52 protein-coding genes and 1 other RNA gene (1 of these 53 cut by a window edge) are annotated in these 55,369 nt (G+C 69.8%); 26 read left to right on the plus strand and 27 right to left on the minus strand.

What is annotated here, in order from left to right:
- Positions 1-125: 125 nt before the first annotated feature.
- The 5 genes from DY262_RS03230 to DY262_RS03250 all read right to left on the minus strand — a co-directional run bounded on the left by DY262_RS03230 (position 126) and on the right by DY262_RS03250 (position 5,960).
- A complete protein-coding gene (locus tag DY262_RS03230; RefSeq protein WP_116957559.1) occupies positions 126-1,112 on the minus strand; it encodes an alpha-ketoacid dehydrogenase subunit beta in 987 nt (328 codons plus the stop codon).
- A complete protein-coding gene (locus tag DY262_RS03235) occupies positions 1,103-2,095 on the minus strand; it encodes a thiamine pyrophosphate-dependent dehydrogenase E1 component subunit alpha (protein ID WP_116957560.1) in 993 nt (330 codons plus the stop codon). Before DY262_RS03235 ends, DY262_RS03230 begins: the two co-directional genes overlap by 10 nt.
- Before the next feature lie 17 nt (positions 2,096-2,112).
- Positions 2,113-3,993 (minus strand): TRAP transporter large permease, encoded by a 1,881-nt coding sequence (locus DY262_RS03240; protein WP_116957561.1) that lies wholly within the window; start codon positions 3,991-3,993, stop codon positions 2,113-2,115.
- Between the two features lie 90 nt (positions 3,994-4,083).
- On the minus strand, positions 4,084-5,100 hold the full coding sequence (locus tag DY262_RS03245; protein WP_116957562.1) for a TRAP transporter substrate-binding protein: 1,017 nt from the start codon (positions 5,098-5,100) through the stop codon (positions 4,084-4,086).
- A gap of 47 nt (positions 5,101-5,147) precedes the next feature.
- Complete coding sequence (locus tag DY262_RS03250; RefSeq protein WP_181936404.1) at positions 5,148-5,960, minus strand: SDR family NAD(P)-dependent oxidoreductase; 813 nt, start codon at positions 5,958-5,960, stop codon at positions 5,148-5,150.
- Positions 5,961-6,107: 147 nt separating this feature from the next.
- On the opposite strand from DY262_RS03250, the gene DY262_RS03255 reads away from it, so the two are divergent.
- A complete protein-coding gene (locus tag DY262_RS03255; protein ID WP_116957988.1) occupies positions 6,108-6,923 on the plus strand; it encodes an IclR family transcriptional regulator in 816 nt (271 codons plus the stop codon).
- Here DY262_RS03255 and DY262_RS03260 read toward each other — a convergent pair.
- The gene (locus DY262_RS03260; protein WP_116957563.1) at positions 6,914-7,483 is read right to left on the minus strand and encodes a hypothetical protein; all 570 of its coding nucleotides are present in this window, start codon (positions 7,481-7,483) and stop codon (positions 6,914-6,916) included. The two genes, DY262_RS03255 and DY262_RS03260, sit on opposite strands and share 10 nt — an antisense overlap.
- A 163-nt stretch (positions 7,484-7,646) precedes the next feature.
- On the opposite strand from DY262_RS03260, the gene DY262_RS03265 reads away from it, so the two are divergent.
- The 6 genes from DY262_RS03265 to DY262_RS03290 all read left to right on the plus strand — a co-directional run bounded on the left by DY262_RS03265 (position 7,647) and on the right by DY262_RS03290 (position 12,073).
- Entirely contained in the window at positions 7,647-7,910 is a 264-nt protein-coding gene (locus DY262_RS03265; protein WP_116957564.1) for a ParD-like family protein, read from the plus strand.
- On the plus strand, positions 7,907-8,698 hold the full coding sequence (gene map / locus DY262_RS03270; RefSeq protein ID WP_116957565.1) for a type I methionyl aminopeptidase: 792 nt from the start codon (positions 7,907-7,909) through the stop codon (positions 8,696-8,698). Before DY262_RS03265 ends, map begins: the two co-directional genes overlap by 4 nt.
- 46 nt (positions 8,699-8,744) lie before the next feature.
- Positions 8,745-9,965, plus strand: coding sequence for a helix-turn-helix domain-containing protein (locus tag DY262_RS03275; protein ID WP_116957566.1), 1,221 nt, complete (start codon positions 8,745-8,747; stop codon positions 9,963-9,965).
- A 45-nt stretch (positions 9,966-10,010) separates the two neighbouring features.
- Complete coding sequence (locus DY262_RS03280) at positions 10,011-10,667, plus strand: Vgb family protein (protein ID WP_116957567.1); 657 nt, start codon at positions 10,011-10,013, stop codon at positions 10,665-10,667.
- Between the two features lie 14 nt (positions 10,668-10,681).
- On the plus strand, positions 10,682-11,434 hold the full coding sequence (locus tag DY262_RS03285) for a DUF899 domain-containing protein (RefSeq protein WP_116957568.1): 753 nt from the start codon (positions 10,682-10,684) through the stop codon (positions 11,432-11,434).
- Between the two features lie 186 nt (positions 11,435-11,620).
- Positions 11,621-12,073, plus strand: coding sequence for a hypothetical protein (locus DY262_RS03290; RefSeq protein WP_116957569.1), 453 nt, complete (start codon positions 11,621-11,623; stop codon positions 12,071-12,073).
- Between the two features lie 4 nt (positions 12,074-12,077).
- Here the strand turns inward: DY262_RS03290 and DY262_RS03295 are convergent, their stop codons facing one another.
- Entirely contained in the window at positions 12,078-12,311 is a 234-nt protein-coding gene (locus DY262_RS03295) for a hypothetical protein (RefSeq protein ID WP_116957570.1), read from the minus strand.
- Positions 12,312-12,519: 208 nt separating this feature from the next.
- Between DY262_RS03295 and DY262_RS03300 the strand changes: the two genes are divergently transcribed.
- The 6 genes from DY262_RS03300 to DY262_RS03325 are packed head-to-tail and all read left to right on the plus strand — an operon-like array spanning position 12,520 to position 18,596.
- The gene (locus DY262_RS03300; RefSeq protein ID WP_116957571.1) at positions 12,520-13,749 is read left to right on the plus strand and encodes an ABC transporter substrate-binding protein; all 1,230 of its coding nucleotides are present in this window, start codon (positions 12,520-12,522) and stop codon (positions 13,747-13,749) included.
- Positions 13,749-14,612 carry a branched-chain amino acid ABC transporter permease gene (locus tag DY262_RS03305; RefSeq protein ID WP_116957572.1) on the plus strand — a complete coding sequence of 288 codons (864 nt, stop codon included), beginning with the start codon at positions 13,749-13,751 and terminating at the stop codon, positions 14,610-14,612. Before DY262_RS03300 ends, DY262_RS03305 begins: the two co-directional genes overlap by 1 nt.
- Positions 14,609-15,592 (plus strand): ABC transporter permease subunit, encoded by a 984-nt coding sequence (locus DY262_RS03310; protein WP_245980790.1) that lies wholly within the window; start codon positions 14,609-14,611, stop codon positions 15,590-15,592. Before DY262_RS03305 ends, DY262_RS03310 begins: the two co-directional genes overlap by 4 nt.
- Complete coding sequence (locus DY262_RS03315) at positions 15,589-16,338, plus strand: ATP-binding cassette domain-containing protein (protein ID WP_116957573.1); 750 nt, start codon at positions 15,589-15,591, stop codon at positions 16,336-16,338. The genes DY262_RS03310 and DY262_RS03315 overlap by 4 nt, the downstream gene beginning before the upstream one ends.
- Positions 16,325-17,038 carry an ABC transporter ATP-binding protein gene (locus tag DY262_RS03320; protein ID WP_116957574.1) on the plus strand — a complete coding sequence of 238 codons (714 nt, stop codon included), beginning with the start codon at positions 16,325-16,327 and terminating at the stop codon, positions 17,036-17,038. Before DY262_RS03315 ends, DY262_RS03320 begins: the two co-directional genes overlap by 14 nt.
- Positions 17,039-17,090: 52 nt before the next feature.
- Positions 17,091-18,596 carry an amidase gene (locus tag DY262_RS03325; RefSeq protein WP_116957575.1) on the plus strand — a complete coding sequence of 502 codons (1,506 nt, stop codon included), beginning with the start codon at positions 17,091-17,093 and terminating at the stop codon, positions 18,594-18,596.
- A gap of 23 nt (positions 18,597-18,619) precedes the next feature.
- Here DY262_RS03325 and DY262_RS03330 read toward each other — a convergent pair whose 3' ends face one another.
- On the minus strand, positions 18,620-19,534 hold the full coding sequence (locus DY262_RS03330; protein WP_147326170.1) for an AraC family transcriptional regulator: 915 nt from the start codon (positions 19,532-19,534) through the stop codon (positions 18,620-18,622).
- A 4-nt stretch (positions 19,535-19,538) separates the two neighbouring features.
- Complete coding sequence (locus tag DY262_RS03335) at positions 19,539-20,099, minus strand: NADPH-dependent FMN reductase (RefSeq protein WP_116957577.1); 561 nt, start codon at positions 20,097-20,099, stop codon at positions 19,539-19,541.
- A 280-nt stretch (positions 20,100-20,379) separates the two neighbouring features.
- On the opposite strand from DY262_RS03335, the gene DY262_RS03340 reads away from it, so the two are divergent.
- On the plus strand, positions 20,380-20,772 hold the full coding sequence (locus DY262_RS03340) for a VOC family protein (RefSeq protein WP_116957578.1): 393 nt from the start codon (positions 20,380-20,382) through the stop codon (positions 20,770-20,772).
- A 126-nt stretch (positions 20,773-20,898) separates the two neighbouring features.
- A complete protein-coding gene (locus DY262_RS03345; protein WP_116957579.1) occupies positions 20,899-21,246 on the plus strand; it encodes a GFA family protein in 348 nt (115 codons plus the stop codon).
- Positions 21,247-21,264: 18 nt separating this feature from the next.
- On the opposite strand, the gene crcB is transcribed toward DY262_RS03345, so the two are convergent.
- The 6 genes from crcB to DY262_RS03375 form a co-directional block, all read right to left on the minus strand.
- Positions 21,265-21,630: a fluoride efflux transporter CrcB gene (gene crcB / locus DY262_RS03350; protein ID WP_116957580.1), complete on the minus strand. Its 366-nt coding sequence runs from the start codon at positions 21,628-21,630 to the stop codon at positions 21,265-21,267.
- A gap of 2 nt (positions 21,631-21,632) precedes the next feature.
- Positions 21,633-22,625 (minus strand): recombination-associated protein RdgC, encoded by a 993-nt coding sequence (locus DY262_RS03355; RefSeq protein WP_116957581.1) that lies wholly within the window; start codon positions 22,623-22,625, stop codon positions 21,633-21,635.
- Positions 22,626-22,697: 72 nt separating this feature from the next.
- Positions 22,698-26,924: a beta-ketoacyl synthase N-terminal-like domain-containing protein gene (locus tag DY262_RS03360; RefSeq protein WP_116957582.1), complete on the minus strand. Its 4,227-nt coding sequence runs from the start codon at positions 26,922-26,924 to the stop codon at positions 22,698-22,700.
- A 184-nt stretch (positions 26,925-27,108) separates the two neighbouring features.
- Positions 27,109-28,404 carry a TRAP transporter large permease gene (locus DY262_RS03365; RefSeq protein ID WP_116957583.1) on the minus strand — a complete coding sequence of 432 codons (1,296 nt, stop codon included), beginning with the start codon at positions 28,402-28,404 and terminating at the stop codon, positions 27,109-27,111.
- Positions 28,397-28,900 carry a TRAP transporter small permease gene (locus tag DY262_RS03370; RefSeq protein ID WP_116957584.1) on the minus strand — a complete coding sequence of 168 codons (504 nt, stop codon included), beginning with the start codon at positions 28,898-28,900 and terminating at the stop codon, positions 28,397-28,399. Before DY262_RS03370 ends, DY262_RS03365 begins: the two co-directional genes overlap by 8 nt.
- Positions 28,901-29,010: 110 nt before the next feature.
- Positions 29,011-29,976 (minus strand): TRAP transporter substrate-binding protein, encoded by a 966-nt coding sequence (locus DY262_RS03375; RefSeq protein WP_116957585.1) that lies wholly within the window; start codon positions 29,974-29,976, stop codon positions 29,011-29,013.
- A gap of 91 nt (positions 29,977-30,067) precedes the next feature.
- Here DY262_RS03375 and DY262_RS03380 point away from each other — a divergent pair, with 91 nt between their 5' ends.
- The 6 genes from DY262_RS03380 to DY262_RS03405 all read left to right on the plus strand — a co-directional run bounded on the left by DY262_RS03380 (position 30,068) and on the right by DY262_RS03405 (position 38,591).
- Positions 30,068-31,039, plus strand: coding sequence for a LysR family transcriptional regulator (locus DY262_RS03380; RefSeq protein ID WP_116957586.1), 972 nt, complete (start codon positions 30,068-30,070; stop codon positions 31,037-31,039).
- A gap of 99 nt (positions 31,040-31,138) precedes the next feature.
- Positions 31,139-31,978 carry a putative hydro-lyase gene (locus DY262_RS03385; protein WP_116957587.1) on the plus strand — a complete coding sequence of 280 codons (840 nt, stop codon included), beginning with the start codon at positions 31,139-31,141 and terminating at the stop codon, positions 31,976-31,978.
- On the plus strand, positions 31,975-32,943 hold the full coding sequence (locus tag DY262_RS03390; RefSeq protein WP_116957588.1) for a TRAP transporter substrate-binding protein: 969 nt from the start codon (positions 31,975-31,977) through the stop codon (positions 32,941-32,943). The genes DY262_RS03385 and DY262_RS03390 overlap by 4 nt, the downstream gene beginning before the upstream one ends.
- 96 nt (positions 32,944-33,039) lie before the next feature.
- The gene (locus DY262_RS03395; RefSeq protein WP_181936406.1) at positions 33,040-33,546 is read left to right on the plus strand and encodes a TRAP transporter small permease; all 507 of its coding nucleotides are present in this window, start codon (positions 33,040-33,042) and stop codon (positions 33,544-33,546) included.
- A gap of 22 nt (positions 33,547-33,568) precedes the next feature.
- Complete coding sequence (locus tag DY262_RS03400; RefSeq protein ID WP_116957590.1) at positions 33,569-34,867, plus strand: TRAP transporter large permease; 1,299 nt, start codon at positions 33,569-33,571, stop codon at positions 34,865-34,867.
- A gap of 103 nt (positions 34,868-34,970) precedes the next feature.
- Complete coding sequence (locus tag DY262_RS03405) at positions 34,971-38,591, plus strand: hydantoinase B/oxoprolinase family protein (protein ID WP_116957591.1); 3,621 nt, start codon at positions 34,971-34,973, stop codon at positions 38,589-38,591.
- Here the strand turns inward: DY262_RS03405 and lapB are convergent.
- The 9 genes from lapB to gyrA all read right to left on the minus strand — a co-directional run bounded on the left by lapB (position 38,588) and on the right by gyrA (position 50,110).
- Positions 38,588-39,733, minus strand: coding sequence for a lipopolysaccharide assembly protein LapB (lapB, locus tag DY262_RS03410; protein WP_116957592.1), 1,146 nt, complete (start codon positions 39,731-39,733; stop codon positions 38,588-38,590). The genes DY262_RS03405 and lapB overlap by 4 nt on opposite strands.
- Positions 39,723-40,016 carry a LapA family protein gene (locus tag DY262_RS03415; RefSeq protein WP_116957593.1) on the minus strand — a complete coding sequence of 98 codons (294 nt, stop codon included), beginning with the start codon at positions 40,014-40,016 and terminating at the stop codon, positions 39,723-39,725. Before DY262_RS03415 ends, lapB begins: the two co-directional genes overlap by 11 nt.
- Positions 40,017-40,059: 43 nt before the next feature.
- Entirely contained in the window at positions 40,060-40,383 is a 324-nt protein-coding gene (locus DY262_RS03420) for an integration host factor subunit beta (RefSeq protein ID WP_070398191.1), read from the minus strand.
- A 10-nt stretch (positions 40,384-40,393) separates the two neighbouring features.
- Positions 40,394-42,079, minus strand: a complete 1,686-nt coding sequence (gene rpsA, locus DY262_RS03425; protein ID WP_116957594.1) for a 30S ribosomal protein S1 — start codon at positions 42,077-42,079, stop codon at positions 40,394-40,396.
- 179 nt (positions 42,080-42,258) lie between these two features.
- The gene (locus DY262_RS03430; RefSeq protein WP_116957595.1) at positions 42,259-44,385 is read right to left on the minus strand and encodes a bifunctional 3-phosphoshikimate 1-carboxyvinyltransferase/cytidylate kinase; all 2,127 of its coding nucleotides are present in this window, start codon (positions 44,383-44,385) and stop codon (positions 42,259-42,261) included.
- A 14-nt stretch (positions 44,386-44,399) separates the two neighbouring features.
- The gene (locus tag DY262_RS03435; RefSeq protein WP_116957596.1) at positions 44,400-45,278 is read right to left on the minus strand and encodes a prephenate dehydrogenase; all 879 of its coding nucleotides are present in this window, start codon (positions 45,276-45,278) and stop codon (positions 44,400-44,402) included.
- A complete protein-coding gene (gene pheA, locus DY262_RS03440) occupies positions 45,278-46,378 on the minus strand; it encodes a prephenate dehydratase (protein ID WP_116957597.1) in 1,101 nt (366 codons plus the stop codon). Before pheA ends, DY262_RS03435 begins: the two co-directional genes overlap by 1 nt.
- Positions 46,379-46,382: 4 nt before the next feature.
- Positions 46,383-47,474 carry a 3-phosphoserine/phosphohydroxythreonine transaminase gene (gene serC / locus DY262_RS03445; protein WP_116957598.1) on the minus strand — a complete coding sequence of 364 codons (1,092 nt, stop codon included), beginning with the start codon at positions 47,472-47,474 and terminating at the stop codon, positions 46,383-46,385.
- Positions 47,474-50,110, minus strand: coding sequence for a DNA gyrase subunit A (gene gyrA / locus DY262_RS03450; protein ID WP_116957599.1), 2,637 nt, complete (start codon positions 50,108-50,110; stop codon positions 47,474-47,476). Before gyrA ends, serC begins: the two co-directional genes overlap by 1 nt.
- A gap of 263 nt (positions 50,111-50,373) precedes the next feature.
- Here gyrA and ompA point away from each other — a divergent pair, with 263 nt between their 5' ends.
- From ompA to ssrA, 4 genes are all read left to right on the plus strand, one after another.
- The gene (ompA, locus tag DY262_RS03455; RefSeq protein ID WP_070398184.1) at positions 50,374-51,024 is read left to right on the plus strand and encodes an outer membrane protein OmpA; all 651 of its coding nucleotides are present in this window, start codon (positions 50,374-50,376) and stop codon (positions 51,022-51,024) included.
- A 68-nt stretch (positions 51,025-51,092) separates the two neighbouring features.
- On the plus strand, positions 51,093-51,800 hold the full coding sequence (gene ubiG / locus DY262_RS03460; protein WP_116957600.1) for a bifunctional 2-polyprenyl-6-hydroxyphenol methylase/3-demethylubiquinol 3-O-methyltransferase UbiG: 708 nt from the start codon (positions 51,093-51,095) through the stop codon (positions 51,798-51,800).
- Positions 51,801-51,803: 3 nt separating this feature from the next.
- Entirely contained in the window at positions 51,804-52,478 is a 675-nt protein-coding gene (locus tag DY262_RS03465) for an HAD-IA family hydrolase (protein WP_116957601.1), read from the plus strand.
- Between the two features lie 14 nt (positions 52,479-52,492).
- Positions 52,493-52,902, plus strand: a transfer-messenger RNA (tmRNA) gene (gene ssrA, locus DY262_RS03470).
- Here the strand turns inward: ssrA and DY262_RS03475 are convergent.
- Positions 52,881-53,528: a DUF2062 domain-containing protein gene (locus DY262_RS03475; RefSeq protein WP_245980792.1), complete on the minus strand. Its 648-nt coding sequence runs from the start codon at positions 53,526-53,528 to the stop codon at positions 52,881-52,883. The two genes, ssrA and DY262_RS03475, sit on opposite strands and share 22 nt — an antisense overlap.
- A 122-nt stretch (positions 53,529-53,650) precedes the next feature.
- Between DY262_RS03475 and DY262_RS03480 the strand changes: the two genes are divergently transcribed.
- Positions 53,651-54,382, plus strand: coding sequence for a 16S rRNA pseudouridine(516) synthase (locus DY262_RS03480; protein ID WP_116957602.1), 732 nt, complete (start codon positions 53,651-53,653; stop codon positions 54,380-54,382).
- A 21-nt stretch (positions 54,383-54,403) separates the two neighbouring features.
- Here DY262_RS03480 and DY262_RS03485 read toward each other — a convergent pair whose 3' ends face one another.
- Together DY262_RS03485 and DY262_RS03490 are read right to left on the minus strand one after the other, a co-directional pair.
- Positions 54,404-55,138, minus strand: a complete 735-nt coding sequence (locus DY262_RS03485) for a DUF2726 domain-containing protein (protein WP_070398180.1) — start codon at positions 55,136-55,138, stop codon at positions 54,404-54,406.
- Positions 55,139-55,361: 223 nt separating this feature from the next.
- A protein-coding gene (locus DY262_RS03490; RefSeq protein ID WP_116957990.1) for an alpha/beta fold hydrolase crosses the window boundary here: on the minus strand, positions 55,362-55,369 show its final stretch. It continues 820 nt past the right edge of the window; 8 of the gene's 828 nt are visible here — the last part of the coding sequence; the start codon falls outside the window, past its right edge; it ends in the stop codon at positions 55,362-55,364.

Here is a 55,369-nt window from a genome sequence, read left to right on the forward strand (position 1 = left end):
CGCGTGGCCCTGGCTGCCGTAGCCGATGATCGCGACCGTCTTGCCCTTGATGAGGGACAGATCGCAGTCCTTGTCGTAGAAAACTTTCATGGTCTTGTCTGTGGTGGGTGAAAACGGAAGGGGGATCAGGCGGCCGTTGCCTGCGCGGCGTCGGCCATGAGCTGTTGCGCCGCCTCGACGACGGCGGACGGGGAGACGCGGGCCACGGTCTCCAGGCGCGTGGCGTAGCCCACGGGAATGCGCGGCGCGCCCAGGCGACCGATGCGGCAGCCCGTGGCCTGCGCGGCGGTGGCGGCCACCTCGGCGCCGAAGCCGCCGGCCTGCACCGCGTCGTGCACCACCAGCAGGCGGCGCGTGCGCGCGCAGTCGGCCAGCACGGTGTCGCGGTCCCAGGGCCAGAGTGTGCCCAGGTCGATGACGCTGGCGCGCACGCCCAACGCGGCCAGCTCGTCGGCGGCCTGGCTGGCGGTGCGCACGGCGGCGGACCAGCTCACAAGGGTGAGGTCATCGCCGCGCCGCAGAACGTTCGCGCGGCCGGGCGTGGCGACGAGGGATTCGTCCACGTCGCCTTCCAGGCCCCAGAGTTCCTTGTTCTCCATGTAGATCACCGGGTCCTCGCCGCGCAGGGCCTGGGTGAGCATGCTGTAGTTGTCCTGCGGGGTGGCGGGGCACATCACCACCACGCCGGGCAGGTGGGCGAACCAGGCTTCCAGACTTTGCGAGTGCTGCGCCGCCGAGTTGGACCAGAAGCCGATGGGCAGCCGCATCACCAGCGGCACGCGGCCCTGTCCGCCGAACATGTAGCGGTTCTTGGCGGCCTGGTTGACGATCTCGTCCATGGCGCAGAGCGCGAAGTCGACCACGCGCATTTCCACCACGGGGCGCATGCCCACGAGCGCCATGCCCACGCCGGCGCCGACGATGGTGGCCTCGGAGATGGGCGTGTCGATCACGCGCTCCGGCCCGAAAGCGGCCTGCAGGCCCTTGTATTGCTGGAAGATGCCGCCGCGACCCACGTCCTCGCCCAGCACCACGACGCGGGGGTCGGCGCGCATGGCGTTGGCCAGGGCGCGCACGGCGGCGTCGGCGTAGGTGGTTCGGATCAGTGCCATGGGCCGGCTCCGGTGGTCTGGATGTCGGTGAACGCGCTGGACGGGTCGGGCGCGGGCGAGGCGTCGGCGAAGGCCACGGCGTCGTCGATCTCGGCGCGCACCTCGGCGTCGATGGCGTCGAGCTGGGCCAGCGTGGCGCCGCGCGCCAGGGCGCGTTCGCGCGCGCGGCGCAGCGGGTCGGCGTCGATGGCGCCTTGCAGGTCCTGCGGGTCGCGGTAGCCCTGCGTGTCCACCGAGACGTGGCCGCGCACGCGCCAGGTGAGGGCGTGCAACAGCTGCGGGCCTTCGCCCGCGTGGATCCTGGCGACCAGGCGGCCGGCCGCCGCGTGCACGGCTTCCACGTCGTTGCCGTCGGCGGTTTCGCCGGGCACGCCCAGCGCCGCCGCGCGCGCGGCCACGCCGGGGCCGGCGCTCAGGCCGGCGGTGGCGGTGGTGGCGGAGTAGCGGTTGTCCTCGCAGACGAAGAGCACGGGCAGCCGGTAGACGGCGGCCCAGTTCAGCGATTCGAGGAAGGGACCGCGGTTGGTGGCGCCGTCGCCGAAGAAGCAGGCCACGAGCTGGGGCTTGCCTTGCAGCTTGAGCGCCTGCGCCGCGCCGCAGGCGATGGGCAGGCCGGCCGTGACCACGCCGTTGGCGCCCAGCATACCGACCGAGAAATCGGCGATGTGCATGGAGCCGCCCTTGCCGCCGTTGCTGCCGCCGGCGCGGCCGAACAGCTCGGCCATCATGCGGCGCATGTCGCCGCCCTTGGCCAGGGTGTGGCCGTGGCCGCGGTGGGTGCTGGTGAGCAGGTCCTCGCGCGTGAGGTGGGCGCAGACGCCGGCGGCCACGGCCTCCTGTCCGATGGACAGGTGCAGGGGACCGCGCACCTTGGCGCGCTCGTCCACCTTGGCGCCGAGCACGCCCACGCCACCCTGGCTGGCCACCTCGGCCGCGAGTTCGAAGGCGCGAATGCGCGCCATGGTCCGGTAGAGATCGATCATGGAGACAGTGGGATGGGTCACAAGGCCAGGGTGGTGATGCCCGGCACGGCCGCGATGATCAGCACGCCCACCAGCAGCGCGATGAGGTAGGGCCAGATGGCGCCGATCACCTCGTCGGGCGGTGCGTCGCCGATGCGGCAGGCGATGTAGAAGCCCACGCCGATGGGGGGCATCATCAGGCCGATGTTCATGGCGCAGACGATGACCATGGCGTAGTGCACGTCGTTGATGCCCAGCTTGTGCGCGATGGGGAACATGATGGGCGCCAGCAGCAGCACGGCGGGCAGGCCTTCGAGCAGGCAGCCCAGGGCCACGAAGACCAGGATGGTGACGGCCATGAAGCCGACCCAGCCGCCGGGCAGCGTGGTCATGAAGCCGGAGAGGTGCTGCACCACGCCGCTTTGCGTGATGGACCAGGCCATGGCCGAGGCCGAGCCCAGCACCAGCAGCACCACGCCCGAGAGCGCGGCGGTTTCCACCAGCATGTCGTAGAACTTGCGCAGGCCGATGCCGCCGTACATCACCTGGCCCACGAACAGGGCGTAGACCACGGCGACGGTGGAGACCTCGGTGGCGGTGGCCACGCCTTCGCCCACCGCGGCGCGGATGAGGAAGGGCAGCACCAGGGCGGGCGCGGCGATGAGCAGGAAGCGGCCCACCATCTGCATCGGCGCGCGCTGGGTGTGGCTCATGTCCTCGTGGCGCGCCTTCCAGCGCGCCAGCACCAGCAGCACGGCCAGCAGCACCATGGCGATGACGAAGCCGGCCTGGAACAGGCCCGCGATGGACACGCCGGCCACCGCGCCCAGCACGATGAGCACGATGCTGGGCGGCACGGTGTCGGCCATGGCCGCGCCGGTGGCCAGCAAGGCCACCATCTCGCGCGGCTTGTGGCCGCGGCGCTTCATCTCCGGGAAGAGGGCGGGGGCCACGGTGGCCATGTCCGACACCTTGGAGCCCGAGATGCCCGAGACGATGAACAGCGAGCCCAGCAGCACGTAGGACATGCCGGCCTTGACGTGCCCGAGCAGCGAGCCCAGGAAGTCGACGATGGCCTTGCCCATGCCGGTGGCGTCGAGGATGCAGCCCAGCAGCACGAAGATCGGCACCGAGACCAGCACCAGGCTGGACATGCCCTCGTCCATGCGACCGATGACCACAGTGAGCGGCACGTGCGTGGTGAAGGCCAGGTAGCACACCGCGCCAATGCCGAAGCAGAAGGCGATGGGCACGCCGGCCACCAGGCAGACGGCGGCGAAGCCGATGAGCACGAGGCCGATGTTGGCCGTGCCCAGCTTCATGAGCTGCGGCGAGAAGTGCCAGCACAGGCCCGCGACGGCCGCCACCAGCAGCACCGCCAGCGCCAGGTCGAGCTTGCGTGCCGAGCGGCCCGCGTACTGCACGATGAGGGCCAGCATGGCGATGAAGCCGAAAGCGATGGAGCTGACGCGGAAGGTGTTGGGCAGGTCGAGCGCCGGCGTGTGGATGAACCACTCGTCCCTGGCGTAGTCGATGGCCGGGCCGACGAGCGCCAGCAGCACGGCGGCGATGGCCACCAGCGCGAAGGCGTGCACGAACTCGCGCAGGCGCGGCGGCAGCAGGTCGACGAACAGGCCCAGGCGCAGGTGCTCGTTGCGGTGAACCGCGATGGCCGCGCCCAGCATGGTGAGCCAGATGAAGGAGATCGAGACGACCTCGTCGGACCACACCAGGGATTGGTTGAACAGGTAGCGCGAGATCACGCCCACGAGCAGCAGCACCGTGATGTTGAGCATCAGCAGGGCCGAGACGGCCTCCAGCGGCTTGAGCCAGAGCGGGCTGCGGCGCGTGTCGTGAAGGACGGCGCCCTTGAAGGCGCCGTCGGCGTCGGCGGAGGTGCCGGCGATGAGTTCGCTCATCGGACCGCCCGCCGGGCCGCCCCAAGGGCGGTCTGCGCCCCCTTGGGGGGCAGCGAATACACGAAGTGATGAGCGTGGGGGTTCATTTTTTCAGCCCAGCTTGCCGGTGTACTTCTCCATCACCGCCCAGGCCTCGTCGCCGAACTTGGCTTTCCACTCGGCGTAGAAGCCGGCGCTGCGCAGCTTCTCGCGGAAGGGCGCGGTGGCGGGCGAGTTGAAGACGATGCCCTTGGCCGTGAGGTCCTTCTGCAGCGTGGCCTCGTTGGCGGCCACGTCCACGCGCTCCTTCACGGCGGCGGCGTTGATGTGCTTGGTCACGATGTCGCGCACGTCGGGCGGCAGGCGGTCCCAGGCGCGGCGGTTGATCAGCGTCCAGAAGCCGTCCCACATGTGGTTGGTGAGCGAGCAGTACTTCTGCACCTCGTAGAGCTTGAAGTTGGAGATGACCGCGAACGGGTTCTCCTGTCCATCGGCCACCTTGGTCTGCAGGGCCGTGTACATCTCGGACGCGTTGATCGAGATCGGCGAGGAGCCGAAGGCCTTGAACATCGAGGTCCACATCGGCGACACCGGCACGCGGATCTTGAAGCCCTCGAGGTCGGCCGGCGTGTTGATGGGCTTGGTGGACGAGGTGGTCTGGCGGAAGCCGTTGTCCCAGATGCGGTCGAGCGCGTGCAGGTTGGCCTTGGCGATTTGCGCGCGGATGTAGGCACCGACGTCGCCGTCCATGGCCTTCCACACGGCGTCGTAGTTGGGGAAGGCGAAGCCCAGGCCGTTGAGCGCGGCCGGCGTGACCAGGGTGGACAGGATGAGGCCGGAGAGGTTGAACATCTCCACGCCGCCCGAGCGCAGCTGGCTCAGCGTGTCGGTGTCGGAGCCGAGCTGGTTGCTGGGGAACAGCTGGATGTCCATGCGGCCGTTGGTTTCCTTCTTGATGGCCTCCACGGCTTCCTTGGCGCGCACGTTCATGGGGTGCTGCGGCGGCTGGTTGTTGGCGTACTTGAAGGTGAACTCGGCGTTCTGGCCGTACGCCAGCTTCAGCGGCGCGGCAATGCTGGCCGCGGTGATGCCCGTGGCCTTGATCAGGGTGCGGCGGGAAAGGCTCATCGTGTGTCTCCTCTGTGTGGTGGGACTGGCGGGGAAAGCGGTGCGGCTCAGGCGGCGGGCGCGGTGGCGGCGGGAATGTCGAACAGCTGGCGCATGTACAGGCCGCTGGCGAGGTAGCCACCGTCCACGCCCAGGGTCTGGCCGGTGACGAAGCTGGCCTGCTCGGAGGCGAAGAACAGCGCGGCGGCCGAGACCTCGGCCGGCGAGCAGAAGCGGTGCATGGGGCAGACGTCGAGGTAGGTGCTGGCCTTGGAGCTGCCGTGCAGGGTGCGGATCATGGGCGTGTCCACGAAGCCGGGCGCGATGGCGTTGACGGTGATGCCGTGCTCGCCGAGTTCGATGGCGAACTGCGCCGTCATGGCGATGAGCGCGGCCTTGGAACTGCCATAGGCCAGGCGGCCGGTGCCCGCGCGCACGCCGCTGATGGACGAGACATTGACGATGCGGCCCCAGCGCTGGCGCTTCATGCCGGGCAGCACCGCCTGCGTGAGCAGCATGGGCGCGGTGAGGTTGATGGCCAGCGTGGTGTTCCACTGCGCCAGCGAAACCTGGTCGTGCGGCTGCGTGGAGACCACGCCGGCGTTGTTGATGAGGATGTCCACCCGAGGGAAGCGCTGCCCCAGCGCGGCCATGGCGCGCTGAATGGCTTCGGCGTCGGCCAGGTCCAGCACCAGGGCTTCGGCCTGGCCGCCGGCCTGGCGGATGCCCTGCGCCGCCTGTTCGGCCGCCGGGCCGTTGCGGTCCACGATGCAGACCGTGGCGCCCTGTTGCGCGAGGTCTTGCGCGATCTGCAGACCGATGCCGCTGGCGGCGCCCGTGACCAGGGCGATGCGCCCGCCGTGCTGATTGGGGTTGTCCATCTCGCCCTTGTGAGGTTGAATGTCCAGAATGTGAATCGAATGGACCGATGTTGGCAGCACAACCCGGGGCTGCGTCAGAGGAAAACCCTGAATCCGTCCGCAAAAGCGGTCCACTATGTGATCCGCGGTTTGCGGGTTTTCACCAAGATGAACACACCCGAACCACCGGCCGGCGAAACCGCCGGCGCGCAGACCCTGAGAAGGGGGCTGGGCATCCTGAAGCTGCTGGCGCGCCATCAGCCCGAGGGGCTGCGCATCGGCGAGATCGGGCGCCGCCTGGGCCTGAGCAAGGCCACGGCGGTGCGGCTCACGCACACGCTGGCTGACGAGCGCTTCGTGGTGCACGACCCGGCCACGCGCTGCTACCGCCTGGGGCCGGAGTCCTTCGTGGTGGGGCTGGCGGCCGAGCCCAGCTACTCGCTGCAGCGCCTGGCCACGGCCTCGCTGCGCGCGCTGGCGCTGGAGACCGGTGACTGGGTGTTCTTCTCGGTGGTGCAGGGGCTGGAGGCGATCTGCCTGTCGCGCGAGACGGGGCACGGTCCGATTCCCAGCGACGCGCTGCGCCTGGGCGACCGGCACCCGCTGGGCGTGGGCGCGGGTGGCCTGGCCATCCTGGCGGCGCTGCCCGACGACGAGGTGGAGCACGCGCTGTCGGTCAACGGCCCCTACATCGACGAGCACTTTCCCAAGTCGCCGGTGGCGGTGATCCGCCACCTGGTGGCCGAAACGCGCGAGCGCGGCTACGCGGTGATCCCGGGCATCGTGGTGCCGGGCTACTGGGCGCTGGGGGTGTCGCTGCAGCAGCGCGACGGTCGGCCGGTGGGCGCCATCGTGCTGGTGGCCAGCGAATCGCGCCTGCACCCGACGCGCCGCGCCGCGCTCGGCGAGCGCATGCTCAACATCGGCCGGGACCTGATGAGCCGTGCCGCGCAGGGCGAGGGCGAGGCCGCACCCTATCGGTGAGGCTCGGCCGGCTCCAGGATGCTCCTGGGCGGGTTGCGCTTCATCTCGTCGGCCAGGGTCACCTGCTCGGGGCTCATGCACTCGTCGGCCACCCGCAGGCCGAGCTTCTGGCTCATGAGCATGGACTTGTTGCCCAGCTGCAGCCAGAGCGCACCGCGTTTCGGGTCTTCCAGGCGGATGGCGCCGGTGCGGCTTTCCACCGGGTGCATGAAGTAGCGCGCCTTGCGGGGCTTGTCGACCTGCAGGATGAAGAAGCCTTGGCGCTTGGCGGGCGTGACCTGCACGGCGTTGCCCAGCTCGCAGGGGATGTTGCCGACGTAGACCCGCTGGGCCACCGCGAGCTCGGCGTCGCTCAGGGACACGTCGGTGTCTTCGTCGATCGGCGTCGCCTCTTCCACGGCCTTGGCCGCCGAGCGGGCCAGGGGCGCGCGCTTCTGGGTCGGCGTCTGGGTCGCGGGCTTGGCCACGGCCTGGGATGCGGGGGCCTGTGCCAGCGCGGCGGGCGCCAAGGCCAGGGCGCTCAAGGAGACCAAGGAGACCAGGAGGGGGAGGGGCTTCATGGGTCGCGGCAGGTGGTGGGGATCAGCGCGCAGTCTGCGCGCACCGCTGGCGAAAGGGTGTTCGCAGATGTTTCCGTGGGGCCGTGCCCCTGTCGGCGCGTCCTGGACGCAGGCACCATCCGATTCTATATACTTCGTATATGTTTCGTATAGAATCAGACCCATGGGCATCGTAAAGATTTCGGACCAGATGCACGAGAACCTGCGCCTGGCGAGCAACGCGCTCAGCCGCTCCATCAACGCGCAGGCCGAACACTGGATGCGTGTGGGCATGTTGGCCGAGCTGCACCCGGACCTGGACCACCAGGCGATCGCGCGCCTGTTGGTCCGGGCCGAACTCGAGGGCGGGCTGGACATCGCGCTGGCGGTTCCGCCCGAGGGCAGGGGCCGCCAGTCCCGCGCGCCATCGAACGGAAAACGCGGATGACCCGGGGCGTCGCCATCCAGTCCGCCGAGGGCATCGAGAAGGCGCGGCGCGCCGGCCAACTGGCGGCCGAGGTGCTGAGCGCCGTTGCGCCCCACGTGGTGCCGGGCGTGAGCACCGAAGCGCTCGACCGCCTCTGCCACGAGCACATCGTGAACGTGCAAGGCGCCCTTCCCGCGAACCTGGGCTACCACGGTTACCCCAAGACCATCCTCACCTCCGTCAACCAGGTGGTCTGTCACGGCATTCCGTCGCCCGACAAGATCCTGAGGAAGGGCGACATCGTCAACATCGACGTCGCGGTCAACAAGGACGGCTGGTTCGGTGACACCAGCCGCATGTATTTCGTCGGCGAGCCCGGCATCCTGGCCCGCCGCCTGGTGGAGGCGACCTACGAGGCCCTGGTCGCCGGCATCCGGCAGGTCCGGCCCGGCGCGACGCTGGGCGATATCGGTCATGCCATCCAGTCGGTCGCGCACCGCGAGCGCTTCAGCGTTGTGCGCGAGTACTGCGGACATGGCATCGGGCAGATCTACCACGACAAGCCGGATGTGCCGCACCACGGCCAGCGGGGGGAAGGGCTGCGGCTGGAGGCGGGCATGGTCTTCACCATCGAGCCGATGCTCAACGCCGGCCGGCGCGAGACGCGCACCCTGGCCGATGGATGGACCGTCGTGACGAAGGATCGCTCGCTGTCGGCGCAGTGGGAGCACATGGTGGCCGTGACGCCAGAGGGGTGCGAGGTGCTGACCCGTTGGCCGGACGGCACGGGGGCGTACGCACCGGTGTGAGTGCCAGCCGGGCCGGGCGGCAGCGAGCTCGCTAAGCTGCGCGCCCATGGACTCCCTCATCGCCGCTGCCGCCCGCGCGCTCGCCGCTGGTGATCCGCTGGGCGCGCTGCAGCGCGTGGCGCTGCGCGAAGACCCGCCCGCGCTGGCCCTGCGCGGCACCGCGATGGCGCAGCTGGGCGAGTACCCGCGCGCCCGCGAGCTGCTGCGCCGCGCGGGCAAGGGGTTCGGACCGCACGAGGCCCTGGCCCGCGCGCGCTGCGTGGTGGCCGAGGCCGAGGTGGCGCTGGCCCAGCGCGAGCTGGGGGGCTCGCCGCGCGCGTTGATGGCCGCCGCCAAAGCCCTGGCCGCGCGCGGCGACAGGCCCAATGCCTGGCGGGCGCAACTGATCGCCGCGCGCTGGCCGTTGCTGATGGGGCGGCTGGACGAGGCCGCCGCGCAGCTGGAGCCGCTGAATGGCCAGGCCCTGCCGCCGCCGCTGGCCGCCCTGGCCCACCTCACGGCGGCGGAACTCGCGCTGCGCTCGCTGCGCACCGGCCCGGCACGCCAGGCGCTGGCGCGCGCGACGCAGGCGGCCGAGCGCGCGGGTGTGCCCGCGCTGCGCGCCGAGGTGAACGAGGCCCGCGCGGCCCTGGACCGCCCGGCCGCGCGCCGCGTGGGCGGCGGTGGTGAGCAGGTGCTGCGCCTGCAGGACGTGGAGGCGCTGCTCGCGTCGCGCGCCCTGGTGGTGGACGCCTGCCGGCGCGGCCTCAGCGCGGGCGCGGCGTGGCAGTCGCTCGCCAGCCGCCCGGTGCTGTTCGCGCTGGCGTTCGCGCTGGCGCAGGCCTGGCCCGGCGACGTGGACCGACAAGCGCTCATCGCGCGCGCCTTTCGAACGAAGCACCCCGACGAGACCCACCGCGCGCGGCTGCGCGTGGAGATCGGCCGCCTGCGCGCCATGGCGGCGGGCGTGGCCGACATCACGGCCACGCCGCGCGGTTTTCGGCTCGTGCCCCGGGACGAGCGGCCCGTGATCGTGCTGGCGCCGCCGATCGAGGGCGAACAGGCGGCGCTGCAGGCGCTGCTGTCCGATGGCGCGGCCTGGTCCACGTCGGCCCTGGCCCTGGCGCTGGGCGCCAGCCAGCGCACGGTGCAGCGCGCCCTCGCGGAGCTCCAGGACCAGGGCCGTGTGCGCGCCATCGGGCAGGCCCGCGCGCGCCGCTGGCTGGCGCCGCCGCTGACGGGATTCACGACGATCTTGTTACTCCCCGCTTCGCTGCCGCTTGACTAGAGTGCACCTCAAGGCGCCGCGTGTGGCGCCTTCAAGGAGCAAGCGATGAAGAGCAAACCATCGATCCAGCCCGCCGAGGTCGTGCGCGAGTACGGCCCCTTCGACGGCGCTGCCCAGGTCCACGGCGTGAGCTACGACGGCCGCCATGTGTGGGCCGCGACCGGCCCGCGCATCGTGGCCTTCGACCCCGCCAGCGGCGAGACAGTGCGCCGCATCGAGCAGCCGTGCGATGCGGGCACCGCCTTCGACGGCACGCACCTCTACCAGATCGCCGAGTCGCGCATCGACAAGATCGACCCGGCCACGGGGAAGGTGCTGTCGTCGATTCCCGCGCCGGGCCAGGGTTACGACTCGGGCCTGACCTGGGCCGAGGGCAGCCTGTGGGTGGGCCAGTACCGCGACCGCAAGATCCACCAGATCGACCCCGAGACTGGCGCGATTCGCCGCACCATCGAATCGAACCGCTTCGTCACCGGCGTCACCTGGGTCGACGGCCAGCTGTGGCACGGCACCTGGGAAGCCGACGACAGCGAACTGCGCCGCCTCGACCCCGCCAGCGGGGAGGTGCTGCAGCGTCTGCGCCTGCCGGCCGGCGAGGGCGTGAGCGGCTTGGAGTCCGACGGCGCCGAGCTGTTCTATTGCGGTGGCGGCGCCAGCGGCAAGGTGCGCGCCGTGCGCCGGCCCAAGTCCCTTCAATCTTGAGACAGGAGCGTCACATGAACCCGACCACCACCACCGACCGAGAGCAATGGCTGGCGCAGCGCCTCGCGCTGCTGGCCCGCGAGAAGGAGCTGAGCCGCCTGGGCGACGAACTCGCCGAGGCGCGCCGCGCGCTGCCCTGGGTGCGCATGGACAAGCGCTACCTGTTCGACACGCCCGAAGGCCCGCGCGAACTCGCCGAGCTGTTCGACGGACACAGCCAACTGCTGGTGCAGCACTTCATGCTCGGCCCGGACTGGGAGCAGGGCTGCAAGAGCTGCTCGTACATGGCCGACCACACCGACGGCATGCTGGCGCACCTGGCCGCGCGCGACGTGAGTTTCGTGGCGATCTCGCGCGCGCCGCTGGCGAAGATCGAGCGCTTCCGCCGCCGCATGGGCTGGAACTTCCGCTGGGTTTCCTCGCATGGCAGCGACTTCAACCGCGACTTCGGCGTGAGCTTCACACCCGCGGAGGTGGCCGCGCAATCCATGCACTACAACTTCGCGCAACAGCCCTTCGCCAACGACGAGATGCCCGGCGTGAGCGTGTTCGCGAAGAACGGCGCCGGCGAGGTCTTCCACACCTACTCGACGTACGGGCGCGGGGTGGAAGTGATGATGGGCACCTACCGGCTGTTGGACCTCACGCCGCGCGGGCGCCACGAGGGCGGCCTGGACGACACCATGGGCTGGGTGCGGCACCACGACCGCTACGAGAGCGCTCCGGCGGCCAAGGCGGGTGGATCATGCTGCGGCTCGCGCGCCTGATGGTGCTGCTGGTGCTCGGGCACCTGGGGTGCGCGAGCCAGGCCCTGGTGCCCGCCTTGCTGCCGCTGTGCCTGAGCGTGGTCTGACGCCGCCTCACGGCCCAGGTCCAGGAACATCGATTGCAGGTCGAGCGCGCCCCAGGTGCCCGGCCTTCGCCGGCCAGCAGGGCGCCAAGGAGCTTGCCCCATGCCACACGACAACCCGAAAGAGAAGGACCTGAAGGAGAAGGAGGACGTGCGCCTGTCCGGTCAGGCGCGCTCACCAAAGGACAAGGTACCGACCTACCAGGAGGCCTTGGACGAGGCGCTGGAGAACACCTTTCCGGCCAGCGACCCGGTGGCGGCCAGTGCGGCTGCTCAGCCACGGGAGCCGCACGCCACTTCGCGCGACGACAAGGACTGGCACCTTGAACCCGGCGCGGGCGACCCGGTGAACGCCGCGGCCTCGGACGCGCCCAAGCCTTCGGCGCGGGAGCCCCAGAGCGACGGGGCGCGGCGCCTGCGCCAGCAGTCGCGCGATGCCCTGGACAACGTGCGCGAAGGCCACGAGCGCCCGATGGACGATTCGCCGGCCCGGCCCTCGCCCGACCGCGTGGGTGCGCCCCGCAAGGGGCCGGTCAAGCGACCAGGATCGCGCTGAGGGATCAGCTGCGGTCCTGCAGTTCGGTCACGCCCGACTCGCGGGCGCAATGCGCGCAGCAGAAGATGCGCTCGCCGTCCTGCACGCCGTGGCCAATGACCTTGCAGCCGCAGTGCGCGCACGCGGGCGCGCAGGCGTGGATGGCGCACTCGAAGCTGTCCACGGTCACGGTCTTGTCCTGCGTGACGATCTGGAAGGATCGGTCGTAGTTGTTGCCGCAAACCTCGCATCGGGCCATGTGATACCTCCTTGAACTGGGTGGGGGAAAGCCGCGCGGCGGCAAGCCGCGTGCCCAGCCCATCCGGGCCGGATTGCGCCGACCCGGCCGAAATTGCGCGGAAGCTGGGCCGCGCGCTCCGGTGGGGCCCACCGCGCCGCTGGCCTGACATACCTTCGCTCCCCGTTCGACCCGCCCGGGTCTTGTGGCAACGACGAGGAGACCTCCAATGAACCTGAACCGCCGCGCCTTCACCGGCACCCTGGCCTCCGGCCTGCTGGCCGCTCCGCTCGCGGGCCTGTCTTCCCTGGCGCGCGCCCAGGGCAATGAGATCGTCATCGGCAGCATCCAGGACATGTCCGGCCCGCTGCAGCCCTTCGGGCGCGGCAAGAGCAACGTGCTCAAGTTCGGCGTGGCCCAGATCAACGCGGCCGGCGGCCTGCTGGGCCGCCCGCTGCGCATCGTCGAATACGACACGCAGTCGAACAACCAGCTCTACGCGCAGTTCGGCCAGCAGCTGGCGCTGCGCGACAAGGCCGTGGTGGCCTTCGGCGGCGTGACCAGCGCCGCGCGCGAGGTGGTGCGCCCCGTGCTGCGCCGCGCCAACGTGCCCTACTTCTACAACATGCCCTACGAGGGCGGCGTGTGCGACCGCAACACCGTGCTCACCGGCGTGACGCCCAGCCACGCGCTGCGCACCATCGTGCCGCACCTGATCAAGAACCACGGCAAGAAGCTCTACGTGCTGGGCGCGGACTACAACTTCGGCCAGCTCTCGGCCAAATGGATCCGCCGGCTCGCGGCCGAGCACGGCGGCGAGGTGGTGGGGGTGGAGCTGTTCCCCATGGACGCGGCGAACTTCAACACCACCATCGCCAAGATCCAGGCCGCGGCACCCAACGCCATCATCAACAGCTTCGTCGGTCCGGCGCACGGCAGCTTCTACGGCCAGTGGGCGGCCTCGGGCATGAAGGGCAAGGTCGCCCTGGCCTCGCAGACCTTCGGCGACGTGGGCGAGCACCTGCTCATGCCCAAGGAGATCACCAACGGCGTGATCGTCTGCACCAACTATTTCGAGGAGCTGGACATGCCCTCGAACAAGGCCTTCATCAAGGCCTACCGCGACGCGGGCCACAAGGACTACGTGAGCAACACCACGATGAACGAGTACGTGGCGCTGCGGCTGTGGGCCGCCGCCGTGGCCAAGGCCGGCAGCCTGGAGCGCAACGCGGTGCTCAAGGCGCTGGAGTCGAACCTGTCGATCGACGCGCCGCACGGCCAGGTGGCGCTCGACCCCGCCACCCACCACTGCAGCTACGACATGTACCTGGCCGAGGTGCGCGACGGCGGTTACCGCGTGCTGGACAAGAGCCGAGCGGTCACGGCCATCGACATGGTGGGCCAGTGCGACCTGGTGAAGAACCCGAACACCAACCAGCAGTTCGAGCCGCGCATCTGATGGACTACGCGGTCCTGTCCTTCCACCTCGTCTACGCCATTGCCCTGCTGGTGCTCACCAGCCTGGGCCTGGCCATCGTTTTCGGGATGATGCGGGTGGTGAACTTCGCACACGGCGAGTTCCTCATGATCGGCGGCTATACCCTGGTGCTCAGCGTGCAGGCCGGCCTCAACATCTGGCTCGCCATGTTCGTGGTCGCGCCGGCGGTGGTGGGGCTGGTGGGCTACGCGCTGGAGCGGCTGATCATCCGCCACCTCTACGGGCGCATGCTCGACACCATCCTCGCCACCTGGGGCGTGAGCCTGGCGCTCATCGGCCTGGCGACCTGGGCCTTCGGCTTCCAGCAGCGCGGCGTGGTCGCGCCGCTGGGCAGCTTCACGCTCGGCGGCTACCGCGACTCCTGGTACAGCGTGCTGATCATCGCGGTCGCCGCCGCGCTGGTGCTGGGCACCTGGTGGGTGCTGCGCCACACGCGCACCGGCCTGCTGGCGCGCGGCACCATGCAGAACGCGCCGATGGCCGAGGCCCTGGGCATGAACACCTCGCGCGTGTACGCCTGGACCTTCGCGGCCGGCGCGGCCATCAGCGGCCTGGCGGGCGCGGTGATGGCACCGCTGACCGGCGCGGTGCCCACCATCGGCACGGCCTACGTCACGCGCGCCTTCATCACCGTCATCACCGGCGGGGCCAACGCGATCACGGGCACGGTGGTGGCGAGTTCGCTGTTCGGCACGCTGAGCGAGCTGGTCACGCGCTGGGCCACGCCGGTGGCCGGGCACGTGGCGCTGCTGGCACTGGCCGTGGTGCTGCTGCGCCTCATGCCGTCGGGCATCACCGGCCGCTTCTTCCGGAGGTCGCTGTGAGCGCACGCATTGCAGGTGTCAAGCCGCTGGCGTGGGCGCTGGCGGTGGTGGCGCTGTTCGGCGTCGCCTGGCTGGTGGACCTGGCCACGCTGGTCACGCTCAACGTCTACGTGATCTTGTCCATCCTGGCGCTGAGCATGGCGCTGGTGTGGGGCGTGGCGGGCATCTTCAGCTTCGGCCAGTCGGTGTTCTTCGGCCTGGGCGCCTACGCCTACGCGGTGCTGGCGCTCAATGGCCAGGGCAGCGCGATCGCCCTGGGCGCCGCCTTGCTGCTGCCGGTGGCGGGCGCGGCGCTGATGGGCTACTTCCTGTTCTACGGCCGCATCAGCGACGTCTACCTGGGCGTGATCACGCTGACCGCTTCGCTGATCCTGTTCCATCTGGTCAACACCGTGTCGGGCTCGGATTTCCGCCTCGGCGAGGTGGCGCTGGGTGGCTACAACGGCATCCCGGGCGTGCCACCGATCGCGCTGTTCGGGCAGGAGCTGGACTTCGCACAGCTCTACCTGCTGAGCGCGGCGCTGCTGGTCCTGGTCTACGCGGGCCTCGAGGGCCTGGTGCGTTCGCGTTTCGGCCAGGTCGTCGCGGCGATCCGCGAGCATGAGCTGCGCGCCGAGCTTCTGGGCTACGACGCGCGCGCCCACAAGCTCGGCGTGTTCGTGATCGGCGCGGCCATCGCCGGTTTGGCGGGCGCGCTGCACGCGGCCTGGGGCGGCTTCGTCGGACCCGATGTGTTCGGCATCAGCTTCGCGGCGCAGATCATCATCTGGGCCCAGGTGGGTGGCGTGGGCTTGCTGCTCGGCCCGGTGCTGGGCTGCGTGCTGATCCAGTGGCTGACCACCTGGCTGGGCCAGACGCGCCTGGCCGACACCAACCTGGTGCTGGGCACGATCTTCGTGCTGTGCGTGCTGCTGCTGCCCAAGGGCCTGCTGCCCTGGCTGCGCGAGCGCATGCCCGGCCGCGACGGGGGCGCCGCATGAGCGCCCCGGCATCCCCGCAGGACCTGGCCATCCACACCGAAGACCTGAGCGTGCGCTTCGGCGGCGTGGTGGCGGTGGACCGGGTGAACCTGTCCGTGGCGCGCGGCGAGCTGCGCTGTCTCATCGGCCCCAACGGCGCGGGCAAAAGCACGCTGTTCAAGACGCTCACGGGCCAGCAGGCGCCGAGCGCGGGCCGCGTGCGCATCCTGGGCCGCGAGGTCAATGGCTTCGAGCGCCACGAGATCGCGCGGCTAGGCGTGGGCGTGAAGACCCAGGTGTCCAGCGTGTTCGACGGCCTCACGGTGGACGCCAGCCTGCGCGTGGCCGCCGGCCGCCACCGCGCGCGCCGCCCGGTGGGCGCGGTGGTCGACGAGGTGCTCGAACAGCTGCGCCTGGGCGCGGTGCGCCAGCGCCAGCTGGGTGCGCTCTCGCACGGCCAGCGCCAGTGGGTGGAGCTGGGCATGGTGCTCGCGACCGACCCGCTGCTGGTGCTGCTGGACGAGCCGGTGGCCGGCATGAGCGAGGAGGAGACCGCGCGCACGGCCGAGCTGATCCTGTCCATGCGCGGCGCGGGCCGCGCCATCGTGGTGGTGGAGCACGACATGCGCTTCGTGCGCCGCATTGCCGAGCGCGTGACGGTGCTGCACCGCGGCGCCGTGCTGCGCGACGGCGCCGTGGACGCGGTGCTGGCCGATCCCGTGGTGCGCGACGTCTACCTGGGTCGAGAGGAGCATGTGCGTGCTTGAACTGCAAGGCATCCGTGGCGGCTACGGCCGCATCAACGTGCTCGACGGCGTCTCGCTGTCGGTGGGCGAGGGCGAGTTCCTCGGCGTGCTGGGGCACAACGGCATGGGCAAGACCACGCTCATGCGCGCCATCGTGGGCGAGATCGCGCTGACGGCGGGCACGCTGCGCTGGCGGGGCCAGTCGATCGCGGGCCTGCCCACGCACCGGCGCGTGGCGCTGGGCATCGGCTATGTGCCGCAGGGCCGGCGCATTTTCCCGCTGCTGTCGGTGCGCGAGAACCTGCTGTTCGCGGCCTCGGTGCACGGGCGGCGCGAGGCGGCGCGCGTGGTGGACGAGGTGCTGGCCGACTTCCCCGCGCTGCCGCGCCTGCTGGAGCGCCCCGGCGGCCTGCTGAGCGGTGGCGAGCAGCAGATCCTGGCGCTGGCGCGTTGCCTGTGCACGCGGCCCACGCTGGTGCTGCTGGACGAACCCACCGAGGGCATACAGCCCTCCATCATCGAGGACATGGTGGTGCTGCTGCGGGCACTGCGCGAGCGCCACCGCCTGTCCATCGTGCTGGTCGAGCAGAACCTCGACTTCCTGCGCGCCCTGTCCGACCGCATCGTGGTGCTGGAGAAGGGCCGCACCGTGCGCGAGGCCCGCGCCAGCGACGCCGCGGCGATGGCGGCGCTGGTCGAGTCGGCCGAGTTCGCGGGCTGAGGCGGCGCGACCCGCGCCCGCCGATCTCCAACAAGACTTTCAAGGGAACACCATGGCATTCCATCTGCCGAACAAGGACCGCCTGCGCTACCTGGGCGAGGAACTGGGCATCGACGTCGACGCCGACTACGCGCAAACCGTGCTGGACATGCTGGCCCCGCTGGTGCCCGAGTTCCGCACGGTCGACCGCCTGCCCGACCAGACCCTGCCCGTGCGCTACCCGCGCGCCGGCGGCACGCGGCCCGAGGCGAAGGACAACCCCTGGGGCGCCTGGTCGGTGCGCTGCGACATCCGTGGCGCGGCCGAGGGCCCGCTGGCGGGCAAGACGGTGGCGATCAAGGACAACGTGCAGATCGCCGGCGTGCCCATGATGAACGGCGCCTCGCTGCTGGAAGGCTATGCGCCCGAGGGCGACGCCACGCTGGTCACGCGCATCCTGGACGCGGGCGGACACATCGTGGGCAAGTCGGCCTGCGAGTACTTCTCCTTCTCGGGCGGCAGCGCCACCAGCGCAGGCGGCCCGGTGAACAGTCCGCGCAATCCGGGCCACACGCCGGGCGGCTCCACCACCGGCAGCGCCGCGCTGCTGGTGGCGGGCGAGGTGGACCTGGCCATCGGCGCCGACCAGGCCGGCTCCATCCGCATCCCGGCCTCGTTCTCGGGCATCGTGGGCCTCAAGCCCACCTATGGCCTGGTGCCTTACACCGGCGTCATGGGCCTGGACCACAGCATCGACCACGTGGGGCCCATGGCGCGCGACGTGGCCGGCGTGGCCTTGCTGCTGGAGGCGATCGCGGGCGAGGACGGCATCGACGGTCGCCAGCGCGGCGTGCGGGTGGAGCGCTACACCCAGGGCCTGGACCGCGGCGTGAAGGGCCTGCGCATCGGCGTGGTGAAGGAGTCCTTCGGCCTGCCCGAGTCGCACCCGGGCACCGACAGCGCGGTGCGCGCCGCCATCGAGGCGCTGCGCGCGGCGGGCGCGGTGGTCGACGAGGTCTCGGTGCCCTGGCACCGCCATGGCTTTGCGATCTGGAGCGCCATCGCCAACGAAGGCACCTACCACACGCTCTACGGCGGCCAGGGCGCGGGCCACCTCACCACGGGCGCGTACCCGCTGTCGCTGATGACCGCGCTGGGCGGCCTGCGCGCGCGCGCCAACGAGATGCCGCACACGCTGAAGATCGGCATGCTGCTCGGCGCCTACCTGCACCAGCAGTACCAGGGCCGCTTCTACGCCAAGGCGCAGAACCTGCGCCGGCGCCTGCGCGCGGCGTACGACGAGGCACTGGACGGCCGCGAGCTGCTGCTCATGCCCACCACGCCCTTCCCCACGTTGCCCATTCCGTCCGACGACGCGCCGGTGGCCGAGGTGATCCAGCACAGCTGGACCATGCTGGCCAACACCAGCCCCTTCGACCTCACCGGCCATCCCGCGGTCAGCGTGCCCTGCGGCGAGGCGGACGGCAAGCCGGTGGGCCTGATGCTGATCGGGCGTCACTTTGACGACGCGCTGGTGCTGCGCGCCGCGGCCGACCACGAGCGCCGCCACGCGGGCTGAGGCCACGCGGCGTGGCGCGGCCCTCAGTGCCGGCGCCGCCCGCCCACGCCGCCCAGCGCGGTGCGGTAGGCGCGCGGCGACAGGCCCGTGGCCTTGCCGAAGGCGCGCGCCAGGTGGTCGGCGCCGGAAAAGCCGCTGTCGCGCGCCACCGCGTCCATGGGCAGGGCGGTGCGCTCCAGCAGGCGGCGCGCGTGCGCCACGCGCAGGTCGCCCACGTACTGCAGCGGCGAGCGGCCGGTGGAGGCCTTGAAGCAGCGCAGGAAGTGGAACTTGGAGAAGCCCGTGATGGCCGCGAGCTCGTCCAGGCTCAGGTCCTGCGTGAGGTGTTCCTTGATGTGGTCGATGAGCCGCTTGAGCACGGCCGGCGGCAGCTTGCGCACCGCGGGGCCGGCGCGCCCGCGCGCGCCCCACTGCTGGCCCAGCTCGTTGGCGATCACGGCGCAGTAGCTGTCCACCATCAGCCGCGGGCTGGCGCTGGAGGCGTGCTGCATGAACTGCGTCACCAACTGGTAGATGGTGGGGTTGGCGAAGCCGCGCTGCGACAGCTGCCACAGGCCGTCGCCGGGGTTGCGGTGGCCCAGCTCGTCGAGCAGGCCATTGAGGTCGCCGGCCGACAGCGCCAGCAGCGTGACGTCGGCGTAGCCGTCCTTGCACCAGCGGTAGGCGTTGCCGGCGGGAAAGACGTGCAGCGGGTGCGGGTGGCTGCTGAAGTGGTCGCGAAAGCCCCAGCCGAAGTCGAACAGCGCGCGCTTGAGCCGGTACTCGTTGGCGGCCAGCAGCACCACCTCGTCCAGCGGCGGGATCTCCACCGTGTGCGCCTCGAAGGTGCAGTGGATCAAGGTGCCGCGGCAGCGGCCCGCGAGGGGCGTGACCTGGTCGAGGCGGTAGCTGGGCGAGCGCGACAGCACGCTCGCCAGGGGAGTGGCCGGGGCGCCCACGGGCTCAGCCGCGGGCCTTGTTCGCCGCCACGAAGGCGGCGAAGGCTTTCATGTAGTTGCGCAGGAACTCCTCGGTGCCGGCGTCGGTGCAGCTGCCGTCCTCCGCCACCAGGCCCTTCTTGAACTGGATGTAGGCCTCGGGCTGCGCCATCTGCGGCGCAGCGCAGAAGTTGAGCACGGCGCGCAGGTGGGCCTGCGCCAGCGCGGTGCCGATGGCGCCCACCGAGGCGCCGATGACGCCCGAGGGCTTGCCCGTGAACGAGTTCTTGCCCCAGGGGCGCGACCCCCAGTCGATCGCGTTCTTCAGGCCGCCCGGGATGGAGCGGTTGTACTCGGGCGTAACGAAGAGCAGGGCGTCGGCGTCGGCGATGGCCTGCTTGAAGGCGGTGGCCACGGCCGGGTAATTGGCGTCGTGGTCGTAGCTGTACAGCGGCAGGTCCTTGATGGGGATCTCGTGCAGGGCCAATTCCGCCGGCGCGAGCTTGACCAGGGCCTTGGCGAGCTGGCGGTTGATGGAGGCGCTGGCGAGGCTGCCGATGATGTAGCCGACCTTGTACTGGGCCATGGAGGATCTCCTGCGGGGGATGGATGGGCGCATGGCCCGGGTGGTCGGGGCATTGTTGGTCAGCGCCCAATTCCGACCAAACGATGGGGGAACGGGGCATGCCCTCCAGGCCCGGGTATTGCCTACACTGGTCGCTTCGTTCGCGACCCGACGAGGCCTTCCATGCTCCAGCTGCGACCCCCTTGCGAGTGCCGCCGCGCCGACCTGCCGCCCGAGGTGGGCCACGAGCGCCTGCTCAAGCCCCAGGGCTGCGTGGCATGCCGCTGACGAAGGGGCCCTTGTGTTTTCCCACATCCACCTGGGCGTCAGCGACTTCGACCGCGCGCTGGCCTTCTACCGGCAACTGATGCCCGTGCTGGGCATCCAGGAGCGCTTCTGCGATCCCGCGCGGCCCTGGGCCGGCTGGCAGTCCGAGCCCGGCCCGCGGCCCCTGTTCCTCATCGGCCGGCCACACGACGCGCAGGCCCACGCGGTGGGCAATGGCCAGATGGTGGCCTTCCTGGCCGAGCGCCGCGCCACCGTGGACCTCGCCCACGCCATGGCGCTGGCCAGCGGTGGCACCTGCGAGGGGCCGCCCGGGCCGCGCCCCGAATACCACGCCCACTACTACGGCGCCTACTTCCGCGACACCGAGGGCAACAAGCTCTGCGTGGCCTGCCATTCGCCAGCCTGAGCACACGCACGCACCCCAAGGACGTTTCCATGCCCGACCGCCTTTCGCCTGGGCCGCTGCCGCGGGCTGGCGCTTGCGCCCGCCCACCCGGCACATCAGCATGAGCTTTTCAGGAGGACACCGCCCATGAAGTACCAAGGCAGCTGCCACTGCGGCCGCGTCGCGTTCGAGGTCGAAGGCCGCATCGACGGCGCGCTGGCCTGCAACTGTTCCATCTGCTCGCGCAAGGGTTCGCTGCTGTGGTTCGTGCCGCGCGCGAGCCTCGTGCTCCAGACGCCCGAGGACGCCGCGAGCACTTACACCTTCAACCAGCACCTCATCAAGCACCGCTTCTGCCCGGTGTGCGGCATGCACCCGTATGGCGAGGGCACCGACCCGCAGGGCCGGGCCATGGCGGCGATCAACCTGCGCTGCGTGGAGGGCATCGACCTCGCGGCGATCCCGGTGCAGCACTTCGACGGCCGGTCGGCCTGAGCGGGGCGCGCCCGCCGCTCAGGCCAGGGTCTTGAGCCCCAGCCAGGTGAGCAGCAGCGAGCCGAGCAGGTGCAGCGAGGCCACGCCCAGGGCCAGCGCCAGCCGGCCCTGCTGCAGCAGCGTGATCACCTCGACGGAGAAGGTGGAGAAGGTGGTGAGCGCCCCCAGCAGGCCGGTGACGATGGCCAGGCGCCAGACCGGGTCGATGTGCGGGTTGGCGTGGAACACGGCCAGGGCCAGGCCGATGGCATAGGCGCCGATCCAGTTGGCCGCCAGCGTGCCCCAGGGCAGCAGGCTGTGCGGCTGGCTCAGCCACAGCCCGAGGCGCCAGCGCAGCAGCGCGCCGGCGCAGGCCCCGAGGCAGATGGCGAGCACCGAGGCCATGTTCAGAACGGTGCGTCGTCGCTGGCCTTGGCCGGGGTGGCGTCGGACGCGGGCGCCGCGCCGGCCGGCGCGGGCTCATGCCCCGGCACCTGACCCGGTTGCAGTTCACCGCCGAGCGCCGCAATGAGCGCGTCGAGCACGCCGCGCAGCTCGCCCGTGCCGATGGCGACGTTGCTGTCGAAACTCTGCTCTTCCTTGCCCTGGTTCTCTTCGAACACGCCTTCGAGGAACTGGATCTTCTTGAGCGCCATGCTTTCGGTGAGCGTGAAGCCGACGCGGCCTTCCCAGTTGAGCGCCAGGCGCGTGGGCAGTTTGCCTTCGCTGATGTGGCGGCGCACCTCGTCGTTGAAGAGGTGGTGGCGGGTGAATTTCACCACCGACTTTTCCTCATCGCTGGAGCGCAGCTCGCAGTCGCGCTCCACGGCCAGGCCCTCGGGCCATTCCTCGGCGTCGCTGGCGCTGAGCCACTGCGTCATGGCGCTCTGCGGCGTCTGCTGCGTATTGAAGAGCGTGAGCACCAGGCCGTCGAAGGCGCGCACCAGGGCGGTGACCAGGTCGTCGAGCTTGCCCTGGCTGCTGGCGTCGGTGGCGAGCCAGCCGCGCTCGGGGTCGATCCACACCCAGGACGTCTGCTGGCGCGAGAAGGCCTGCGGCAGCAGCGAGAGCAGGGCGTCTTCGCGCAGGGCCTTGGTTTCCTTTTTGCCGGGCTTGCGGCCCGTGGTGGCCTCGATGTGATCGGCCGCCTCCTGGGCCTTGCGGCGCACGACGGCACCGGGCACCGACTTGGTTTCGATCTGCAGCTTGAGGATGCGCTGGCCGGCGATGGCTTCCACCAGCGGGCCGTGGGCCTCGCCGCGCGGCTCCACCCAGCCGACCGATTTGTCCTGCGTGGCGGGGCAGGGCACGAAGCGCTGGCCGTCCAGGGCTTTCTCCATCGCATCGGGCGTGGGCGCCCAACCGGGGCCGATGCGGTAGAGCGTGAGGTTCTTGAACACGAAAGGGATCTCCGGAAAAACGAACCCCGCTCACCTGGGCGGTGGCGGGGTGTGCATCTTAGCGGCGGTGGATCAGCGCGGCGCCAGCGGCGTGCGGGTGGTGGCCTCGGCCAGCAGGCGTTCGATCAACGGGCCGTGCAGCCGGGCCAGGTGGCGCGCCAGGCGCTCGACCGAGGCGTACTCGAAGAACAGCGCCATGGACACGTCGGTGCCCAGCCGGGCCGCGAGCGCGTGGCAGGTGTGCACGGCGATCAGCGAGTCGGCGCCGAGCCGCGAGAACGGCACCGAGCGGTCGGCGCACAAGAGGCCGTGCGACGCGAGCTCGGTCTCGATCCAGTGGGCCACGGTGTCCTCGGCCAGCGGACCGGCGGGTGGCGGGGCGGCCGGTGGGCTGGCGGTGGCGGTGGCGGTGGCGGTGGCGGTCTGCCCGATTGCTGCCTGCGCGTCGGTGGTCCGCGCCGGGGCGGGGTGCGGGTCGTCACGGCCCGCGGCGCTGGCACCGGGCGATCCGCCGGCTGGCTCGCGCGCCACTGGCGCGGCTGGCCCCCGCGTGTCGGGTGAGCTGCCCGGCAGCCAGTACGCGCGGCGGGTGAAGGGGTAGGTCGGCAGGGGCACGATGCGCGCGCCGCTGCCACGAAAGTGCTCGCGCCAGTCGACGGGTTCGCCGCGCAGCCAGCGCTGGCCCAGTGCCACCAGGGCCGCCAGCCCCTCGTCGCCGGGCCATGCCCGAGGTCCGTGCCGCAGCTGGTCGATGGCGTCCCGCACGCCGCAGACCACCAGGCATTCGCGCAGCCTGAAGGCTTCGCGCCCCGCGCAGCGGGTGAACGACAGGTCGAGCATCGACAGGTCGGGTTGCTCCAGCAGTTGGTCGAGCAGGCGGGCGCGCACCGCCAGCAGTTCCTCGCGGTTGCGCGCCGACAGGCACAGCAGGTGGTGCGAACGCGTGGTGCGCGCGCGGGTCGCGGGCAGCGGCGCGTCGGACACGATCGCGTGCGCGTTGGTGCCGCCGAAACCGAAGGAGCTGATGCCGGCATGCCGCGGGGCCGCGCCCCGGGGCCAGGGCGCGGCGGACAGCACCGGCCAGAACGGCGTGTGCTCCAGGCGCAGGTTCGGGTGGGGCTTGCGCAGGTTCAAGGTGGGCGGCAGCAGCCCGTGCCGCAGGGACAGCAGCAGCTTGATCAGCCCCGCCACGCCGGCCGCGGCCATGGGGTGGCCGATGTTGGCCTTGACCGATCCGATGCCGCAGTACGGCGCGCCGCCCGGCTCGCCAAACACGCTGGTGAACGCGTGCACCTCGATCGCGTCGCCGACCGGCGTGCCGGTGCCATGGGCCTCGACGTAGCCGATCTGCGAGGGGTGTAGGCCGGCCTGGGCCAGGGCCTGCCGCAGCATCGCTTCCTGCCCTTCCAGCGTGGGCGCCATGAGGCCGATCGAGTGGCCGTCGTTGGTGACGGCGGTGGCCGAGATCACCGCGTCGATGCGGTCGCCGTCGGCCAGCGCCTGGTCGAGCCGCTTGAGCACCACCAGGCCCGCGCCCTCGCTGGCCACCATGCCGCTGGCGGCCTCGTCGAATACCCGGCAGACGCCTTCGTCCGACAGGGTGCCGGTCTGGCTGAGCAGCTGCAACATGCTGAGCGTGGACAGCAGGCTCACACCGCCGGCCAGCGCGATCTCGCACTGGCCCGACCGCAGTTCGGTGCAGGCGCAGTGCAGCGCCACCAGCGAGGACGCGCAGGCCGTGTCGATGTGCAGAGCGGGGCCTTTGAGGTCGAGCCGCTGCGACACGCGCGCGGCGATGATGCTCAACAGGTTGCCCGGTAGCAGCTGCGGGTGCTGCGCGGCAGGGCAATCGCCCCGGCGGCGCAGTTCGATGAGCGGCTCCAGGTAGGCGTTGTGGATCGAGCCGACACAGACGCCGACCTTGCGCTGGGCCGGCATACGGGCGCCGGTGTAGCCGGCGTCGTCGAGTGCTTCATAGCCCAACTCGAGCATCAGGCGCTGCTGGGGGTCCATGAGCCGGGCCTCTTCGTCGTCCACGCCGAAGAAGTCGGCCGCGAACAGCTCGATGCCATCGATGCGCCCCATGTGCAGGCGCTGGCCTTCGGGCATCCAGGGCGGCGCCGGCACTTCGCGGATCGACGACACGCCGTCGCGCAGTTGGCCCCAGAACTGCGCCGGCGAGGCCGCGCCGGGGAAGCGGCAGGCCATGCCGATGACGGCGATGGCCGGCGACGCGTCGGCAGGCGCCTGCGCCGGCGCACAGGCGGGGGAAGCGGTGGAGGCAGAGGTGGAGGCAGAGGTGGAGGCGGAGGTGGAGGCGGAGGTGGCACGCGCGGCCTGCGAGGGCGCTGGGTGGCGCTCCAGGTAGGCCACGGTGTCGCGCACCGTGCGGCCGTCGACCAGCAGCCCCGTGCCGAGGCGGCGGCCCAGGCGTTTTTCGAGCAGCGCCAGCGCCTGGATCGCCTGCACCGAGCCGCCGCCCAGCGAGGTGAACGGGGTGTCCAGGCCGATATCGCCGGGACGCAGGCGCAGGGCCTCGGACCAGGCCTGCACCACCTGGCGCACCAGGTCGTCGTTGGCCGGTGCCGGGGACGGCGCCTGGGGCGCAGGGGCAGGGACGGCCTGGAGCCGCTCGGCGAATTCGCCCAGCTGCCATTGCTGCCGGAGCTGGTGGCGCTGCGGCTTGCCACTGGAGGTGTGCGGGATGCGGCGCACCGGCACGGCGCAGGCCACCGGGTGCGCCAGGTAGGCCTCGGCGGCGGCGCGCAGGCGGTGCAGCAGGCACCCGCCGCCGTCGCGCGCGCGTGCCACCACGAACAGCACCACGGCCTCGCTGCCATCGGCCTGCGGCACGCCGCAAGCGGCGATGCGCCCGGTCTTGAGCCCGAACAGCTGGCTCAGGTGCTGCTCCACGTCGACCGCCATCACCTGGCGGCCGTGGAGGGCGATCACGTCCTTGAGCCGGCCGGTGATGGTGAGGCGGCCGCCACGCAGGAAGCCGAGGTCGCCGGTGCGCAGCCAGCCCTCGGCGTCGAAGCATTCGCGCGCGGCGCCCTCGGCGCGGGTCTCGTAGCCGCTGGTGACGCTGGCGCCACGGACCTGGACCTCGCCCAGACGCTCTTCGCCGAGCTCGCCACCGTCTTCGCCGACGACGCGCACCTGCGTGGAGGCGAGGGGCAGGCCGACATCGGCGTACTCGATCGCCTCCACGCCATCGGCGGCGTCCCGGACCAGGCCGTCGCGCAGCAGCGCCTGGCGGTCGAGCCGGTGGGCCAGCGCGCGCCCGCCCTGCGGGGAGAGCGACACGACCACCGTGGCCTCGGCCAGGCCGTAGGCCGGCGTCATGGCGTCGGGGCGCAGGCCGGCCGTGGCCATGCGGGACATGAACGCGCGCATCGTCGGCACCCAGATCGGCTCGGCGCCGTTGAACCACAGGCGCACGCAGGACAGGTCCACGCCCACGGGCGGGCCGCCGTCGAGCGCTTCGAGCACGTGGCGCAGGCCGAAGTTGGGGCCACCCACCACGGCCGAGCGGTGCTGGTGGATCTTGGTCAACCACAGCAGCGGATCGGCGACGAAGTCGGTGGCATCGAGCTTGACCTGGCCCGCCCCGAGGTAGGCGGGCAGCAGATGGAACATCACCAGGCCCATGTCGTGGTAGTACGGCATCCAGTTGAGGAAGCCGTGCGCCGGCAGCAGCCCGTGGGCCTGCGCCATGTCGCGCAGGTTGGCGAGCATGTTCGCGTGCGTGAGCCGCACGCCCTTGGGCGTGCCGGTGGAGCCGGAGGACAGTTGCAGGTAGGCCAGATCGCCGGGCTGGGCCCGGTGCGCGCGCGCCCGCGCGGCGTCGGCCTCGCCGGGGTCGCGGAGCCAGCGCATGCCGCTGGGCAGGGGCGCCGCGCCACCGGCGTAGTCGGCCCGCTGGTCTTCGTCGATCAGCAGCGTGGCGTCAGGCCCGAGCAAACCGCACACGGCGCGCAGCCGGCGGGAAGCCTCGCTCTCGCGCCGCCAGCTCGCCACCTTGGGCAGCAGCACGGGCACCAGACCCCCGAGCACGCAGGCCCAGAAGACCTCGAGCTGGCGGGCGCTGGCGCCGACCTGCGTCAGCACCGTCTGGCCCGGCGACAGGCCTTGCGCCTGCAGCGCGGCCAGCAGGCCCCGCGCGCGGGCCAGCAGGCCGGGGTAGCTCAAGGGGGTCTCGCTGCCGTCGCGGTGCACGGTGACGAGGGCGTGGGGGGCGGGAAGGCTGGCGGCGTTGAGCAAGACGTCGGCCAGCGTCGCGGGTGGCGTGCTGTGCATGGTGGACTCCCTGGTTTGAGCGGGGCACCATGCTGGGCGAACTGGCCCGAGCCGGCGCCGATGCGGCGCAAGCTTGATCCTTTGGTTGGCACTGTTGCGTCGAACGGGCGGGCCCGCCGCCGCACCGGCAAAAGAAAACCCGCACACCGAACGGTGGCGGGTTGGCGGTGGGAAGCGCCCGGGCCTACATCTTGGACGGCAGCCAGTTCACCAGCCCGGGGAACCAGTAGAGCAGCAGCACGGCGAACACCATGATGAGGAAGTAGGGCAGGCAGGCCGTCGAGATCCAGGTGATTTCGCGCCGCGTCATGCCTTGCAGCACGAAGAGGTTGAAGCCCACGGGCGGGGTGATCTGCGCCATCTCCACCACGATGACGATGAAGATGCCGAACCAGATCAGGTCGATGCCGGCGGCCTGCACGGTCGGCAGGATCACGCCCATGGTGAGCACGATCATGGAGATGCCGTCGAGGAAGCAGCCGAGCACGATGTAGAACACGGCCAGCGCGATCAGCAGCATGCCGGGCGTGAGGCCCAGGCCACCGACCCATTCGGCCAGGTGCCGCGGCAGGCCGATGTAGCCCATGGACAGCGTGAGGAAGGCCGCGCCCGCCAGGATCAGCGCGATCATGCAGTACAGCCGCGTGGCGCCCAGCAGCGAGTCGCGAAAGCTCACCCAGTTGAGCGAGCCCTGCGAGCCCGAGAGGATGAGCGAGCCCACCACACCGATGGCCGCCGCTTCGGTGGCGGTGGCGATGCCGCTGTAGATGGCGCCGATGACGCTGCCGATGAGCACCACGACGGGGATCAGGTGGCGCGCCTCATGGAGCTTCTCGGTGAAGCTCAGCCGCGTGTCGGCGCTGGGCACCTTGTCGGGGTTGAGCAGGGCCCAGACCACGATGGCGCCGCTGAACAGCGCCGCCAGCACGATGCCGGGGATGACGCCGGCGACGAAGAGTTTCGCGATGGAGACCTCGGCCGCGACGCCGTACACGATCATGATGATCGAGGGCGGGATCAGCAGGCCCAGCGTGCTGGCGCCGCCGAGCGAGCCCACGATTTTTTCGGGCGGGTAGCCGCGCCGCGTGAGCTCGGGGATGGTCATCTTGCCGATGGTGGCGCAGGTGGCCGCCGACGAGCCCGAGACCGCCGCGAAGATGGTGCTGCCCAGGATGTTGGTGTGCAGCAGGCGCCCGGGCAGGGCGTTCACCCAGGGCGCCAGGCCTTTGAACATGCTCTCCGACAGCTTGGTGCGGAACAGGATTTCGCCCATCCACACGAACAGCGGCAGCGCGGTCAGTGTCCAGCTGCTGGCCGAGCCCCAGATGGTGAGCGCCATGGCGTCGCCCGCGGGGCGCGAGGAGAACAGCTCCATGCCGATCCAGGCCACGCCGGCGAGCGTGAGGCCGATCCATACGCCGCTGCCCAGCAGCAGGAACAGCGAGGCGATGAGCAGGCTGGTGACGACGAACTCATTCATGCCGCGTCTCCCCCTCGGCGCGCGAGCGCTGGCCGCGCCATTCGAGCACCCAGTCGTCCAGCAGTGCGATGAACAGCACCGTGCAGCCCAGGCCCATGAGCACCTGGGGAATCCACAGCGGCGTGGCGTCGGCGGCGGTGGAGATGTCGTGGAAGGTGTTGGACTGCCACACCAGGCGCCAGGCGTACCAGGCCAGCGCGCCGCTCATGAGCACCGCCACCGACAGCGCCCAGAGCTCCAGGCCGCGCCGCGCGCCGCCGCGCAGCTTGCCGATGATCAGCGTGACGCGGATGTGCTCGTTGCTCTTGAGCGTGTGCGCCAGCGCCAGGAAACCGGCGCCGGCCATGGCGTAGCCCGCGTAGGCGTCGGTGCCGGGCACGTAGAAGCCGGCGACGCGGCTGACGATGGACAGCAGCACCATCACCAGCACACCGATCATGAAGAGGGCGGCCAGCCAGCCGGCGCCGAGGTAGAGAGAGTCAAGCAGTTTGCGCATGAGGAACGGTGGAGGCGCCGCGAAGCCAGACCCAGGGCACCGAGGATCCGGTTGCGCCGGTCCTCAGGTGCCGCCCCCTCGAGGGGGTCGCGCGAAGCGCGGCGGGGGTGTTACTTCCTGTACGCGTCGATCAGTTGCTGGCCTTCGGGGCCGGCCTTCGACAGCCATTCCTGCAGCATGGTGGCGCCCACCTTCTGCAGGTCGGCCTTGAGCGCGGCCGAGGGCGGCTCCACCGCCATGCCATTGGCCTTGAGGGTGGCGAGCGTGTCGGTGTTGACCTTCTCGGAGGCCGCCCAGCCGCGCGCCTCGGCGTCGGCCGCCGCCTTCATGAGGCCGTCGCGCGTGGCCTTGTCGAGCGCGTCGAAGGCCTTCTTGTTGGCGATGACGGCGTTCTTCGGCAGCCAGGCCTGCACGTCGTAGTAGTACTTGAGGTGTTCGTAGAGCTTGCTGTCCACGCCGGTGGCGCCCGAGGTCATGTTGTTTTCGACCACGCCGGTGGCCAGGGCCTGCGACAGCTCGGCGGCCTGCACGGTGACGGGCTGCGCGCCCACCAGTTCGGCGATGCGCGAGGTGGCCGGGCTGTAGGCGCGCCACTTGCTGCCCTTGAGGTCGGCGGCGCTGGCCACGGGCTTCTTGCTGTACAGGCCCTGCGGCGGCCAGGCCACCGCATACAGCAGCACCATGCCCTGTTCGGCGAGCTTCTTCTCCAGGATGGGCTTCTGCGCGGCGTAGAGCTTCTTCGAATCGGCGTAGCTGGTGGCCAGGAAGGGGATGCCGTCCACGCCAAAGACCTGCCACTCGTTCTGGAAGTTGGCCAGCAGCACCTCGCCGGCCTGGGCCTGGCCGCCCTGCACGGCGCGCTTGATCTCCGGCGCCTTGAACAGCGAAGCGCCGGGGTGCACGGTGATCTTGAGCTTGCCGCCGGTGGCCTTGTCGACGTCGCTGGCGAAGCTGGCAAGATTGACCGAGTGGAAGTTGGTGGCCGGGTAGGCGGCGGGCAGGTCCCAGGCGGTCTGAGCCTGGGCGCTGGCGCTCAGTGCGAAGGCCGCGCCGGCCAGGGCAAGCTTGAAGTTCATGGTCGCTCCAGAAAGTTGAACGGATGACGAAGACGGGCAGCATAGTTGCAAAAGCCGGGCCAGGCCCGTCCGTATTTCCCCGGAGAACACCATGAATCTGCGCTTCGTCGAGGCTTTCTATTGGGTGGCCACACTCAAGAGCGTGACGCGCGCGGCCGAGAAGCTCTTCCTCACGCAATCGGCGATGTCCAGCCGAATCGCCGCGCTGGAGGAGGAGCTGGGCGTGCTGCTGCTGGATCGGCGCGACAAGCAGTTCCGGCTGACCATGGCCGGCACGCGCTTCCTGGTCTACGCGCAGCGCTTGCTGGAGCTGCAACGCGAGGCCAAGGCCGAGATGGGCTCGGGCGATGCGCTGGCGGTGTCGTTGCGCATCGGCGCCATCGAGTCGGTGCTGCACGCCTGGCTGATCCCGTGGATGGAGCAGCTGCGCACCGAGAACCCGGCGCTGGAGCTGGAGTTGTCGGTCGAGACCACGCCGGTGCTGATCGAGCAGATGCGACGTGGCACGCAGGACCTGGTGTTCACGGCGCTGCCAGCCACCACCGATGGCGTGCGCTCGCGCGCGCTGCCGTCGATGGAAATGGTGTTCGTGGGCAGCGCCAGCCTGCACCGGCGGCGTCGCTACACGCTGCAGGAGTTGGCCGAGCTGGAGTTGCTGACCTTCCAGCGCGGCTCATTGCCGCACGTGGCCCTGCTGGAGCTCTTTCGCGCGGCGCGCGTGGAGCCGCGGCGCGTGCACACCATCTCGTCCGTTTCGGCCATGCTGCAGATGGCGCAGGGTGGCTTCGGTGTGGCCACGCTGCCGCGCGAGGCGGTGCGGCACTTGTTCGTGGTGGCCGACCTGCGCGAGTTGCCCTGCGACGCGCGCCTGCAGCCGCTGCCTATCCATGCCAGCTACCGCAGCGACCCGTCCGCGCAGGCGGTGGAGACGGTGATGCGCTCGGCGCAGGCGTTCGTTGACGTCTGGAACGGGTCGGGCGACGGCACCGCATTGGGGCGGCCGCGCACGAAGACGTCGCAGAAGTCGCCCCAGTCAAAGGCATCGAAAAAATCGATGAGATAAGCAAGAAAATTTTCGTTTGTGGTGGCTTCGGCCACTGACCACAATCCGGCCCCAATGTGACGGGCTCGTCACGAACACAAAGGACCGGAGGCGAACGCAGTGGGATTCCTGGACGACCTGGCGACACGGCGAATCGATGCCGATGCGCAAGCCCTGGCGCGCCGCGTGCGCGGCGCCATTCGCCGCGGCGAATGGACGAAGCACACCAGCGGCCTGGCCGACGAACTGGTGCAGGGCAACGTGGTGATCCTGCCGCAGGCGTTGGCGGACGATTTCCTGCTGTTCTGCCAGCGCAACCCCAAGCCCTGCCCGCTGCTGGCGGTGGGGCGACCGGGCGATCCCTCACTGCCCGGTTTGGGCGAGGGCATCGACATCCGCAGCGACATGCCGCGCTACCGCGTCTGGCGCGACGGCGAACTGGTCGGGGAGCCGACAGACATCGCCGATGTGTGGCGGGAGGATCTCGTCACCTTCGTGATCGGGTGTTCGTTCTCGTTCGAGCAGGCGCTGATGGACGCTGGCATGCGGCTGCGCCACGTGGACGAAGGCCGCAACGTGGCCATGTACCGAACCCATCTGGCCACCGCGCCGGCCGGACCGTTCGCGGGCCCCATGGTGGTGAGCATGCGCCCGTTCAAGGCAGCCGATGCGGCGCGCGCCGTGGAGATCACCTCCCGCTTTCCCGACGTGCACGGCGCGCCGGTGCATGTGGGCGACCCCGCGGCCATCGGCATCCACGACCTGTCGCGGCCCGACTACGGCGACGCCGTGGCGGTGCTGCCCGACGAAGTGCCCGTGTTCTGGGCCTGCGGGGTCACGCCCCAGGCGGCGATCGCCCAGGCCCGCCTCCCGTTCTGCATCACGCACGCCCCGGGCGCGATGCTGATCACCGACCTTCTCAACCAGCAACTCGCGAGCGAACAAGGAGAGCGACCATGATCAAGACAACAATCGGCCTGTGTGCTCTGGCCCTGGCCGGCGCCGCGCACGCGCAGACCCGGTGGGATCTGCCCAGCGGCTACGGCGCCAATACCTTCCAGGTGCAGAACCTGCAGCAGTTCGCCAACGACGTGGACAAGGCCACGGGGGGCAAGCTCAAGATCACCCTGCACGCGGGCGGATCGCTCTACAAGGCCAATGAGATCAAGCGCGCGGTGCAGACCGCGCAGACGCCGATCGGCGAGTTCATTCTCTCCGGCGCGGCCAACGAGAACCCGCTGTTCGGGGTGGACTCGGTGCCCTTCCTGGCCACGGGCTACGAGCAATCGCGCCGCCTGTACCAGGCGGCCAAAGGCGCGCAGGAGAAGCTGCTGGCCCAGCAGGGCCTGAAGGTGCTGTTCTCGGTGCCCTGGCCCGGGCAGTCGCTGTACTCGATCAAGCCGGTGAACTACGCGTCCGACCTGGAGGGCACCAAGATGCGCGCCTACAACCCGGCCACCACGCGCATCGCCCAGCTGCTCAAGGCGCAGCCCGTGACGATCCAGCTCGCCGAGCTGCCGCAGGCCCTGGCCACGGGCGCGGTGCAGAATTTCCTCACCTCCAGCGCCAGCGGTGTGGAGAGCAAGCTTCACGAGCAGGTGAAGCACTTCTACCCGGTATCGGCCTGGCTGCCGCGCAATGTGACGGTGGTGAATCTCAAGGATTTCAACGCGCTGGACAAGGCCACGCAGAACGCGCTGACCACGGCGGCGGCGCAGGCGGAAGCGCGCGGCTGGGCGCTGAGCGAGAAGCTCGACAGCGAGTACATCGGCCAGTTGAAGGCCGCCGGTATGTCGATCAGCCAACCGAGCGATGACATGAGGAAGGCGCTGGCGTCCATCGGCGAGACCATGACCGCCGAGTGGATCAAGGCCGCGGGTCCCGAGGGGCAGGCCATCGTCGACGCGTACCGCAAACAGCCCTGAACCGATTCGCGCACGGCGGGGCCCGGCCCGCGCAGGCCGCCTCGCCCCGCCGACTGCGCTTCCTTCCTTTCTTGTGAACCGATGCCGGAGGGCACGATGGATGCGTTCGTCCGTACTGTTCATCGCTGGCTGCTCGCGCTCTCGTGTGTGGGCATGCTCGCGGCTTTTGTCTCCGTCTCGCTGGGCATCCTGGCGCGCCTGCTGCGCTGGGACATGGCCGGGCTGGACGCTTACGCGGGCTACGCCATCGCGGCCTCGCTGTTTCTGGCCCTGCCGGCCACGCTCCTGCGTGGCGAGCACATCCGCGTGACGCTGGTGCTGGAGCGCCTGCCCGGCTGGGGGCGCGCTGCCCTGGAGTGGTGGTGCCTGCTCGCGGGCACGGCGCTGTCGTGCTACCTGAGCTGGTACGCGGCGCGCCTGGTGTGGGTCTCGCGCGTGACGCACGACGTCTCGCCGGGCGCCGACGTGACGCCGCTGTGGATCCCGCAAACCGCCATGGCCGTGGGCTGCGCGGGCCTGGCTCTGGCATTCCTGCAGGTGGTGCTGCACCGCTGGCGGGGCACCGATCTGTTGGCGCCGGGCGCGGCTGCCCGCACCGAATGAACCCACCCAAGGAGCCGCTGTCATGGACGCCGTGATCGCATTGACCCTCATCGTGCTGTTGTTTGCCGTGCTCGGGTCGGGCCTGTGGATCGGCCTGTCGCTGCTGGGCGTGGCCCTGGTGGGCATGGAGCTGTTCACCCAACGCCCGGTGGGCGACAGCATGGCGCTCACTGTGTGGGGCTCCACTTCGAGTTGGACGCTGACCGCCTTGCCGCTGTTTCTGTGGATGGGGGAAATTCTGTTCCGCAGCAAGCTGTCCAACGACATGTTCAAGGGCCTGGCGCCCTGGCTCAACTGGCTGCCCGGCCGTTTGCTGCACACCAACGTGGTGGGGTGCGCGATCTTTGCGGCCATTTCAGGCTCGTCGGCCGCCACCTGCGCCACCATCGGCAAGATCACGCTGCCCGAACTGAAGAAGCGCGGCTACCCGGACGCTCAAGCCATCGGCACCCTTGCGGGCGCGGGAACGCTGGGCCTGTTGATCCCGCCCTCGATCATCATGATCGTCTACGGTGTGGCGGCGAACGTGTCGATCGCCAAGCTCTTCCTGGCGGGCGTGGTGCCAGGCGTGATGCTGGCCGTGCTGTTCAGCGGCTACATCGTGGTCTGGTCTCTGCTCAACCGGGAGCGCCTGCCCGGCAAGGAACCGGCGACCTCGCTGCGGCACAAGCTTCACGCCTCCCGCCATCTGATTCCGGTGGTCACGCTGATCGCGCTGGTGCTGGGTGGCATCTACAGCGGCATCGCCACCGCCACCGAAGCGGCGGCGCTCGGCGTGGCGGGCTCGCTGGTGCTCTCGCGCCTGGAAGGCTCGCTGAACTGGGGGAGTTTTCGCGAAGGCCTGGTGGCGGCCTGCCGCACGTACTGCATGATCGGTCTGATTCTGGCGGGCGCGGCCTTCCTCACGCTGGCCATGGGCTTCATCGGCCTGCCGCGCCAGGTGGCCGAGTTCATTGGCGGCCTGCAGCTCTCGCCCTTCGCGCTCATGCTCTTGCTGGTGCTGTTCTTCATCGTGCTGGGCTGCTTCCTGGACGGCATCTCGATGGTGGTGCTGACCATCGCCGTGCTGCTGCCCACGGTGCAGGCGGCGGGCTTCGACCTCATCTGGTTCGGCATCTTCATCGTGCTGGTGGTGGAGATGGCGCAGATCACGCCACCGGTGGGCTTCAACCTCTTCGTTCTGCAGGGGCTGACGCAGCGCGAGGTGACCTGGATCGCGCGCACGGCGCTGCCACTGTTCACGCTGATGATGGCGGCCGTTCTGCTGACCTACGCGGTGCCGGAGCTGGCGCTTTGGCTGCCCTCGCGCATGCAGGGCTGAGAGACAGCCTGGCACGCGACTCGCTACGATCCGTGGGATTCGTTCCCGCGTGAATGCGGCTTTCTTCCCTGTTTCCCTTTCACGGCGCACGCGCCCGACCGACATGACCTCAACGCAAGACCCCCGCTGGCAGTTCTGGATCGACCGCGGCGGCACCTTCACCGACATCGTGGCCAAGCGGCCCGACGGCACGCTCACGACGCACAAGCTGCTGTCCGAGAACCCCGAGCAATACCGCGACGCCGCGGTGGCGGGCATCCGCTACCTGCTGGGCCTCAAGCCCGGGGAGCCGGTGACGCCCCGCCAGGTGGCCTGCGTGAAGATGGGCACCACGGTGGCCACCAACGCGCTGCTGGAGCGCAAGGGAGAGCCCACGCTGCTGGTCACGACGCGCGGCTTCCGCGACGCGCTGCGCATCGCCTATCAGAACCGCCCGCGCCTGTTTGACCGCCACATCGTCCTGCCCGAGCTGCTCTACAGCCGCGTGATCGAAGCGCAGGAGCGCGTCGGCGCGCACGGCGAGCTGATCGAAGCGCTGGACGAGGCCCACCTGCGCGAGCGCCTGTGGGCCGCTTTTGATGCCGGCCTGCGCAGCGTGGCCATCGTCTTCATGCACGGCTACCGCTACACCGCCCACGAGGCCGCGGCCGCGCGGCTGGCCAGCGAGATTGGCTTCACGCAGGTCAGCACCTCGCACGAAACCAGCCCGATGATGAAGTTCGTGAGCCGGGGCGACACCACGGTGGTGGACGCCTACCTCTCGCCCATCCTGCGCCGCTACGTGGACCAGGTGGCGGGCGAGATGCCGGGCGTGCCGCTGTTCTTCATGCAGAGCAGCGGCGGCCTGACCGACGCGCACCGTTTCCAGGGCAAGGACGCCATCCTCTCGGGCCCGGCGGGCGGCATCGTGGGCATGGCCCGCACAGCCACCCTGGCCGGGCACGACAAGGTGATCGGCTTCGACATGGGCGGCACCTCCACCGACGTGTCGCACTACGCGGGCGCGTTCGAGCGCGAGTTCGAGACCCAGGTGGCCGGCGTGCGCATGCGCGCGCCCATGATGAGCATCCACACCGTGGCGGCCGGTGGTGGCTCCATTCTCAGCTTCGACGGCTCACGCTTTCGCGTCGGCCCCGAGAGCGCGGGCGCCAACCCCGGCCCCGCGAGCTACCGCCGCGGCGGGCCGCTGGCCGTGACGGATGCGAACGTGATGCTGGGCAAGATCCAGCCCGCTCACTTTCCGAAGGTCTTCGGTCCGCAGGCCAACGAGGCCCTAAGTGCCGAGGCCGTGCGCGCGAAGTTCGATGAACTGGCGCAGCAGACGGGGCGCACCGCCGAGGACGTGGCCGAGGGCTTCATCCGCATCGCCGTGCAACAGATGGCCAACGCGATCAAGAAGATCTCGGTGGCGCGCGGCTACGACGTGACGCGCTACACCCTGCAGTGCTTCGGCGGCGCGGGGGGGCAGCACGCCTGCCTGGTGGCCGACGCGCTCGGCATGGGCCGCGTGTTCGTGCACCCGCTGGCCGGCGTGCTGAGCGCCTATGGCATGGGCCTGGCCGATCAGAACGTGATCAAGGAGCAGGCGGTGGAGCGCGTGCTGGAGGCCGGCGCGCTCGGCGCGATCGCCGGGCAGCTCGAGGCGCTGGCCCAGGCAGCGGGCGAGGAGCTGCGCGCCCAGCAGGTGAGCCAGGGCGAGGTGCAACTGCACCGCCGCGTGCACGTGCGCTACGAGGGCAGCGACGCCGCGCTCATCGTGCCCTTCGGCGAGCTGGCGGCGATCGAGTCGGCCTTCGAGGCGGCCTACCGCCAGCGCTTCGCCTTCCTCATGCCCGGCAAGCGCCTGATCGCCGAGGCGGTGTCGGTGGAGGCCGTGGTGGCGGGCGACGCGCCCGCCGAGCCGCGTCACGCCCTGCACGAGCCGCGCGAGGTGCCGCGCCGCGACACGGTAAGGCTGTACGCCGAGGGCCAGTGGCAGGACGCCGCGCTGGTGGTGCGCGAGGACCTGCGCCCGGGCGACGTCATTCCCGGCCCGGCCATCATCGCCGAGAAGAACGCCACCACCGTGGTGGAGCCGGGCTGGGAGGCCCAGCTCACCGCGCTGGACCACCTGGTGCTGGAGCGGCGCGTGCCGCGCGCGGCGCGCCACGCCGTGGGCACCACGGTGGACCCGGTATTGCTGGAGGTGTTCAACAACCTGTTCATGAACATCGCCGAGCAGATGGGCCTGCAGCTGCAGAACACCGCCTACTCGGTGAACATCAAGGAGCGGCTGGACTTTTCCTGCGCGCTGTTCGACGCCGAGGGCAACCTGATCGCCAACGCGCCGCACATGCCGGTGCACCTGGGCTCGATGGGCGAGAGCATCAAGACCGTGATCCGAAAGAACGCGGGGCGCATGCAGCCGGGCGACGTGTACGTGCTCAACGACCCGTACCACGGCGGCACCCACCTGCCCGACGTGACGGTGATCACGCCGGTCTACATTGGCGGCGCCGACCAGCCGACCTTCTATGTGGGCTCGCGTGGCCACCACGCCGACATCGGCGGCACCACGCCGGGCTCCATGCCGCCGTTCTCCACGCGCATCGAGGAAGAGGGCGTGCAGATCGACAACGTGAAGCTGGTGGAGGGCGGTCGCCTGCGCGAGGCCGAGATGATCGCGCTGTTGCAGAGTGGTGAGTACCCCAGCCGCAACCCGCAGCAGAACATGGCGGATCTGAAGGCACAGATCGCCGCGAACGAGAAGGGCGTGCAGGAACTGCGCAAGATGGTCGAACAGTTCGGCCTGGACGTGGTGCAGGCCTACATGCGCCACGTGCAGGACAACGCCGAGGAATCGGTGCGCCGCGTGATCACGCGCCTGAAGGATGGCCAGTTCACCCTGCCGCTGGACAACGGCGCGCAGATCCAGGTGGCGGTGCGCGTGAATGCCGCCGAGCGCAGCGCGCGCATCGACTTCACCGGCACCAGCCCGCAGCAGACCAACAACTTCAACGCGCCCACGGCGGTGTGCATGGCGGCCGTGCTGTACGTGTTCCGCACGCTGGTGGACGACGACATTCCGCTCAACGCGGGCTGCCTCAAGCCGATCGAGGTGATCATTCCGCCGGGCTGCATGCTCAACCCCAACCCGCCGGCCTCCGTGGTGGCGGGCAACGTGGAGACGTCCACCTGCATCACCAACGCGCTGTACGGCGCGCTGGGCGCGATGGCGGCGAGCCAGTGCACGATGAACAACTTCACCTTCGGCAATGCGCGCCACCAGTACTACGAGACGATCTCGGGTGGCAGCGGCGCGGGCGGCGTGACGGACGAAGCGGGCCGCCTGGTCGATGGGTTCAACGGCACGTCGGTGGTTCAGACGCACATGACCAACTCGCGCATGACGGACCCCGAGGTGCTGGAGTTCCGCTTTCCGGTGCGGCTGGAGAGCTACCAGATCCGCCAGGGCTCGGGCGGTGCGGGGCGCTGGCATGGTGGCGACGGGGGCGTGCGCCGCGTGCGCTTCCTGGAGCCCATGACGGCGAGCATCCTGTCCAACGGGCGCGTGCACCCCTCGTTCGGCATGGCCGGTGGCCAGCCGGGGGCTCTGGGCCTCAACCGCGTGGTGCGCGCCGACGGGCGCACGGAAGAACTCAAGCACATCGGCCAGGCCGAGATGGCTGCGGGCGACATCTTCGAAATCCACACGCCGGGTGGCGGTGGGTACGGGCAGGCCTAGAGCTCTTCCACGCGGCGGGCCGGGTAGCTGTCCCAGGCCTGGCAGCCCGGGCACTGCCAGAAGTGCTGGCGCGCCTCGAAACCGCAGGCCGCGCAGCGGTAGCGCCGCAGCGGGCCGCTGGCGTGCTCCAGCGCGCGCTGCACGCTGGACTGGGCCTGCGGGTTGGACAGGGTTTCGCCCGCCAGCCACTGGCTGGCGATCACGAGCGAGGGCTCGGCTTCCAGGTGGCGCAAGTACATGCCGCGCGCGCCCTCGGGCTGGGGCGCCAGGCGGGCCAGGGCTTCGGTCACGTCGATGGAGGGCGCGCGCGCCTGGGCGTTGCCCAGGGTGCGCAGCACGGGATCGGTGCGGCCGGTCTGCTGGGCCAGCTCGGCCATGGCGCGCGCGGCCAGCGGCAGGGCGGCGGGCGCCTGTTCGGCCAGGGCCAGCAGGTCGTCCAGGGCGCCTGCCGCGTCGCCCTGCTGGTTGCGCAGGGCCGAGCGCGCCATCCAGCCGCGCGCCAGCGTGGGTGCGCGCCGCACGGCCTCGTCGAGCAGGGCACGCACGCGCTCGGCCTGGCCCTCGCGGTGCGCGAGCTCGGCCAGTTCGCACAGGTAGTGGGCCACGCGCGTGGTGAAGGCGCCGTGTTCCGCCGAGTCGAGCTTTTCGGCGATGGCGCGGGCTTGCGCCCAGTCGCGCGAGCGTTCGTAGATGCCCAGCAGGGCCAGGCGCGCCTCGTTCTCGAAGGCCGTGCCTTCGAGTTTGCTCAGCGCAGACTCGGCGCGGTCGAGCAGGCCGGCCTTGAGGAAATCGAGCGCCAGCGCGTGCTGTGCGCGGTCGCGCTCCTTGCGGTTGAGGTCGGCCCGCGAAAGCAGGTGTTCGTGCACGCGCACGGCGCGGTCGTAGTCGCCCCGGCGGCGGAACAGGTTGCCCAGGGCGAAGTGCAGCTCGGTGGTGTCGGGGTCGCCCTGCACGGCCTCGATGAAGGCGTCGATGGCCTGGTCCTGCTGTTCATTGAGCAGGTGGTTCAGGCCGCGGAAGTAGGCCTTGGGCGCCTGCCGGCCTTCGATGCGCCACTGGCGCAGGTCCAGGCGCGAGGCCACCCAGCCCAGCGCGAAAGCCACCGGCAGGCCCCAGAGCAGCCAGGTCAGGTCAAAGTCCATGCCGGCGATCGACGGGGTCTTGTGGCATCAGCGTGGTTTCGCTGCCGAACAGGGTGGTGTGGCCGCGCTGGCGGTGCCGGCGGGCGCGCAGCCACAGCGGCAGCATCACGATGACGCCGAGGAACACGCCGATGAGCAGCACCAGCAGCAGCACCAGCACCAGCGGCGCCTCCCAGCTGTGGCCGAAGAACAGCTTGAGCGTGACGCTGTCCTGGTTGTTCAGCGCGAAGGCGAAGAGGACAAAAAAAATGGCCGCGTTGAGCAGCCACATGAGGTACTTCAAAACATCCCCTCAAGTGGTGGGGGACGATTGTAGCGAGGGGGTATCAGCCGGTGCGCCGCTGGTCCTCGTGCTGCTGCATGAGGGCGGTGCGCTCGTCGACCTGCTCGCGCAAGGCCTTGCCGGGCTTGAAGTGGGGCACGCGCTTCTCGGGAATCATCACGCTCTCGCCCGAACGCGGGTTGCGTCCGATGCGAGGCGAGCGGCGATTGACCGAGAAACTGCCGAAGCCCCGGATCTCGATGCGGTGGCCCTTCACCAGGGCATCGCCCATGGCGTCGAGGATCGCCTTGACGGCGAACTCGGCATCGCGGTGGGTGAGCTGGCCGAACCGGGCGGCCAGGGCTTCGACAAGATCGCTGCGGGTCATTGGGCGCGGATCAGCGGCCGTTGCTGTTGTTGTCCAGCTTGGCGCGCAGCAGGGCGCCCAGGCTGGTGGTGCCGGCATTGCCTGCGCTCTGGCTCAGGCTGGCCATGGCTTCCTGCGCGTCGGCGTTGTCCTTGGCTTTGATCGACAGCTGGATGTTGCGCGTCTTGCGGTCGACGTTGACGACAACGGCCGACACTTCGTCGCCTTCCTTGAGCACGTTGCGGGCATCTTCCACGCGGTCGCGGCTGATTTCCGAGGCGCGCAGGTAGCCGAGCACGTCTTCGCCGAGGTCGATTTCGGCGCCCTTGGCGTCCACGGTCTTGACCTTGCCGGTCACGACGGAGCCCTTGTCGTTCACCGACACGAAGGTGGTGAACGGGTCGCCGTCGAGCTGCTTGATGCCCAGGCTGATGCGCTCGCGCTCGACGTCGATGGCGAGCACCACGGCCTCGACTTCCTGGCCCTTCTTGTAGTTGCGTACGGCTTGTTCGCCGGCTTCGTTCCAGGACAGGTCGGACAGGTGCACCAGGCCGTCGATGCCGGCGGCCAGGCCGACGAACACGCCGAAGTCGGTGATCGACTTGATCGGGCCCTTGACGCGGTCACCGCGCTTGGTCTGCTCGGCGAACTCGTGCCAGGGGTTGGCGCGGCACTGCTTCATGCCCAGGGAGATGCGGCGCTTGTCTTCGTCGATGTCGAGCACCATGACCTCGACCTCGTCGCCCAGCGACACCAGCTTGGACGGGGCCACGTTCTTGTTGGTCCAGTCCATTTCGGAGACGTGCACCAGGCCTTCGATGCCGGGCTCGAGTTCCACGAACGCGCCGTAGTCGGCGATGTTCGTGACCTTGCCGAACATGCGGGTGCCCTGCGGGTAGCGGCGGCTCACGCCCAGCCACGGGTCGTCGCCCATCTGCTTGAGGCCCAGCGAGACGCGCTGCTTCTCGGTGTCGAACTTGAGGATCTTGGCCGTGATTTCCTGGCCGGCCTGCACCACCTCGCTGGGGTGGCGCACGCGGCGCCAGGCCATGTCGGTGATGTGCAGCAGGCCGTCGATGCCGCCGAGGTCCACGAACGCACCGTACTCGGTGATGTTCTTGACCACGCCGTGCACGATGGCGCCTTCCTTCAGGGTTTCCATCAGCTTGGCGCGCTCTTCGCCCATGGAGGCTTCCACCACGGCGCGGCGGCTCAGCACCACGTTGTTGCGCTTGCGGTCGAGCTTGATGACCTTGAATTCCAGGGTCTTGTTCTCGTAGGGCGTGAGGTCCTTGGTGGGACGGCTGTCGACCAGCGAGCCCGGCAGGAAGGCGCTGATGCCGTTGACCATGACCTTGAGGCCGCCCTTGACCTTGCTGGTGGTGGTGCCGGTGACGAATTCGCCCGACTCCAGGGCCTTTTCCAGGGCCATCCACGAGGCCAGGCGCTTGGCCTTGTCGCGCGACAGCAGCGTGTCGCCGAAGCCGTTTTCGACGGAGTCGATGGCCACGGACACGAAGTCGCCGACCTGCACTTCGAGTTCGCCTTGGTCGTTCTTGAACTCGGACAGCGGAACGTAGGCTTCCGACTTCAGACCGGCATTGACCACCACGTGGTTGTGTTCGATGCGAACGACCTCGGCGGTGATGACTTCGCCCGCGCGCATTTCGGCGCGCTTGAGGGACTCTTCAAAGAGGGCGGCAAAAGATTCAGACATTGGGTTTTCCTGAAACCGCTTGGTGTCGGCGCACGGAGGCCCGCAGGGGGCGGCGCGGGTGACGACGGGTGGGCGGCGTAGCGTTGTGCCGTGTGGAACACGGCGGGTTGGTTGACGATCCCTAGGACCTGCGGACGGGGAACATCCGGCGGGGTCTTCGGGGCCTGGGGGTGGCTTGCTCAGCGGACCGGGAAAGCCTGTTGGCCGTGCCAGCGATTCAACACGAATTGCACCGATTGCTCGATGTCCAGTTCGGAGTTGTCCAGCAGCACCGCGTCTTCGGCCGGCTTCAGGGGAGCGTGCGCGCGGTTCATGTCGCGTGCGTCGCGCGCCTTGAGATCGGCCAAAAGGTCGTCGAGTATAGCCGGTATTCCCTTTGAAATCAATTGCTTATGGCGGCGCTGGGCGCGCTGCTCGGCACTGGCCGTGAGGTAGATCTTCAGCGGGGCGCCGGGGAAGATGACGGTGCCCATGTCGCGGCCGTCGGCCACCAGCCCGGGCAGGTGGCGCATCTGCAGCTGCAGGTCGACCAGGGCGGCGCGCACCTGGGGCACGGCCGAGACGCGCGAGGCCGCCATGCCGGCGGGTTCGGCGCGCAGGGCCTCGGTGACGTCCTCGCCCTCCAGCCAGGTCTTGCCGGGGGTAAAGCGCACGTCCAGGCCGGCGGCCAGGCGACCCAGTCGCTCGGCGTGGGCGGGTTCGCGCAGGTCGGCCTCGGTGGTGGACAGGCCCTCGCGCTCGGCCGCCAGGCCCACCAGGCGGTACAGGGCACCGGAGTCGAGCAGGTGGTAGCCCAGGCGCGAGGCCAGCTCGGCCGCCAGCGTGCCCTTGCCGGAGGCGGTGGGCCCGTCGATGCAGATGACGGGGATGCGCTCGGCCGGCGTGTGGCAGACGCCGAACAGGGTTTCGAAGTAGTCGGGGAAGGTTTTGCCCACGCACTTGGGGTCTTCGATGCGCACCGGCAGACCCGCGGGGTTGAAGGCCGCGAGCGAGAAGCACATGGCGACGCGGTGGTCGTCGTAGGTGTGGATGCTCGCCCGCCGCCATCCGTGGGCCCCGACGCTCCCCACTGCGTGTGGTTCGCTGCTCCCCGAGGGGGCTGCCCCGCCTTGGGGCGGCCCGGCGGCGGGGCCCGCGGGCGGCGTGATGCGGATGAAGTCTGCGCCTTCTTCAATGGTGGCGCCGAGCTTGCGGCCTTCGATGGCCATGGCGGCGATGCGGTCGGTTTCCTTCACGCGCCAGCTGGCGATGTTGCGCAGCGTGGTGGTGCCGTCGGCGTACAACGCCATCACGGCCAGGGTCATGGCCGCGTCGGGGATGTGGTTGCAGTCGAGGTCGATGGCCTTGAGCGGCCAGGCGCCGCGGCGCACGCGCAGGCGGTTGCCGTCGCCCTCGACCTCGGCGCCCATGAGCCGCGCGGCCTCGATGAAGCGGATGTCGCCCTGGATGGAGTCCGTGCCCACGCCTTCGATCACGACGCCGTCGGTACCCGGCGTGGCGGGCGCGATCGCGCCCAGCGCGATGAAGTAGCTGGCCGAGGAGGCGTCGGCCTCGACGGCGATGCGCCCCGGTGAGGCGTAGCGGCTGCCGCGCGGGATGGTGAAGCGCTGCCAGCCCTCGCGCCGCACGTCCACGCCGAAGCGCTGCAGCAGCTTGAGTGTGATCTCGATGTAGGGCTTGGAAATGAGCTCGGTGGTGACTTCGATCACCGCGTCCCGCTCCTGCGCCACCAGCGGCAGCGCGAGCAGCAGGGCGGTGAGGAACTGGCTGGAGACGTCGCCGCGCACGCGGATGGGCTCGTCCAGGCGCAGCGGGTGCACGGTGCCGTCGCCCAGGCGCAGCGGCGGGTAGCCCTCGTTCTGCAGGCAGGCCACCGGGCAGCCGAGCTGGCGCAGGGCGTCGACCAGGTCGCCGATGGGGCGCTCGTGCATGCGCGGCACGCCGGACAACTCGAAGCGCGCCCCCTGGGCCGCGGCCAGGAGCGACAGCGCGGCCGTCAGCGGGCGCATGGCGGTCCCGGCATTGCCCAGGAAGAGGGCGGCCTCGCGCACCGGCAGCCGCCCGCCCAGGCCCTGCACGCGCACGCTGGCGGGGCCGGTCTCTTCGATGGCGCAGCCCAGCTGGCGCAGGGCCGCGAGCATCACGCGCGTGTCGTCGGAGTCGAGCAGGTCCTCGACCAGGGTGGGGCCTTCGCTGAGCGCTGCCAACAGCAGCACGCGGTTGGAGATGCTCTTGGAGCCGGGCAGGCGCACTCGGCCGCCGGCGCTGATGAGGGAAGGGAGGTCGAGGCTGGGGATGTCGAACATGCGCGGTCGGCGGCTCAGCCCTGGGGCTTGACGGCCGTCATGCGCCAGCCGGCGCGCGCTTCGCTGGCCTGGTCGATCAGGGTTTCGAGCGCGTCGGGGTCGTTGTTCTTGATCGCCGCCTCCAGCTCCTGCAGGGCGCGCAGGAAATGGCGCGACTGCGAGACCAGCTCTTCCTTGTTGGACAGCAGGATGTCGCGCCAGACGGCGGCGTCGCTGGCCGCGATGCGCGTGAAATCGCGGAAGCCGGGACCCGCCAGGGCCAGGAAGTCCTTGCCCTCGTCCTGTTTCTGGATGGCGTTCATGAGCGCGAAGGCCAGCAGGTGCGGCAGGTGGCTGATGGCCGCATAGGCGGCGTCGTGCCCCTCGGGCGTCATGCGCTTGACCTGGCAGCCCAGGGCGCGCCAGACCTTCTCGGCCTTGTCCAGGTGCGCGGGCAGGGTGCGCTCGATGGGCGTGAGGATGACCTGGCGGCCGGTGTAGAGGTCGGGGTCGGCGTGGTCCACGCCGGCCAGTTCCTTGCCGGCGATGGGGTGCGCCGGCACGAACACGCCCACCTGCTCGCGCAGCACGCGGCGCGCGGCGTCGATGACCTCGCGCTTGGTGGAGCCCACGTCCATGATGAGCACGTCGTTGCGCACCAGGTGGCGGATGGCCTTGAAGGTGGCCTCGGTGGCGGCCACCGGCACCGCCAGCAGCACCAGGTCGGCGCCCGAGACGGCGAGCAGCGCGGACGGCGCTTCCACGTCGATCACGCCGAGCTGGCGCGCTCGTTCGGTGGTGGACGGCGACTTGCTGTAGCCCACCACGCGCTTGACCAGGCCAGCGCGCTTGAGCGCGAGCGCGAAGGAGCCGCCCATGAGGCCGCAGCCGATCAGTCCGAGTTGCTCAAACATCATTCCGTCACCGGGTAGGCGCCCAGCACCTTGTAGAAGGCGCACAGGCGTTGCAGTTCGTCGAGCGCCGCCGCGACGTGCGGCTGCGAGGGGTGGCCGGCGAGATCGATGTAGAAGTAGTACTCCCATTGACCGGACTTGGCGGGGCGCGACTCGAAGCGCGTCATGGACACGCCGTGCTGCTTGAGCGGCACCAGCAGGTCGTGCACGGCGCCGGGGCGGTTGGGCACCGACACCACAAGGCTGGTGCAGTCGCGCCCGCTGGCGGGCGGCATGGCCAGGGTCTGCGGCAGACAGATGATGGCGAAGCGCGTGCGGTTGTAGGCCTCGTCCTGCACCGCGTGCGCGACGATGTGCAGGCCGAACTGCGCAGCGGCGCGCTCGCTGGCCAGGGCGGCGAAGCGCGGGTCCTCGGCGGCCAGGCGCGCGCCCTCGGCGTTGCTGGAGACGGCGCGGCGCTCGGCGTTCGGCAGGTGCTGCGACAGCCAGCCCTGGCACTGCGCGAGCGCCTGCGGGTGGGCCATCACAACCTCGATGCCCTCGAGCGAGGCCTCGCGGCACAGCAGGTTGTGGCGCACCAGCAGGCTCACCTCGCCCACCACGTGCACGGGCGAGCGCAGGAACAGGTCGAGCGAGCGCGCGACCACGCCTTCGGTGGTGTTCTCCACGCCGACCACGCCGAACTGGGCCGTGCCGGCCGCGGTGGCGTGGAAGACTTCGTCGAAGCTGGCGCAGTGGATGAGGTTGGCGGCGCTGCCGAAGAACTCGATCGCCGCCTGCTCGCAGAAGGTGCCCTGCGGACCCAGCACGGCCACGCGCTGCGGCGTCTCCAGCGCGAGGCAGGCCGACATGATCTCGCGCCAGATGGCGCCCACGTGCTGGTTGAGCAGCGGGCCGGGGTTCGCGGTCTGGATCTTCTCGATGACCTGGGCCACGCGGTCCGGGCGGAAGAAGGGCGAGCCTTCCTGGCGCTTGAGCTCGCCGACCTTTTCGGCCACCAGCGCGCGCTGGTTCAGCAGTGTCAGCAGCTGCTGGTCGATCGCGTCGATCTGGACGCGCAGTTCGCCCAGGGCTTCGGATTGTTGCGGTGAAGCTGCCATCGGATCAGGCCATTTCCTTTTCGAAGTCGCGCAGGTAGTCCACCAGGGCCTGGACGCCTTCGATGGGGATCGCGTTGTAGAGGCTGGCGCGCATGCCGCCGACCGATTTGTGCCCCTTGAGCTGCAGCAGGCCGCGCGCCTGCGCGCCGGCCAGGAAGGCCTCGTTGCGCGACTCGTCCTTCAGGAAGAAGGGCACGTTCATGCGCGAGCGGCAGTCGGGCGCGACGCGGTTTTCGTAGAAGGGCGACTGGTCGAGGAAGTCGTACAGCAGCCTGGCCTTGGCGATGTTGCGCGCCTCCATGGCCGCCACGCCGCCCTGGCGCTTGAGCCACTGGAAGGTCAGGCCCGCGATGTAGATCGCGTAGGTGGGCGGGGTGTTGTACATCGAGGCGTTGTCCGCCACGGTCTTGTAGTTGAAGGCGCTGGGGCAGATGGGTAGGGCATGGCCGAGCAGGTCCTCGCGCACCACCACCAGCGTGAGGCCGGCGGGTCCCAGGTTCTTCTGCGCGCCGCCAAAGGCCAGGCCGACGCGCGACCAGTCCACGGGGCGCGAGGCCACATGCGAGGAGAAATCGACCACCAGCGGCGCGTCGCTGCCCAGGGCCTTGAGGTCGGGCAGCGCCTGGAACTCCACCCCATGGATGGTTTCGTTGCTGCAGATGTGCACGTACTGGGCGTCGGGCGAGAGTTGCCAGCTGGCCGGCGCGGGCAGGGTGGTGTGGCGGCTGTCGGCGTTGCTCGCGGCCAGATGGGTCTGCGCGTAGCGCCCGGCCTCCTTCAGCGAGTTCTGGCTCCAGCCGCCCGTGACCACGAAGTCGACCACGCCGCCGCGCGACAGGTTCATCGGCACGATGGCGTTCTCGGCCAGGCCGCCGCCCTGCATGAACAGGATCTTGAAGTGCGAGGGCACGGCCAGCAGCTCGCGCAGGTCGGCCTCGGCCTGGGCGGCGATTTCGCCGAAGGCCTTGCCGCGGTGGCTCATTTCCATCACGCCCATGCCGGTACCGTGCCAGTCGAGCATCTCGCGTGCGGCGATCTCGAGCACCTCGACCGGCATCGCGGCCGGACCGGCGGAGAAGTTGTAGGGCCGCGCCATCACGCGGCCGGCGCGGCGTCGCCGCTGTCGGGTTCACCACCCTCGGGAACGTTGGCGTCGTTTTCGACGATGCGCTGCAGGCCGGAGAGTTCGTCGCCATCGTCCAGCGAGATCAGCGTCACGCCTTGCGTGGCGCGGCCCATTTCGCGGATCTCGGCGACACGCGTGCGGACCAGCACGCCCTTGTCGGTGATCAGCATGATCTGGTCCTCGGTGTGCACCAGCGTGGCGGCCACGACCTTGCCGTTGCGCTCGCTCTGCTGGATGGCGATCATGCCTTTGGTGCCCCGGCCATGGCGCGTGTACTCGCCGATCGGCGTGCGTTTGCCGTAGCCGTTGACGGTGGCGGTGAGCACGCTCTGCGTCTCGTCCTCGGCCACCAACATGGCGATCACGCTCTGGCCGTCCTCTAGCATCATGCCGCGCACGCCGCGCGCGTTGCGGCCCATGGGGCGCACGTCGTTCTCGTCGAAGCGCACAGCCTTGCCGCCGTCGGAGAACAGCATCACGTCGTGGCGGCCGTCGGTGAGCGCAGCACCGATGAGGTAGTCGCCTTCGTCCAGGTCGACGGCGATGATGCCGGCCTTGCGCGGGTTGCTGAATTCATCGAGCGCGGTCTTCTTGACCGTGCCGCCCGCCGTGGCCATGAACACGTAGTGGTCGGCGGGGAAGCTGCGGAACTCCCCGGTGAGCGCCAGCACCACGTTGATCTTCTCGCCCTCGGCCAGCGGGAACATGTTCACGATGGGCTTGCCGCGCGAGCCGCGCGAGCCGCTGGGCACTTCCCAGACCTTGAGCCAGTACAGGCGGCCGCGGTTGGAGAAGCACAGGATCCAGTCGTGCGTATTGGCGATGAAGAGCTGGTCGACCCAGTCGTCTTCCTTGGTGGCCGTGGCCTGCTTGCCGCGCCCGCCGCGCTTTTGCGAGCGGTACTCGTTGAGCGGCTGGCTCTTGATGTAGCCCGAGTGGCTCAGCGTGACGACCATGTCGGTCGGCGTGATCAGGTCCTCGGTGGCCAGGTCCTGGGCGTTGTGCTCGATCTCGCTGCGGCGCGCGCCCAGCTTGGTCTGGCCGAACTCCTGCTTCACCGCGATCAGTTCTTCACTGATGATGATCGAAACGCGCTCGGGCCGGGCCAGGATGTCGAGCAGGTCGTCGATCTCGGCCATCACGCCCTTGTACTCGGCGACGATCTTGTCCTGCTCCAGCCCGGTCAGGCGCTGCAGGCGCATCTGCAGGATTTCCTGGGCCTGCGTGTCCGACAGGCGATACAGGCCGTCGCCCTGCATGCCATAGCCGCGGTCCAGGCCCTCGGGTCGGTAGTCGTCGGCATTGATGGTGCCGCCATCGGCCCTGGCGCGCGTGAGCATCTCGCGCACCAGCTGGCTGTCCCAGCTGCGGGTCATCAGCTCGGCCTTGGCCACCGGCGGCGTGGGCGACTCGCGGATGATGCGGATGAATTCGTCGATGTTGGCCAGGGCCACGGCCAGGCCCTCGAGCACGTGGCCGCGCTCGCGCGCCTTGCGCAGGTTGAAGATGGTGCGCCGCGTCACCACCTCGCGGCGGTGCTCCAGGAAGACCGTGACCAGGTCCTTCAGGTTGCACAGGCGCGGCTGGCCATCCACCAGCGCGACCATGTTGATGCCGAAGGTGTCCTGCAGCTGCGTCTGCTTGTACAGGTTGTTCAGGACAACCTCGGGCACCTCGCCGCGCTTGAGCTCGATCACCAGGCGCATGCCGGATTTGTCCGACTCGTCCTGGATGTGGCTGATGCCCTCGATCTTTTTCTCGTGCACCAGCTCGGCCATGCGCTCCTGCAGCGTCTTCTTGTTGACCTGGTAGGGCAGCTCGTCAACGATGATGGCCTGGCGCTGGCCGCGGTCGATGTCCTCGAAGTGGCACTTGGCGCGCATCACCACGCGGCCGCGGCCGGTGCGGTAGCCGTCCTTCACGCCCTGCACGCCATAGATGATGCCGGCGGTGGGGAAGTCGGGCGCCGGGATGATCTCCATGAGTTCGTCGATGGAGGCCTCGGGGTTCTTCAGCAGGTGCAGGCAGGCGTCCACCACCTCGTTGAGGTTGTGCGGCGGGATGTTGGTGGCCATGCCCACGGCAATGCCGGCGCTGCCGTTGACCAGCAGGTTGGGCAGGCGCGTCGGCAGCACCAGAGGCTCTTTCTCGCTGCCGTCGTAGTTGGGGCCGTAGTCGACGGTCTCCTTGTCGATGTCGGCCAGCATCTCGTGGGCGATCTTCGACAGGCGGATCTCGGTGTAACGCATGGCCGCGGCGTTGTCGCCATCGACCGAGCCGAAGTTGCCCTGACCGTCCACCAGCATGTGCCGCAGGGAGAAGTCCTGGGCCATGCGCACGATGGTGTCGTACACCGCCGAGTCGCCGTGCGGGTGGTACTTACCGATCACGTCGCCGACGATACGGGCCGATTTTTTGTAGGGCCGGTTCCAGTCGTTGTTGAGCTCGTGCATCGCATAGAGCACGCGCCGGTGCACCGGCTTGAGACCGTCGCGGGCGTCTGGCAGGGCGCGGCCCACGATCACGCTCATGGCGTAATCGAGGTAGCTCCTGCGCATCTCCTCTTCCAGACTGATGGGCAGTGTTTCTTTGGCGAATGAGGTCATGGAAGAAGGGCGCGTGTTGGGTCTCGGCAAGGCAACGGAAGATTTTAATCGGCGCCAATCGGGCACCTGCCTTGGCCTTCATGTTGTACCTGGGCAACGGATGTCGCGTCAGGTTCGTAGGCGTTGTCTGATCTTGGAGCCCCGGGATTGGCGCGATCGTCCTTGTGGCACAATGAGTCGAGCGTTTTGGAGTGCTCACATCCAGGCGCCTCTATATCTAAATACGTCACGCAGGTCGTCTGCGGCTTACCTAGAGGAAAACCATGAAGAAACTCAACCGAGTGGCAATGCTGTTTGCAACCGCCGCCATGGCAACGGCTGCTGGCGCCCAGACCATCGACAACTGGCGCAATGGCACCAGCGAGCTGGTGTGGAAAAACGGCACCAACGAACTCTGCTGGCGTGACGCCTCCTGGACCCCCGCGACCGCTGCCAAGGGTTGCGACGGCGCCATCGTGCCGGCGGCCGCTCCGGCCCCCGCACCGGCCCCGGCTCCTGCACCCGCCGCCGCTCCGGCCCCGAAACCCGCGCCCGCCGCCGCCCCCGTGGCCCCCGCTGCCACCAAGGTGACCTACGCCGCCGACGCCTTCTTCGATTTCGACAAGGCCGTGCTCAAGCCCGAGGGCAAAGCCAAGCTGGACGACCTGGCTGGCAAGGTGAAAGGCATCAACCTCGAGGTCGTGATCGCCGTGGGCCACACCGACTCGACCGGTAAGGCTGCCTACAACCAGACCCTGTCGGTTCGCCGCGCCGAAGCCGTGAAGGCCTACCTGGTGAGCAAAGGCATCGAAAGCAACCGCATCTACACCGAAGGCAAGGGCCTGACCCAGCCGGTGGCCGACAACGCCACCCGCGAAGGCCGCGCCAAGAACCGCCGCGTGGAAGTCGAAGTGGTCGGTACCCGCAAGAACTGATCGATTCGATCGTTCTCAAAGAACCGCGCTTCGGCGCGGTTTTTTGTTGTCTTCTCGATAATTGCCCAATGACTGCGCAAACGAATGCCGATCCGGCCGAACTGGCCAAATTTTCCGACCTCGCCCACCGCTGGTGGGATCCCGATGGCGAATTCAGGCCCTTGCATCAGATCAATCCGCTGCGCATGGCCTGGATTGATGGAATTGCGCCATTGAAGGGTCAGCAAGTGCTCGATGTGGGGTGCGGCGGCGGCATCTTGTCCGATGGCATGGCGCGGCTGGGCGCCGACGTGCTGGGCATTGACCTGGCGTCCAAGGCCTTGCGCGTGGCCCAGCTCCATGCCCTGGAGGCGGGCACGTCCGGCGTGCGCTACCAGGAGATCAGCGTTGAGGAACTGGCGCGCGAGCGGCCGGAGAGCTTCGATGTGGTGACGTGCATGGAGATGCTGGAGCACGTGCCCGATCCGTCCTCCGTGGTCCGCGCCTGCGCCGCGCTGGTGAAGCCGGGCGGGCACGTGTTTTTCTCGACGCTCAACCGCAACCCCAAGGCCTTCCTTTTCGCCATCCTGGGGGCCGAGTACGTGCTGGGCCTGCTGCCGCGGGGCACGCACGAATACGCGCGCTTCATTCGGCCGAGCGAGCTCGCGGCCCATTGCCGTGGCGCCGGACTGGCGCTGGAGCACACGCGCGGCATGGAATACAACCCGCTCACGCGGCGCTACTGGCTTAGCGGCGACACCAGCGTGAACTACCTGTTCGGCACACGGAAGGTCTGAGCGGTGGGTCAGCGCTTCAATGGCCTGCAGGCCGTGCTGTTCGATCTGGACGGCACTCTGCTCGACAGCGCGCCCGACCTCGGCGGTGCGGCCGAGAGCCTGCGCGAGGCGCGCGGCTTGCCGCCGCTGCCGATCGGCTCGTACCGTGCCCATGCCGGCGCGGGCGCGCGCGGCATGCTGCGCGTGGCGTTCGATATGGCGCCCGATCACCCGGAGTACGCGGCCCTGCGCTTGGCCTTCCTGGACGCCTATGAGGCGCGCATGCTGCAACTCACGAGGCCCTTCGACGGCGTGTCAACGCTGCTGGAGACCTTGAGCGGCGCGGACATGCGCTGGGGTGTCGTGACGAACAAGGCCGAGCGCCTCACCCACCCCATTGCCCGGTCGCTGCGCCTGTTCGACGCGGCGGGGGCCATCGTCTGCGGCGACACCACGCCGCACGCCAAGCCCCATCCCGCGCCGCTGCTGGAGGCGGCTCGGCGCCTGGGGGTCGATCCCGGGCGGTGCGTCTACGTGGGCGATGATGAGCGCGACATCCAGGCCGGGCGTGCCGCCGGCATGCGCACGGTGGCCGCCCGCTATGGTTACCTGGGCCCTGGCGCCGACGTCCAGGCCTGGGGCGCCGATGCGCAGATTGATGCACCACTCGAGGTCTTGAATCTGATCGAACTGCCCTAAAATCCCATCTTCCTGGGGCTGCACCGGTTTCGACGTGGGTTCGGACGCGCAGCAGGGCATGCCGAGGTTCTGTCACCTCGTAAATCCGCAGAAACAAACCAACTGCCAATACTGAAGCAGCAAACGACAAAGCTTTCGCCCTCGCGGCCTAAGTAGAGTCGTTCGGGGCTTAACCTCCCCGATCCTCGCAACAGCTCGTCGATGGGCTGCGCCGAGGGCCGCAAGGCCCGAAGCCGCGAGGTCATTCACATCGACTGGTTCCGCGCCGGGCAGCTTGGCGTGGAATGAGATCCAAGGCTGCTGGTCGACCGGGTAGCGTGCCACTGCGCGATCCGGCCGGCGAGACCCAAAACAGACGGCTACGCATGTAGAACTGCTCGAAGAAGGCTTGCGGACGGGGGTTCAATTCCCCCCAGCTCCACCACCCTTTCCGCCCGTGGGCCGCTGGCCCGCGGGCCCGCGCTGTTTCAAGCGCCGACGCCTGTCCCAGCGCACGCGCAGGCGCCACGCCGCATGTGCGATGGCGTACGCCAGCAGGCCGCAAGCGACGGCCAGGATCGCCAGCCCCACGAACAGCGGTTTGCCGACCTGGCCGATCTGCGCCAGCCAGCGCTTGAACCGATCGACCAGGCCCAGCCGTTCGGCCACCGGGTCGGGCGTGACGGTCAGCTCTTCCACGAGGCGCTCTTCGCTCATGGCCGGCGGCTGAGCGGCTTCGTCCTCGCCCAGCACGGCCTTGCCGAGCCGGTAGGCCACGTAGTACACGGGCCCGAAAGTGACCGGGTTGGTGACGAAGGTGCTGGCCATGGCCACCGGCAGGTTGGCGCGCAGCACCACGGCCAGGGTGGCCGCCACGGGCATCTGGGCGATCGGGATCAGCAGGCCGAAGAAAACGCCCAGCGCCACGCCCAGGGCCACGCCCTTGCGGCTCAGGTGCCACAGGCGGGGATGGGCCATGAACGGCGCCAGCCAGCGCAGCCAGCGGTTGCCAAGGATGGTCTCGGGCGTGGGCAGCCAGGCCTTGAGCTTTTGTGAAAAACGGGATGTCACGGGGAAAGGCGGCAGACGAGGGTGGGGCGGCGGTCTCTCACCGATCCGGCCAGGCGCAGCGAGTTCGCGCGGAGCGCCTGGCGCCATTGTCGTGGCCTGTCGCCTCAGTAGACTCGCGGCCCATGAAACGCTTGGAAGAGTTGCTTTTCACCCAGGGCTTCGGCACCCGTCGCGTGTGCCGCGGCCTGGTGCAGCAGGGGCGCGTGCGCGTCGGTTCGCCGCCGCAGCCTTGCCTGGACCCCGACGCGCTGTTCGAGCCGCAGGGCTTCGCGTTCGAGGTGGAAGGGGTGCCCTGGACCTGGCACGAGCGCGCCTACCTGGCGCTGCACAAGCCCGCTGGCTTTGAGTGTTCCCAGCGTCCCGGCGCGCACCCCAGCGTCTATACCCTGCTCCCCGCGCCGCTGCGCCAGCGCGGCGGTGGCGCGGCCGCAGGGGTGCAGGCCGTCGGCCGGCTCGACCACGACACGACGGGGCTGCTGCTGCTGTCCGACGACGGCGCGTTCATCCACCGCCTCACCTCGCCCCGCCACCACGTGCCCAAGGTGTACGAGGTCAGCTTGCGCCACGGCATGGACGGCCCGGCCTGTCAGCGGCTGCTCGACGGTGTGGTGCTCGACGACGATCCCCGGCCGGTGCGGGCGGCCGGCGCGACCTTGGTGGACGCTCACCACCTGCGGCTGGTGCTCACCGAGGGCAAGTACCACCAGGTCAAGCGCATGGTGGCCGCGGTGGGCAACCGCGTGGAGGCGCTGCACCGTTCGGCCATTGGCGCGTTGAGCCTGCCGCCGGATATGGCCCCGGGCCATTGGCGCTGGCTCACGCCAGAGGAAGTGCAGGGTTTGCGCGGGCGCTGAACGGCGCGCCGCGCGGGCCGTTCAGAGCAGATCGCCCTTGCGGCTGTCCAGCGGCATCAGGAAGGAATTGTTGTCCTGCCACTGCGAGTGGTAGTCGCTGCTGCGCGCGTCGGGCACGCTGTTGGGCCAGCTGGACAAGGGATTGAAGTCGCTGTGCGAGCGCGTGCTGCGCTGGCGGTTGAGCGCGCTGCGCAGGTTGGTCTGGGCCGCGATGATGGCGCGCTCTTCCATCTCGCGTTCACGCATGGCGCGGTTGAGTTCGGATTCACCCAGGAACTCGGCGCGGATCTCGGCCACCGTGGGCAGGCTGTTGGAGCGCACCACCCAGTACGGCAGGCCGATCTGGCTCAACAGGGAATGCTTGAGCGCGCGCGTGCTGCGGGGAATGCCCGCAGGACCCGGCACGTCCAGGCAGCCGATGACGCGGCCATCGGACTTGCAGACGGTGAAGGTGCAGTACACACCGCCCAGAAGCCGGTACCACTCCATACCTTCCTCGCGTTGGCGGGGCAGGGTGAAGCGCGTCACCGGCAGCTTGATCATGACGTGGTGGTCGTAGAAGGCCCGCGCCAGCCAGTGCCAGACGCGGGCTTCCTCGCTGTTGGCCAGCGGACGCCCGGTCAGCGGCCAATGCTTGGGCAGGCGGCGCTTCTGCCGCGCCTGGCGCTCCGCCCAGGCCCGATGCGCCAGCGCACCCACCGCCAGCAGGGCGGGTACGAGGGCGGCGATCAGCCAGGGGTGGGTCCAGATGCTCATGCGTTGGGGTCAGGGGCGACCAAGATGTATCAAAGTGTATAGAGGTGCCGGACGCGCCGGGTATCCGCCTTGGGGCAAAGCCGGGCCGCTCGTGATTTGTTTGGTGATTTGGCGGCCAGGCTGTGGTCTGCAGGCTGCGGGGCGCGGGGTGGGAACGGGGCGGGCGAGGCGATTGTGGGGTGGGATGGGGCGCGCTCCCTCCCTCAGAGAAAGGAATCCCCGCTCAGGCCG

This window comes from Hydrogenophaga borbori (assembly GCF_003417535.1).
Lineage (GTDB): Bacteria > Pseudomonadota > Gammaproteobacteria > Burkholderiales > Burkholderiaceae_C > Hydrogenophaga > Hydrogenophaga borbori.

What these genes read in the sequence shown, in the direction of transcription:
- DY262_RS03325 (WP_116957575.1), top strand. Translation starts at nt 17,091, where the DNA reads ATGGCATTCCATCTGCCGAACAAGGACCGCCTGCGCTACCTGGGCGAG.
- serC (WP_116957598.1), bottom strand. Translation starts at nt 47,474, where the DNA reads ATGGCGCGGCCCTACAACTTCTCCGCCGGTCCGGCCGCGATGCCGGTC.
- DY262_RS03360 (WP_116957582.1), bottom strand. Translation starts at nt 26,924, where the DNA reads ATGCACAGCACGCCACCCGCGACGCTGGCCGACGTCTTGCTCAACGCC.
- DY262_RS03420 (WP_070398191.1), bottom strand. Translation starts at nt 40,383, where the DNA reads ATGACCCGCAGCGATCTTGTCGAAGCCCTGGCCGCCCGGTTCGGCCAG.
- DY262_RS03395 (WP_181936406.1), top strand. Translation starts at nt 33,040, where the DNA reads ATGGATGCGTTCGTCCGTACTGTTCATCGCTGGCTGCTCGCGCTCTCG.
- DY262_RS03405 (WP_116957591.1), top strand. Translation starts at nt 34,971, where the DNA reads ATGACCTCAACGCAAGACCCCCGCTGGCAGTTCTGGATCGACCGCGGC.
- DY262_RS03435 (WP_116957596.1), bottom strand. Translation starts at nt 45,278, where the DNA reads ATGTTTGAGCAACTCGGACTGATCGGCTGCGGCCTCATGGGCGGCTCC.
- DY262_RS03250 (WP_181936404.1), bottom strand. Translation starts at nt 5,960, where the DNA reads ATGGACAACCCCAATCAGCACGGCGGGCGCATCGCCCTGGTCACGGGC.
- DY262_RS03380 (WP_116957586.1), top strand. Translation starts at nt 30,068, where the DNA reads ATGAATCTGCGCTTCGTCGAGGCTTTCTATTGGGTGGCCACACTCAAG.
- ompA (WP_070398184.1), top strand. Translation starts at nt 50,374, where the DNA reads ATGAAGAAACTCAACCGAGTGGCAATGCTGTTTGCAACCGCCGCCATG.
- DY262_RS03300 (WP_116957571.1), top strand. Translation starts at nt 12,520, where the DNA reads ATGAACCTGAACCGCCGCGCCTTCACCGGCACCCTGGCCTCCGGCCTG.
- DY262_RS03260 (WP_116957563.1), bottom strand. Translation starts at nt 7,483, where the DNA reads ATGAAGCCCCTCCCCCTCCTGGTCTCCTTGGTCTCCTTGAGCGCCCTG.
- DY262_RS03280 (WP_116957567.1), top strand. Translation starts at nt 10,011, where the DNA reads ATGAAGAGCAAACCATCGATCCAGCCCGCCGAGGTCGTGCGCGAGTAC.
- DY262_RS03370 (WP_116957584.1), bottom strand. Translation starts at nt 28,900, where the DNA reads ATGCGCAAACTGCTTGACTCTCTCTACCTCGGCGCCGGCTGGCTGGCC.
- DY262_RS03275 (WP_116957566.1), top strand. Translation starts at nt 8,745, where the DNA reads ATGGACTCCCTCATCGCCGCTGCCGCCCGCGCGCTCGCCGCTGGTGAT.
- DY262_RS03480 (WP_116957602.1), top strand. Translation starts at nt 53,651, where the DNA reads ATGAAACGCTTGGAAGAGTTGCTTTTCACCCAGGGCTTCGGCACCCGT.
- DY262_RS03485 (WP_070398180.1), bottom strand. Translation starts at nt 55,138, where the DNA reads ATGAGCATCTGGACCCACCCCTGGCTGATCGCCGCCCTCGTACCCGCC.
- DY262_RS03335 (WP_116957577.1), bottom strand. Translation starts at nt 20,099, where the DNA reads ATGGCCCAGTACAAGGTCGGCTACATCATCGGCAGCCTCGCCAGCGCC.
- DY262_RS03245 (WP_116957562.1), bottom strand. Translation starts at nt 5,100, where the DNA reads ATGAGCCTTTCCCGCCGCACCCTGATCAAGGCCACGGGCATCACCGCG.
- DY262_RS03240 (WP_116957561.1), bottom strand. Translation starts at nt 3,993, where the DNA reads ATGAGCGAACTCATCGCCGGCACCTCCGCCGACGCCGACGGCGCCTTC.
- DY262_RS03285 (WP_116957568.1), top strand. Translation starts at nt 10,682, where the DNA reads ATGAACCCGACCACCACCACCGACCGAGAGCAATGGCTGGCGCAGCGC.
- DY262_RS03235 (WP_116957560.1), bottom strand. Translation starts at nt 2,095, where the DNA reads ATGATCGATCTCTACCGGACCATGGCGCGCATTCGCGCCTTCGAACTC.
- DY262_RS03290 (WP_116957569.1), top strand. Translation starts at nt 11,621, where the DNA reads ATGCCACACGACAACCCGAAAGAGAAGGACCTGAAGGAGAAGGAGGAC.
- gyrA (WP_116957599.1), bottom strand. Translation starts at nt 50,110, where the DNA reads ATGACCTCATTCGCCAAAGAAACACTGCCCATCAGTCTGGAAGAGGAG.
- ubiG (WP_116957600.1), top strand. Translation starts at nt 51,093, where the DNA reads ATGACTGCGCAAACGAATGCCGATCCGGCCGAACTGGCCAAATTTTCC.
- DY262_RS03365 (WP_116957583.1), bottom strand. Translation starts at nt 28,404, where the DNA reads ATGAATGAGTTCGTCGTCACCAGCCTGCTCATCGCCTCGCTGTTCCTG.
- rpsA (WP_116957594.1), bottom strand. Translation starts at nt 42,079, where the DNA reads ATGTCTGAATCTTTTGCCGCCCTCTTTGAAGAGTCCCTCAAGCGCGCC.
- DY262_RS03390 (WP_116957588.1), top strand. Translation starts at nt 31,975, where the DNA reads ATGATCAAGACAACAATCGGCCTGTGTGCTCTGGCCCTGGCCGGCGCC.
- DY262_RS03400 (WP_116957590.1), top strand. Translation starts at nt 33,569, where the DNA reads ATGGACGCCGTGATCGCATTGACCCTCATCGTGCTGTTGTTTGCCGTG.
- DY262_RS03375 (WP_116957585.1), bottom strand. Translation starts at nt 29,976, where the DNA reads ATGAACTTCAAGCTTGCCCTGGCCGGCGCGGCCTTCGCACTGAGCGCC.
- DY262_RS03430 (WP_116957595.1), bottom strand. Translation starts at nt 44,385, where the DNA reads ATGTTCGACATCCCCAGCCTCGACCTCCCTTCCCTCATCAGCGCCGGC.
- DY262_RS03315 (WP_116957573.1), top strand. Translation starts at nt 15,589, where the DNA reads ATGAGCGCCCCGGCATCCCCGCAGGACCTGGCCATCCACACCGAAGAC.
- DY262_RS03230 (WP_116957559.1), bottom strand. Translation starts at nt 1,112, where the DNA reads ATGGCACTGATCCGAACCACCTACGCCGACGCCGCCGTGCGCGCCCTG.
- DY262_RS03255 (WP_116957988.1), top strand. Translation starts at nt 6,108, where the DNA reads ATGAACACACCCGAACCACCGGCCGGCGAAACCGCCGGCGCGCAGACC.
- DY262_RS03305 (WP_116957572.1), top strand. Translation starts at nt 13,749, where the DNA reads ATGGACTACGCGGTCCTGTCCTTCCACCTCGTCTACGCCATTGCCCTG.
- crcB (WP_116957580.1), bottom strand. Translation starts at nt 21,630, where the DNA reads ATGGCCTCGGTGCTCGCCATCTGCCTCGGGGCCTGCGCCGGCGCGCTG.
- DY262_RS03265 (WP_116957564.1), top strand. Translation starts at nt 7,647, where the DNA reads ATGGGCATCGTAAAGATTTCGGACCAGATGCACGAGAACCTGCGCCTG.
- map (WP_116957565.1), top strand. Translation starts at nt 7,907, where the DNA reads ATGACCCGGGGCGTCGCCATCCAGTCCGCCGAGGGCATCGAGAAGGCG.
- pheA (WP_116957597.1), bottom strand. Translation starts at nt 46,378, where the DNA reads ATGGCAGCTTCACCGCAACAATCCGAAGCCCTGGGCGAACTGCGCGTC.
- lapB (WP_116957592.1), bottom strand. Translation starts at nt 39,733, where the DNA reads ATGGACTTTGACCTGACCTGGCTGCTCTGGGGCCTGCCGGTGGCTTTC.
- DY262_RS03345 (WP_116957579.1), top strand. Translation starts at nt 20,899, where the DNA reads ATGAAGTACCAAGGCAGCTGCCACTGCGGCCGCGTCGCGTTCGAGGTC.
- DY262_RS03320 (WP_116957574.1), top strand. Translation starts at nt 16,325, where the DNA reads ATGTGCGTGCTTGAACTGCAAGGCATCCGTGGCGGCTACGGCCGCATC.
- DY262_RS03295 (WP_116957570.1), bottom strand. Translation starts at nt 12,311, where the DNA reads ATGGCCCGATGCGAGGTTTGCGGCAACAACTACGACCGATCCTTCCAG.